Source organism: Streptomyces sp. NRRL F-6492 (genome assembly GCF_001280125.1).
Lineage (GTDB): Bacteria > Actinomycetota > Actinomycetes > Streptomycetales > Streptomycetaceae > Streptomyces.
On record NZ_LGEG01000218.1, the window covers coordinates 1 to 55,735 of the forward strand.

Here is a 55,735-nt window from a genome sequence, read left to right on the forward strand (position 1 = left end):
GGTGCGAGCGGCACGGTGGGTGCGCTCGAAGGTCAGGAAGCCGGGGATGGTGACCTTCTCGTCGCCCTTGGCGACGACCTCACCGACGGTCTCGGCGAGGGCCGTCAGCACGGCGTCGGCGTCCTTGCGGGTCACCTCGGCGCGGTCGGCCAGGGCGGCCACCAGCTCACTGCGATTCATGGGTGAAGCACTCCGTATCTGTGGATCGTCCCGGCCGTCCGATGAGGACGGGACGTCTCCCCGCTACCCTGCCACCGGCTTCTGACACCCCCCGGCGAGCAACACCCGGGACAACCCGTATGGGGCACACCCGAAGGCCGAGCACGGCAGGACGCTGCCCCCGGCGCCTTGCCATCGGCGGACCGCGTTCTCGCGCCCGTGCTCGTCGCCAACCGGCCATTGGTACAAGGCATTTCACCTTGCCCGCCTGCCGGGCGTCCCGGTCTCCATGAGGACGCTTTCGGGCTGTACCGGCCGGATTCGGCCAGTGGCGAGTAACATCCGGCAGCAATACCCTCTGTCTAAGGAGCGTGGACTGCAGTGCCGAACGAGCTGGACAGCACCTCGATTCACACCAGGTACGCGGAGCAGATCGCCACCGACCTTGAGGCCAACCGCGCGGAGCAGGCGTCGATCGCCGCCCGTCTGGAGCAGTTGCGGGCGGAGGAGAAGTGGCTGGCCACGACGCTGGACTCCTTGCCGACCGGTGCGCCGGAAAGCAGCGTGACCGGGCCGGACGAGGCCGTGCGGGAAGCGGCCGTGCCCCAGCCCCGGGAGACCCGGGAAGCCACCCCGGCCAAGAAGCCCGCGGCCAAGAAGCCCGCGGCCGGGAAGACAGCGGCCGGGAAGACAGCGGCCGGGAAGACAGCGGTCAAGAGGGCCCCCGCGGCGAAGGCGGCGGCAGACAAAGCGGCCGCGAAGACGGCGAAGGCCCCGGTCGAGAAGGCCGCCGCCCGGAAGACGGCGGCCAAGAAGTCCGCCGGTGGCACCCCGAAGGCGCAGTCGGCACCCACGCTCGGCACGCTTATCGACGGTCTGCTGGAAGAGGGGTTTCTCGGTGAGCCGTTGAAGGTCAACGAGATCCACGCGGAGCTCACGAAGGCACGCCCCGAACGTTCGACCTCGATCCAGGTCGTCCGCAACGCCCTGGAAGGTCTGGTGAAGAAGGGCCGGGTCGAGAAGGACACCCGGCAGGGCGTCGCCCTCTACACCAAGCCCGAGGCCGCGGATTCTCCCCACGCCGGCGCCGGAGCGACCGCCCCGGCCGGTGCACCCGTCGAGGCGGTCGCGGCCGGAACCTGAGTGGCCCGGCGGCCGGGCTCTCGCGCTTCGGCGGGTCGCGGGGCGTGAGGCACTCCGCGGAGCCCGGCCGTCATGGGCTCGCGGGGTCGCGAGGGCGGTAGGTCGTTGACGGACTCCTCGTCCCGGGGCGGACGTTCCGGAGCGGCCCCCGACGCCGGGCTTCGGTTTCCCGGGCGTCCTCAGCCGGGTCGACCCCCCGGGCCGGTGGCGGCGGGTCGCCGTTCACCGTCACGTGGGGGGCCGGATCCGCGCGGTGTCCGCGGTCCTCCGGCCGAGCGTGAGCATCGCCTCGGCGACCTCGCCGATCGCCGCGTCGGGAATCGCGGCGGCTCCCTCGAGGACGAGCAGCCGCGCCCCGGGGATCTCGCGCGCCATCGCCTCGCCGTTGCCGACGGGGAAGAACCGGTCGTGGCGGCCGTGGACGACGAGCGCGGGAATCCCGATGTCGGGCAGGCGCTCGCGCCAGCGGGGCGCGCAGTCGAGCCGGGAGAACACCGTGCCCATCTGGTTGGCCGTCTGGACCGGTGGCGCGGTGCCGGGTGTGCGGTCCCAGACGCGCGCGGCGACCGCGTGCGCGGCGGCGGGGTCGTCGCCGAGGATCTCCGCCCCGGCGGCGACGAACTCCGCGACCGCTTCGCGGTCGGTCCAGTCGGGCGCCGGACGTGCGAACAGCCGGTTGATCGTCGCCGGGTCGTGGTCGGGGAGGTCGTCGTCGGCCGGGCCGGGGGCGACCGGGCGGGTACCGATCAGGGTGAGCGCCGAGAACGCGCCGGGATGGTCGAGCGCGGCCACCTGGGCGACCATTCCGCCGACGCCGGTGCCCGCGAGGTGTACGGGTCCCCCGCCGAGCGCTCCGGCGAGGGCGGCCGCGTCGGCGGCGAGGTCCCGCAGGGTGTAGGCGGGCGCTTCCGGGTCCCCCGTCGTCGACTCTCCGCTGTCGCGCAGGTCGTAGCGCACCACACGGCGACCGCCGGCGGCGAGGCGCTCGCACAGCGCGTCGGGCCAGGAGAGCATCGTCGTCCCGCCCGCGAGCAGGACGAGTGGCGCGCCGTCCGCGCCGAACGACTCGATGCCCAGGGAGATCCCGTTGACGTCGACGGTGGTCATCGGATCACCGCCGGACGTCATAGGTCAGATGTGTCGCGGTCGACGTCGCGGTCACGCCCGTCCGTACGAGCGCGTACGGCGCTCCCCCGGTGAACAGCGGTGTGCCCGCGCCCAGCACGACGGGGGCGAGGTGCAGCGACAGCGTGTCGACGAGCCCGGCTTCGAGTGCCGAGCCGATCGTGGCGCCGCCGCCCATGAGGACGACGTCGAGGTCTTCGCCGTCGCGTGACGACGCCGCTCCGGCGCGCTCGCGTGCGGCGGTGACGGCGTCGGGCAGGCCGGTGGTGACGAACGTCCAGTCGAGCCCGGTGAGCCGTACGGACTTCGGTACCGAGCTCGTCACGACGACGAACGCGGGTTTGCCGACCTCGCCGGCTCCGTAGCCGATCTCGTCGTCCCATCCGCCGGGTCCGTCGACCACGTCGAAGAGGCGGCGCCCCAGGACGACGGCGCCGGAGCGGGCGGTCCCCTCGCGCAGGCGGCGGCGGTCCTCGGGGTCGTCGGAGAACGCCCAGGTGTGCAGCGCCTCGCCGCCGGTGCCCAGACCGTTGTCCGGGCCGGGGTCGGGGCCGGTGACGAAGCCGTCGAGAGAAACCGAGATGTCGGCGATGATGCGAGTCATACCAGGGTGGACCGGATCCGCCCGCGGAACTCATCGCTCGCCCCGCGGGGCCGACCGCGACGGGCCACCCGACGGCGCAGGGGAACGGCCGATCCCGAAACCCTGGGTGAGAGCGGTGACGCAGGGCAAGAGGACATCGTGGTAGCGAACACCCTCCGGACGCACCGGAACACTCCGGGCAATCGTGCCGCCGAATCGCTGAGACTGATGCGATCGGCCCTGCGCGGCACCGCCGTGCGCCTCTGGCACGACAACATCGCCGACTACGCGGCGGCTCTCACCTACTACGCGGTGCTGGCGCTGGTGCCCGCCCTGCTCGTCTCGGTCTCCCTGGTGGGGCTGGCCGGGGTCGGCACCCGTGAGCGTCTGATCCTCGACCTCACCTCCTACGCCCCTCCCCAGTCGGCCCAGGTCCTCCGCGAGGCGCTGGAGGGGCTCGTCTCGACGCCGTCCTCCCTGTGGGCGCTGCTCATCAGCGGCGTCCTGAGCGCGCTGTGGTCGGCCTCCAGCTATCTGGCGGTCTTCCGCCGCGCCCTGCACGCGATGTACAGGCTGCCCGACACGCGGCCGCCCCTGCGTGCGGCGCACATCCTCGTCCTCACCGCCACCGCGCTGCTGGCCCTGCTCGTCGCGGGCGCCGCGAGTCTCGTCGCGACCGGCCCCCTGGCCCGCCGGCTCACGGCGGCCCTCGGCCACCCGAACACGGACGTGGTGGCCGTCCTGCGCTGGCCGGTGCTCCTGGCGATCGTCACGGGCCTCGTCCTCATCCTGTACCGGACCGGTCCCGCTCGGGGCAGGGGGAAGCGCCGGGGGTTCTCGGGCGGCGTCCTGGCCGCGTTCCTGTGGCTCGGCGCCTCGGTCGTCTTCACGCTCTACACGCAGTTCGGGACCTACAGCCGCCTCTACGGTTCGCTGGCGGGAATCGTCGTCTTCCTCGTGTGGCTGTGGTTCACCAACCTGGCCCTGCTCGCCGGCGCGCAGTTCAACGCGGTGCTCGCGCGGACAGGGGAAACGACCGGGCCCGTGTCCGCGGAAGCCGACGACCAGCTCCTCGGACCCGGGCCCCGGGTGTCCGGTCGCGATTAGATCCTCTCGGTCCGGGCGCGGGCGGGAGCGTCCGAGAGGGTCTACGGGGCTCCGTGGTGAAAGGAGTCCGCCGAACCCCCTCCTTCGCACACCGGTACGACGCGCATGCGGCCGATCCGTGTTCCCGCGGCGGAGGCCACCGGGAGGTCCGGTCTTCTTCGAACGGGTGCATCCGGGCCCCCGCCCTGTCGGAGAATGCGGGGAATGGAGACTTGGATGCCGCCGGAGAGCGGCCCGTTCGTCGGACGGGCCAGGGAAGTCGAGGAGCTGACCTCCCTGCTGGGCGAGCGACGGCTCGTCACACTGGTGGGCGCGGGCGGGATCGGGAAGTCCCGGCTCGCCTCGCGCGTCGCCGAGGGCTGCGGGCCCGACGCCTTCACCGCTGTCCACTGGGCGCCGCTCTGGTCACTGGCCAACGCCTCCCTGCTCACCTCCCTGGTCGCCGACGCCTGCGGCCTGTCGGACCACTCGCCCGGCGAGCCCGTGGACACACTGGCCGACTGGATCGGCGCGCGCCGTGTCCTGCTGGTCCTGGACTCCTGCGAGCACCTCGTGGCGGCGTGCGCGGCCCTGGTGTCGACCCTCCTCGCCCGCTGCCCGCGGCTCGTCGTGCTGGCGACCAGCCGTGAACCGCTGGGCACCCGGACCGAGTTCCCGTTTCCCCTCGGCCCCCTGCCCGTCGACTCCGACGCGATGGAGCTGTTCGCCGACCGGGCGGACGCCGCCGGCGTCCGCTGGACGCGGCCCGAGGACTTCGTCGCCGCCGCCGAGGTGTGCCGCCGGCTGGAAGGCGTGCCCCTGGCGCTCGTACTCGCCGCCGCGCAGTTACGGGAGAGGCCGCTGTCCGCGATGGCGCGGCTCCTGCGCGACAGGCTCTCCCTCTCCGAGGATCCCGGGAGTCCGGTGCGCCCGTCGCGCCACCATGCGCTGCGCACCACCATCGGGTGGAGCCACGAACTGTGCGAACCGCGCGAACGGCTGCTGTGGGCCCGTCTGTCGGTGTTCCGTTCGGCCGCCACGGTGGACGACGTGGTACGGGTCTGCGGCGGCGGGCCGCTCACCGAGGGCGCCCTGGAGCAGGCCCTGGAAGGGCTCGTCCGCAAGAGCGTCGTGACGCGGTCCGGCGACCGCCTGCACCTCTTCGACTCGGTGCGCGAGTACGGGGCGCTGTGGCTCGCGGAACTCGGCGAGACCCGTGCGACGGCCGACCGGCACGCCCGGCGCTTCCACGGACTGGCGCTCGCCGCCGAGGACTTCTGGTGGGGACCCGGCCAGGCGAGCGCCTACGCGCGGCTGACCGACTGCTACGGCGACCTGTGCGCGGCGCTGGAGCACCTGCTGGCCACGGATCCTCCGACGGCCGCGGAACTGGCGGGAGCACTCGGCTTCTTCTGGGCGTGCTCCGGCCATCTGCACGAGGCGGCGCACTACCTGGAGGAGTGCGCGCAGGCGGTCTCCGGTCCCGAGGCCGTCGTGGGCAAGCTGGCGTGGGCGCTCGGGGTGGTCCGCTGCCTGCGGGGCGAGTACGACGCCGCGGCCCGGCTGGCGGGCCGCGCCGACGAGTGCGCGGTGCGGGCCCGGGACGCGACGCTCCTCGCGGACGCCGCCTATCTGCGCGGTCTGGTGATGCTGCTGCGGGGCGATCCGCCGGACGCGCTGGCCGTCGCGGACCGGGCGCTGGCCGAACCGGGCGCGGCGGCGCCCGCGGTGGCGCGGTGCCGGCTGGTGCGGGTCTTCGCTCTGACGGCCTCCGGTCTCCTCGAAGAGGCCCGCGCCGAGGCCGAGGAACTGCGGCTCGACTCGGCGTCGGCGGGCGAGCACTGGACGCGGTCCTACACCGAGTACCAGCTCGCGCTGATAGCGCTGCGGGAGGAGCGATCGGCCGACGCCGCCGACCACGCCCGGGCCATGCTGCGGGACAAGCGCCTGATAGGCGACGTCTTCGGCCTGGGCCTGGGCCTCGACCTCCTCGCGGTCGCCCTGTCGGCGCTGACCAGGGGCGAGGAGGCGGCCTCGGCGTACGGGACGGGCCAGGTGTTCTGGCAGATGGTCGGACACCCGCAGCGGGGCACCCCCGAGCTGCAGCCGCTGCGGTGGAACGCGGAGCTTTCGGCCCGGGAGCAGATCGGCGACGGCGCGTACGACGCCGCGTACCGTCTGGCCACGCTGACGGACCCGTTCGCCGCGCTGGAGACGATCCTGACGGGGTGAGCGGAGCGCGGGTGCACCGCCGCGCGCCGGTTCGGGCGACGGTGCCCACGGCCCGGCGCCCGGCCCTGGCGGCGCGTGCCGGGAGCACACCGGTGGCACCGTCCGCGTCAGGGCCGGGAGTGCGCATCGTGCGGTCGACGGGCGGGAACGGCGCAGGTCCGTGTCCCGCCCGGCAGCCGTTGCCGGTTGTTCGCGACGACCCGGTAGGCGGCGTGGGCGATCCAGCGAACCGGTGCCCGCGCGAGGACCGCTCCCAGGACGGCCCATCCCCCACCGGTGCGGAGCAGGAGTCTCGCCACGGCCTGGGCGCCGCCGTGAACGGCGCCGTCGGGGGTCACCCACAGCGCCTCGTACTCGGCGCGTTCCCGCGGGACGCCGAGGGAGGCCAGGTCGGCCGACTGCCACGGGGTGAACTCGCAGGCGGGGCGGAGCAGGCGCCGCGCTACCGCGACCGAAGCCGTACAGAATCCGCAGTCGCCGTCGTAGACGAGCACCGGACGCGTTCTCACGACCCCATGGTGCCCCCTTTCCGGCACGTCGTCCCGCCGGGATCCCCGCGGCACGGCCGGCTCACGCGTACGGAGGCGATCGAGGTCCGGTGCGGCGCGGTCCCGTTCCACCGCGCCGCCGGTGCCGGCGCACCCGTCCGGCTCACCACGATGGCGGGGGTGACCGGGTCCGGCCAGGGTGGAGTGGTGTCCGGCGCCCGCGTCGGGCACCGTACCGCCCCAAGGAGGAGCATCGTCATGTCCGAACGTCATACCCTCATCCGCAGCCTGCACGACGTGGGTCTGGCCGCCTGGTTCGGCGGCTCGCTGATGGGCGCGGTCGGCCTCAACGGCGCGGCCAGGAGTGAAGGCGGCACGGAGGTGGCCGCGGACCGGATCGCTTCCGCCGGCTGGGCGAAGTGGACGCCGGTCAGCGCCGTCGCCATCGGGGCGCACCTGTTCGGCAGCGGGGGGCTGCTGGTCGTGAACGCCCACCGCGTCGCCACCCAGCAGGGCGTCGCCGCCTCCACCGCGGCCAAGACGGCCGTCACCGCCGCGGCCCTGGCCGCCACCGCCTACGCCCGTGTGCTGGGCAAGAAGATCGAGCTGGCCTCCTCCTCCGACCCGGAGGACGTCGAGAAGGCGGGCAGGCACCCCGTCGACCTCGACAAGGCCAGGCGGCAGCTGGCCTGCGCGCAGTGGGTGGTGCCGGCGCTCACGGGGTGTCTGGTGGTGCTCAACGCCCTACACGGCGAGCAGCAGCGGCCCTCCGAGCAGGTCTCGGGCATGTGGGGGCGCGCCGAGTCCCTCTCCCGGCACGTGGCTCCCGGCATCAGCCACCATCTGCCGCACTGACCTCAGCCGGCACCCGGACCGTCGCACGCGTTCGGGTCGGACCGAAAGTGATCACGCGCTTGGAGCACCTGCCCGGACCGAAGGAGCCGTCCCGTCTTCGGACGCCCCGCCCGCCCAGACGGGCCGAGGACCCCCTGTCGACCGTCGAGGACCGGTTCACGGCGTCCCAGCGGATCGGCGGGGCGCTGTGAACCGGCCGGTGGTGGTCGTCACCGGGGCCTCCAGCGGCATCGGCCGCGGGGTGGCGCGGGCACTCGCCGCCCGCGGGGCCGATCTCGTGCTGGCGGCCCGTACCGAACGGACCCTCACCGCGGTCGCCCGGGACTGCGAGCGGCGGGGAGGACGGGCCCTGGTCGTCCCGACCGACGTCGGTGACGAGGCGGCCGTCCAGGTCCTGGCCCGGCGCGCCGTCGAGAGGTTCGGGCGCATCGACGCCTGGGTGAACGCCGCGGCCGTGTGGAGCTACGGCCTGTTCGAGGACACTCCCGGCCCCGTGTTCCGGCGGATCGTGGACACCACGCTGTTCGGGCAGGTCCACGCGGCCCGGGCGGTGCTGCCGCAGTTCAGGTCCCAGGGCCGGGGAGTGCTCGTGAACATCGGCTCCCTGTACGGACGGCTCTCGTCCCCCTACGTCGCACCGTACGTCGTCTCGAAATGGGGCCTGCTCGGTTTCTCCGAGGTGCTGCGCCAGGAGTTGCGCGACGCCCCCGGCATCGCCGTGTGCACCGTCCTGCCGGGTGCGGTCGACACGCCGATCTACCGCCATGCCGCGAACTACGTCGGCCGCCGGATCCGGCCGCTGCCGCCCGTGACGTCTCCGGAACGGGTGGTGGCCGCGGTGGTGCGCGCCATCGATCGTCCTCGGCGCGAGATCGTCGTCGGACGAACGCAGTACGTCGGTGTCTGGGCACATCGCCTCGTGCCCGGCCTGTACGACCGTCTCATCGGGCCCGTGGTGAAGACGTTCGCCGTGCGGGGCGCCCCGGTCTCCCCGCACGACGGCACCGTGTTCGCCCCTGATCCCCTGCCGTGTGCCGTCGACGACGGATGGCGCCGCCACGACCACCACGTCGTCGGCAGGGCCGTGACGGTGACCGCGGGCCTGGCGGCGCTCGCGGCGGCGGTGAGGGCCCTCGGCCGACGACGGTGACGAGCCGCGTCCCTCGCCGCCCCGCGGCCCTGCCGGCCGGGCCCGGGCCCCGGGGTCAGACCATGTCGGAGCCCCTCAGGAGGAGCTGCGTCACGGCCGTGCCCGCCACCGCGACCGCCGCCCGGAACGGCCATCGGCTCCCGGGCGCCGACGGTACCGCCGTGCCCGCCACCGCGACGGACCCGGCGGCCACCGCCAGTGCCCAGCCCGGGACGCCCACCGGCCCGGGCGGTCCCACGACGAGGACGCCCACGGCCGCCAGCATCACGAACGGCGTCGACGACCGGCACGCCGCACGGCCGAGCCGCTGCGGCAGGCCGTCCACGCCGGTCGCGAGATCGTCCTCGATGTCCGGGAGGACGTTGACCACGTGCGCCCCCACGCCCAGCAGCGCCCCCGCCGTCACGGCCCACCAGGCGGGCCAGGACTGCGACGGCGGACCGAGGGTGACGAAGGCGGGCAGCGAACCGAATCCCACGGCGTAGGGCAGCGGGGAGAGCACCGTGCGTTTGAGTCCCAGGTTGTAGGCCCAGCCCGCCGCCACTCCCCCCAGGTGCGCCGCTCCCGCGGCCGCCCCGTTCAGCAGCGACAGCGGCACGCACAGCCCCAGGGCCACCACGGCGGCGGCGGCCACGGTTCCGGGGAGGAGCTCGCCGGTGGCCACCGGCTTGTCGCGGCGCCCGCAGACCGTGTCGCGCCGCGCGTCGGCCGCGTCGTTGCACCAGCCGACCGAGAGCTGGCCGGCCAGCACCGCCCCGGCCACCAGTGCCGCCCCCGCCGCGCCCCGGCCCCCCGCCACGGCCAGCGCGGTCACGAAGACCGTCACGGCGAGTGCCGGCTCCAGGTGGCAGGAACGCAGCAGCACCGGGACACGGGGTGGTGTGCGCGGAGGAGCCCCGAACGGGTGCAAAGACACATGCGCAAGGTAGTCCGGTGCGCGGAACGAGGTAGGCATTGGCGCCATGCGTGTCTCCGTGATCACCGACGCCGCCGCGTCCCCCTCCGCCGCTCCGCACCCGTCGGCCGCGCCCCTCGCGGCGACCACCGTCGCCGCCGTCCACACCGTGCTGGCACCGCACCGTTACGCCCAGGACGACCTGACCGAGCCGATCGGCGACCTGTGCCTGGCTCCGGGAGCCGACCGCGCCCTGCTGCGCCGCCTGCACGTCTCCACCGGTGTGCGGACGCGCCATCTGGCCCTGCCGATCGAGCGGTACGCCGGTCTCGGGGACTTCGGACGGTCCAACGACGCGTGGATCGCGGCCGGACTCGACCTGGGCGGGGAAGCCGTCGCCGGCGCGCTGCGAGAGGCGGGACTCGAACCGGCCGACGTCGACCTGCTGGTGTGCAACTCCGTCACCGGCGTGGCCACCCCTTCGCTCGACGCCCGTCTGGCCGGCCGCCTGGGGTTGCGGCCCGACGTCAAACGGCTCCCGGTGTTCGGTCTGGGATGCGTGGCGGGCGCCGCCGGTCTCGCCCGGCTGCACGACTACCTGCGCGGGCACCCCGACGACACCGCCGTGCTGCTCACCGTCGAACTGTGCTCGCTGACGCTCCAGCGGGGCGACGACTCCCACGCCAACCTGGTCGCCGGCGCCCTGTTCGGCGACGGGGCGGCGGCACTCGTCGCACGCGGCCGCGCCGCCGCGGAGCGGGGCGGAAGCGGGCCCACGGTGATCGCGACGCGCAGCCATCTCTACCCGGCGACCGGTCACCTCATGGGCTGGGACATCGGAGCGAGCGGGTTCCGCGTCGTGATCGACGCGGGCATCCCCCGTACCGTGCGGGACCACCTCGGGCGGCCCCTGCGTGCTTTCCTGGCCGAGCACGGCCTCACCACCGACGACATCGGAACGTGGGTGTGCCATCCGGGCGGTCCCAAGGTGCTGTCCGCCGTGACCGACGTCCTCGGTCTGCCCGACGACGCCCTCGACAGCGCGCGGCGCTCGCTCGCGACCGTGGGAAACCTGTCCTCGGCCTCCGTCCTGCACGTCCTGCAGAGCCACTGCGGACCCCGGCGGCCCGAGCCCGGTACCTGGGGCCTGCTGATGGCGATGGGGCCCGGCTTCTGCTCCGAGTTCGTGCTGTTGCGCTGGTGAGGGGCCTTCATGTCCTGGTACGTGCTTCTCGTCCTCGGCGTGGCCGCCGAACGCGTCGTCGAACTGGTCGTGGCCCGGCGCAACGCGTCCTGGACCCTCGCCCGCGCCGGTGTCGAGCACGGTCGCGGCCACTACCCGGTCATGGTCGCCCTGCACACGGCCCTGCTGGTCTGCTGCCTCCTCGAACCCGTGCTGGCCCACCGGCCGTTCCTGCCCGCCCTGGGGTGGCCGATGCTGTCGCTGGTGCTCCTGTCCCAGGTGCTGCGCTGGTGGTGCGTCACCACGCTCGGGCCGTACTGGAACACGCGCGTCATCGTCGTTCCCGGGGCGCGTCCGATCGGCGCCGGTCCCTATCGCCTCGTGCGTCACCCCAACTACGTCGCCGTCGTGGTGGAGGTCGCCGCTCTGCCCCTGGTGCACTCCGCGTGGCTGAGCGCGGCGGTGTTCAGCACGGCCAACGCGGCGCTGCTCACGGTCCGCCTCCGTTGTGAGAACGCGGCCCTCGCCCGCGTGGTGCCCGCGTGAGCCGCGAACACGACCTGATCATCGTCGGGGGCGGCCCCGCAGGCCTGGCGACGGCCCTGTACGCCGCGCGCGCCGGTTTCGACGCCGTCGTGGCCGAGTGCCGCCGCGCGCCGGTCGACAAGGCGTGCGGCGAAGGCCTGATGCCCGGCGCCGTGCGTGCCCTCGCCTTACTCGGCCTGGAGGTCACGGGCCAGCCGATCGCGGGCATCCGCTACGTGCAGGGGGCCCGCCGGGCCCAGGCCGCGTTCCGGCACGGCCCCGGCCTCGGCGTACGGCGCACCGAGCTGCACTCCGCCCTCCACGAGGCCGTCCTCGCGGCGGGCGTTCCCGTACTGCCCCTGCGGGTCGGGGAGGTACGGCAGGACGTCACCGGTGTGACCCTGCCCGGCACCGGCCTGCGCGCCAGGTGGCTGGTCGCCGCGGACGGCCTGCACTCACCGGTGCGCCGTTCCCTGGGCCTGCGCGTCGAGTCCTGCCGGAGGCCCAGGTACGGGTTGCGGCGTCATTACGCCACGCCCCCGTGGTCCCCGTACGTCGAGGTGCACTGCGGGCGGCACGGCGAGGCCTACGTCACCCCGCTCGGGCCCCGGCTCGTCGGCCTCGCCCTCCTGACGGACCGGCGGGCCCCTTTCGACGCCCAGCTGGAAGGCTTCCCCGAGCTGGCCGCCCGCCTTCCCCCGGAAAGGGCCGTCACCGCGGTACGGGGCGCGGGACCGCTCCGTCAGAAGGCACGCACCCGGCTGCACGGGCGGGTCCTGCTCGTGGGCGACGCCGCCGGATACGTCGACGCGCTGACCGGTGAGGGCGTCTCCCTGGCGCTCGCCGGTGCCGGAGCCCTGGTCGACAACGTGCGCCGTGGCACACCGGACCGCTACGAGAGCGACTGGAACCGCGTGACCCGCCGCCACCGGCTCCTGACGGAGCTTCTGGTGCGGGTGCGGCAGCAACCGGTCCTCGCGCCGCTCGTCGTGCCCGTGGCCGAGCGCCTGCCGCACGTGTTCACGGCCGTGGTGAACGCCCTGGCATGAGGTTTCGCCGCCGTGCGGGAGACGGCCCGGGCGGCTCCGGTGAGGGTGCTTCAGACCTCCACGACGATCTTCCCCGGGGTGTGGCCCTCCCGGCTGAGGTCGAAGGCCGCTCCGAGCTCGGAGAGCGGGAATGTCGCGGCGACGTCGACCGTGAGCCGGTCTCCGTCCGCGAGCCGCCCCAGGGCCGTGAGGTCCTCGCCGCTCGGCCGGACCCAGATCCACTGGCCGCCCGCGCCGAGCACGGTGTCGTCGGCGACGGAGGCGTGCCGTCCGCCCTCGGCCAGGACGGCCAGGGTGGTGTCGAGGACCCCGCCCACGAAGTCGGCGACGACGGTGACCCCGTCCGGGGCCAGGGCGCGGACCCGGTCGGCCAGTCCGTCGCCGTACTCGACGGGCTCGCAGCCGAACCCGCGCAACCGGTCGTGGTTGCGCGGGGAGGCCGTGCCGATGACCCTCGCGCCGAGCGCGCGGGCGAGCTGGACTCCGAAGGACCCGACGCCGCCGGCCGCGCCGTGCACGAGGACGGTGTCGTCGGCGCCCGTTCCCAGCCGCGTGAGGAGCTGATAGGCGGTCAGGCCCGCCAGCGGCAGTCCGGCGGCCTGCGCCCAGTTCAGCGAGGCGGGCTTGGCCGCGAGGGCGCGCACGGGCACGCTGACGTACTCCGCGAAGGTGCCGCCGTGCACGTGGTCCTTGCGGGCGTAGGCCATCACCTCGTCACCGGCCGCGAACTCGGGCACGTCGATGCCGACCCGCTCGACGGTGCCGCTGACGTCCCATCCCGGGACCACCGGGTGGACGACGTCCATCAGGGCGTCGAGCCCGCCCGCCATGATCTTCCAGTCCACCGGGTTGACCGAGGCGCACCGGACCTTGACGAGAACCTCGCCGGGAGCGACCTTCGGCAGCGGCAGCCGGGTCTCGTGGAGCACCTCCGTCCCGCCGTAGGTCTCGTACGCCATTGCCCTCATGGTGGCCTCGGACATCCCTGCGGACCCTCCTGTGCTGTCGGCTGCGTCCGCCCATCTGAGCACGGTTCGGCCGGAACGGGCCGGGAGACTCGCCCGCGCCCGACGCCTCACTCGGTACGGGGCACGTCCGCTCCGGTGGGCTTCTCCGTCCCCGCGGTGCTCGGACGAACCCGATGGACACGCTCTCCACGTCGCGCCGGCCGCGGTACGCGTCGGTCCGGGACGGAGCCGTCGCAGCCGGGCCCGTCGCCCGGGCCGACGTGGGTCCACCGGGAGGCGAGCGGGGCCGGCTGCCGCTCACCGACCCGCAAGGACCGTCCGACTCCCCTCTAAGAGAAGGATGTTGACGAAGATGATCATGACAGGTACATGGCATTCACGGTCTCCAGGACGTACCATCGCAAGGCTCGGAGGGGTGCTCGACGGTTGTGCCCGGCCCCACCGGGCGCCCGCGCCGCCCCTTCACGCGCCCGCCTCCACCGAGGTCGGGTCCCCCCACGGATGAAGGAGCAGCGATGCCCCTCGGCACATGGCTCAAGGCGGGTACCTCCGCCGCCGCGCTCGTCCTCGCCACGGCGGGTGCGGCGACCGCCGCGCCCGCCCCCGACCGGGAATCCTCCGCCGCCGAGGCGGCGGCGGTGACCCTCCGCTACGACGACAGCCGCGCCGGAGGCTGGGAGGCGGCGATCGCGGCCGGGGTCGCCTCGTGGAACGCGAACGTGAGCAACGTCAAGCTGGTGGAGGCGGCGCCCGGCACCCGGGCCGAGATCGTGATCGTCGCCACCACGGGCTGGCCGCAGGCCACGCTCGGCCCCGTCCGTCCGGGCCGTCAGGTCCGCGTCGAACTCGGCAGCCAGGCCGTGGGCCAGGGCTACGACAAGACCCGGATCGCCGCTCACGAGCTGGGCCACAGCCTCGGCCTGCCGGACACCAAGCCCGGCCCGTGCTCACAGCTGATGTCGGGGTCGAGCGCCGGTACGGCCTGCACCAACGCCGTCCCGAACGCGACCGAGCGGTCCCGCGTCCAGTCCGCCTACGCCGGCGGCGTCGCCGTGCTCGTGCCCACCGACGGCCGGATCCTCGTCGACGCCCCCTGAGTACGTCTCCGTGGAGTGGCCCGGGCCTTCCGGGTCACTCCGCGGAAGCCGCGGGGCGCCGATCCGGCGCCCGCGGCCGGCTCACCGCGGCCTGGTGCTCCAGAGCTGATTCACCCATAGACGGCGGCGGCCTGAAGGGCCCTGGCCAGGAAGGCCCAAAGCACCTTGTTCCGGCGAGCACCTCCCCACGCTTGACGATCAACAGGAGCATCAGGACGCGTCCACGGGAGGTCGGGCGGCACTGCCGTCACCTCTCGGAGGGCTGCCACCGCCCGGATCCGAGCGCCGGGCGGCACCGGCCCGCTCCTCGGCGGGGCGCGGTTTCCGCCGTCGTTCCGTACTGTACGGAGCGGCCGTTCCGTACCGTACGGAGCGCCGGGAGGGAACTCGCGATGGCCGGTCTGAGGTTGGGGCCGCTCCTGCGTCACGTGGACTGGGAGTCGGGGACGAGCGCGACGGTGTGGGTCGAGACCGACCGGCCGTGCGCGGTGGAGGTCCGGTGCCCGGACGGCGCCGGGGGTTCGGCTCCGACGTTCCGCGTCGCCGGTCACCACTACGCGCTGGTGGTCGTGACCGGACTCGCACCCGGCTCCACCAACCCGTACGAGGTACTGCTCGACGGCGAGCGGGTGTGGCCCCTCGCGGACTCGCCCCTGCCGCCCAGCACCATCCGCACGCCGGCGGTCCCGGCGACCGGCGCGGTGGTGGCCTTCGGCTCGTGCCGGTGGGCGGCGCCCGCCGTGGACGAGCCCGATCCGGTGGGCCCCGACGTCCTCGACACCCTCTCCGCCCGGCTCGCCGAAGACCCGGAGGCCGAGCGTCCGGACGTTCTCCTCCTCCTGGGCGACCAGGTGTACGCGGACGAGACGTCCGCCGGTACCCGCGACTGGATCGCCCGGCACCGGCGGGCCGCCGGCACCGGCTCGGCCGCCCCGCCGGACCAGGTCGCCGACTACGAGGAGTACACCCACCTCTACGACGAGTCCTGGGGCGACCCCGAGCTGCGCTGGCTGCTCTCGACCGTGCCGACCTGCATGATCTTCGACGACCACGACGTCATCGACGACTGGAACACCAGTGCCGCCTGGCTGGCCGACATGCGGGCGACGCCCTGGTGGCAGGACCGGATCATCGGCGGCCTGATGTCGTACTGGGTCTACCAGCACCTCGGGAACCTCTCCCCCGCCGAACTCGCCGAGGACAAGCTGTACGCGGCGGTGCTGGCGGCCGACGACGGCACGGAGGTGCTGCGCGCGTTCGCAGAACGCGCCGACGCCGACCCGGCGTCGGTGCGCTGGAGCTACCGCAGGGACTTCGGCCGCACCCGGCTGCTGATGGTCGACACCCGGGCCGCGCGGGTGCTGGAGGAGCGGGACCGGGCGATGCTGGACGCGGAGGAGGAGGCCTGGCTGCGGACGCAGGCGTTCGAGGACCCCGGCGGTGTCGACCACCTGCTGATCGGGACCTCGCTCCCGTGGCTGCTGCCCCCGGTGGTCCACTTCGCGGAGAGCTGGCACGCCGCGCTCTGCCGCGGCGAACGCGGGCCGCGCTGGGCGCGCTTCGGCGAGTGGCTGCGTCGACGGGCCGACCTCGAACACTGGGCGGCGTTCACCTCGTCGTTCGAAAGGCTGACGGAGACGGTTGCCGAGGCGGGAAGGGCCGACAACGCCCCGGCGACGGTGTGCGTGCTCTCCGGGGACGTGCACCACGGGTACGTGGCGGAGCCCGTCTGGACCGCCGGGCGGCAGCCGGACTCCCGCGTCTTCCAGTTCACCTGTTCACCGCTGCACAACTCGGTGCCCACGCCCATAAGGGTCGGGTTCACCGTCGGCTGGAGCCGGTTCGCCAAGGGGCTCGGGCACCTCCTCGCCCGCCACGGGCGGGTCACGAGGCCGGAGGTCCGGTGGAAGCGCACCGGCGGACCGTGGTTCGGCAACCAGTTGATGACGCTGACGCTGCGCGGACGTACGGCGCGGCTGCGGCTGGAGAAGGCCTCGTCGGACGCGAAGCGGGGGCGCCGTGGCACCGACCGCGCGGGCGCGCGGCTCACGGAAGTCCTCGACCGGGTCCTGACGGAAGGGAGCTGACGGAAGGGAGTTGACGCCCGGCCGGACGGTGCGCGCCCCGGCCGCACCGTAGACGGCCGGGGCGGGAAGCACACGACGGGCGTCCGGGCCGCGTTACCGGTGGTCGGCGACGAGCGGTGGGGGAACGGTCTCCCGCGGTCGGACGCCATCGACGCCGGCACGGCGACCGGACGGACCGGACAGCGGTCGTGGGGGGCGCCCGGCGTTCCCCCGCCGGACGGTGCACACCGCGCCGGCCGTCGCCACCCGGCCCCGGCCGGTGCGGGGCCTCGGGGACCGATGAGATGCGGGGGCCGTCTCCTGCGGGCAGAGTGGGGAAGGCCCTGTCCGTACCGAGGTGGTCTCATATGGTCTTACGCGTGGGAAACGGGACGAACTGACGCGAGGGACTCTCGCGACGCCGGAGTGAGCGATGTTCCACAGATGGCCGGCCGACAGCAGCGAGGAGCTGCTGGTCAGACTCGGGTCGCTGACCGCCCGGGCGCGCGAGCTGGCCGAGACGCAGCGCTCCCGCGTCGAGCTCGCCGTGGCCCTGCAGCGCGGCATGCTGCCCCCGGACCTTCCCAGCCCTCCCGGCGTCCGGCTGGCCGTCGGCTACATGCCCGCCAACCACGGGCTCAACGTCGGTGGCGACTGGTACGACGCCTTCCCCCTGCCCGACGGCCACATCGGCATGTCCATCGGTGACGTGCAGGGGCACAACATCGAGGCCGCGGCCTTCATGGGGCAGGTCCGCGTGGGACTGCGCGCGCTGGCCTCCGTCACCGGGGACCCCGGGGAGCTGCTCGCCCGCACCAACGACCTGCTGGTCTCTCTGGGCGCCGACCTCTTCGCCACCTGCACCTTCCTGCGGCTCGACCCCGCCGCCGGCACGCTGGAGTGCGCACGGGCCGGTCACATCCCCCACATCTGGGCCACCGCCGACGGCCGCTCCGGCATCGACGACGGCGAGGGCGGGCCCCCGCTCGGTGTGCTCCGCGGGGTCGAGTACCCCGTCACGCGCCACCGGCTCACCACCGGCGGTGTCTTCGTCCTGCTGACCGACGGGGTGGTGGAAGGGCCCTCGCTCCCCCTCGACGACGGCCTGGACCAGGTGATGCGGCTCGCCGGGATCACCGCCGTCGCCGGGCTGGACGTCGACGCGCTCGCCACCGCCGTCATGAAGCTGGCGAGCACGGTGGGGCACGAGGACGACGCCGCCGTCCTGGTCGTCGGCCACGACGGCGGTACGGCGTGGCCGGGGAAGGGCCGGGGGAAGGGGCCGGGCGGAGAGCCCTCTCCCCCGGTCGGCCCGCCCCCGAACAGGTGACACCCCGCGCCCGGTGCCCGGAGGGGCCGGGCCGGATCGGACAGGATCGGACCGGGCCCCGGGCCCGGCCGGGCCCGTTCCGCGCGGCGCTGTCCGACACGCAGGGGGCCCTTGCCCGGCCGGGGCGGCCCGGCCGGTGTCTGATGGCCGATGTGTTGGTTACTCGGCGGTTCCGGCCCCCTACGGAAACGGTCCTGGCCTCGCTGGCCGTGGCCGCCTGCTACTACGCGGCCGGACGGCTCGGTCTGCTGGGCCGCCTCGTCGTCGAAGGCGTGGTCGTCACGCCCATCTGGCCGCCCACGGGCGTCGCCGTCGCCGCCCTGCTGCTGCTCGGCGTACGGGTCTGGCCCGGCATCGCCCTCGGCTGCTTCCTCGTCATCGCCTCCCTCACCACCCCGGGGCTCACGACGGTGGTCACCGTCGTGAGCAACACCGCCGCGCCGCTGTGCGCCTTCCTGCTGCTGAGGCGGGTCGACTTCCGGCTCGACATGGCACGGCTGCGGGACGGAACCTGCCTGGTCTTCCTCGGCGGGTTCGGCGCCATGCTGATCAGTTCGACGGCGGGGGTCGGGCTGCACGTGGCGACCGGCTCCCTGGAGAAGAGCGAGTTCTGGCCGGTCTGGCTGGCCTGGTGGGCGGGCGACACGATGGGCGTGCTGCTCGTCACTCCGCTCCTGCTCGCGTTCGCGGGCGCGGTCGGACGGTTCCGGCTGCGGCGCTGGATGGAGGCGATCTGTCTGAGCCTCGCGGCCCTGGTCCTCGTGCCGCTGGCCGTGCTCAGTCCGATGAGCCTGCTCTTCCTCGTCTTCCCCCTGCTGATCTGGACGGCGCTCCGCTTCCAGCTCGCCGGAAGCGTGCTGTGCGCGCTCTTCGCGTCCGTGCTCACCACCTTCGAGGCGACCGCCGGGCGGGGCGCGTTCCTCCACCTGTCGGACGTCGAGATCATGCTCAAGCTCCAGGCGTTCAACGGCTCCGCCGCCCTGACCGCCCTGCTCCTCTCCTCCGTCATCACCGAGCAGCGCACGACCCGCAGGTCGGTGCGCCGCGCCTGCGAGGAACTGGCGGAGGTCCTGGAGCACCTCGCGGCGGGCGAGCCCTCGCCGAACCCGCCCACCGCCGGGAGCGGGGCCACCTCGCCCGGCGGGCGCCGGGACCCGTGACCCCCGCCGCGACCCCGCCTGCGGGAGTGCCGAGTCGTACGGGGAGGGGCGGAACCCTGCGCGCGGGACCTCGCCGAAGCCGCTCAGCCCTTCACGGCCTCCGCGATCCGGCGGGCGGCCCCGGCGGGTGTGAGGTGCGTGGTGTCGACGACCTCGGCCTCGGCGTGCAGCCACGCGCGGGCCGCCTCGGCATAGGGCTCCAGGTACTGGAGGCGGAACGGGGAGTCGGGGCCGAGGACCGTGTCGTTCGCGATGCGCCCGCGGAGGGTGTCCCGGTCGGCGTGGAGGACGAAGTGCCTCACCGGGATGCCGTGCCGGGCGAGACCGGAGCTGATCTCGCGCCAGTACTCCTCGACCAGGACGGTCATGGGGATCACCAGGGTGCCGCCGGTGTAGTCGAGTACGCGCCGGGCGGTCTCGACCACGAGCGGCCGCCACGGCGGCCAGTGCTGGAAGTTGTCCGTCTCGGGCAGCCCCGGTGTGATGTCCATGAGCGTCTCGCCGACCTTCTCGGCGTCGAACACCCGTGAATCCGGGATCAGCTGCCGCACGAGCGCGCTGGTGGTGGTCTTGCCCGCACCATGGGTGCCGTTGAGCCATACGATCATGGGATCGACAGTAGTCAGTGCACAGGGGCGGGCGCCCTTCACGATGCCGCCAGGGGCCGGGCCGCCGGGGACGCCCGGGGCGCCTCGCGTCTCGTACGTTTGCCCGGGAGGAGCGGTGGAAGAGTTGACTCCGACGACCGGCCGGCCGAGTCGCGGTCGGGGCGGCCGGACCTCCTCGGCGCCATGACTCGAACAGGAGCCCTCCGTTGCGCTTCTACGCCCAGACACCCGCACGCCGGAACCGCCAGGTGCTCGTGGACCTGATCGCCCTGGCCCTGATCGCCGTCGCGGTGTGGGCGGCCCTCGCCGTCCGCGAGACGATCATGCTGCTGGCCGAACCGGGACGCAAGGTGGAGAGCTCCGGCGACAGTCTCGCCAAGGAGCTCGGGGAGGCGGGGAACGCCGCGTCGGGCGTGCCGTTCGTCGGTGACGTCCTGGAGAAGCCGCTCCGGTCCGCGGCCGACGCCAGCTCCGGCTTCGCCGACGCGGGCGTGTCGTTCCAGGAGACCGTCGGGCAGGTCGCCGACGTGGTCACGGCGGCCCTCATCGTCGTTCCGGTGCTCTTCGTCCTGCTGCTGTGGCTCCCGCCGCGCCTGCTCTGGATCCGGCGCGGCAACACCCTGCGCCGCCTCGCCGAGGCTCCCGGGGGCGACGACCTGCTCGCCCTGCGCGCCCTCACCGGCCCTCCGGCCGCACTCGCCGGACTGCCGGTCCCGCCCGGCGGCTGGGCCGACGCCTGGCGCCAGGGGGACCCGCAAGCCATCGCCGACCTCAGCACGCTCGCGCTCAAGCACATCGGGCTCCGGCCCTGAGCGGGCGGCGGGGGGTCGTCGGGGCGGGGGCAGCCCGGTCCGGCGTCGTGTGACGCGGGACGTCGACCGGTCGCGGGGGGTCACCACCCGGTGGTACGGCATCGTGCTCGACAGGCGGCTGCCGGCCCTGGGAACGGGGCACGACGGCGACTTCGTCCGGCACACCGCCGCCAAGGGCGACAGGCCCGTCGGCCACGTCCCCACCACGGCCGTCGCCGAGGTGGCGGGCGGCCCGCCGGTCTGCGACGGCGAGGTGCTCGACAGCAGGAGGTCGCGCGACATGGCCCGGGCGGGGGCGGGGCGGTCGGCCGGGCCCTGATCCGCCGGACGGTCCTCGGGCCGTGTCCGGCGGGCAGCACCCCCGCACGGAGAGCGGCACCGTCCGTCCGGAGAGTGACCCGGAGGGCAACGTAGCCCCTCTGGCGGGAACTTCGTCCTGTAACAGGGCTGCGGTCACCCGTGCGGAGGCGATACTGATCGTGGTGGGCGCCCCGCCGTCGAGCCGGTCACGGGCCCGGCCGGTGGGGACGCGTCTTGTCGTTGTCTCCGAGGGGAGCCGTTCATGACCACGGCGAAAGACCTGTTCATCATCGCCATGGAGCCGGGGCCGGAGCGTGCCGTGGGGCAGGGCGACCTGTCGCTCGCACTCGCGGGGGCCGAGCTGATCGACCTCATCGGTGCGGGGGCCGTCACCGTGGACGGCGACCGCATCGTGCCGGGCGGGCCGTCGGCGCCCGACGACCGGCTCCTGGACGAGGCCGCGGCACGGCTCACCCGGCAGCGGCCCTACGAGCGGATCGAGGACTGGCTGTGGCGCCGGGGCCGAGACCTCTCGGCCGCGTACCAGACCGCGCTGGAGGAGGACGGGGAGCTGACGCGGAGGCGAAGCGGCCGGCTGCCCTTCGGGGCGGAGCGCGTGGAACCGGTCGACACGCCCGCTCGCCGCCGGGCGGCCGACCGCCGGGAGGAGGGGGAGCCCGTCCTGGCCGCCCTCGCCTCGGCCGTGGGCCTCGACGGCGAACGCTTCGACGAGGAGCCCGATCCCGACGGGGAGCCCGGGTTCGACCGGGAGACCGACCCCGACGAGGAGGCCGGCCCCGACCAGGAGCGCGTTCCCGACGACGAGCCCGGTCTCGGCGACGAGGCGGTGACGACCGTGGTGGCCGCCGTCCACGACGCGGTGATGGAGCTGGAGGCCGTACGCCAGAGGCGGACCATCGAGAGCGCGGCCTTCGCCAACCTCTGGCGCGGGCCGTAGAGCGGGTCCGGGGGCGCGATCGGGGTCGGTGGGCTTCCCCCCGGGGGGCGTCGGAGGACCACCGCGCCCCGGGCCGGAGGTCGGTACGCGTACACGAGGAGCAGGCACAGGTTCCTGAAGGGCGTGACGGATCCGCCGGGCGGTGCGAGGACCGCCCGACGGCCGCTCCCCCGGCGTCACGGCCCGTCGACGCCCAGGGGCGTCAAGGCCGCGGGCGTTCGCCCGGGGCAGGCCGGACCGGGGTGCGCAGCCCCGCCAGGAGCCGGTCGAGCGCCTGTTCCGCGGCCCGGGGGTCCCCGCCCCGCGCGATCCAGAGCGCGGTCTCGTTCATCGCCCCCGAGAGCAGCCGGGCCAGGGGCTCCAACGGCTGATCGGCGATGGTCCCGGCCGCGGCGAGCGCCTCCAGGGCCTCCGCGAGGTGCCGGGCGGAGGACTCCTCGTCCAGGGTCCGCCACTCGTCCCAGCCCAGGACGGTCGGCGCGTCGACCAGCAGGATCCGTCGTACCGCCGGATCGGTCCCCGCGGCCAGGAAGGCGTGGCAGCCGGCCCGGAGTCGCTCCCAGAGGTCCGTGTGCCGCTCGGCCGCGGTCGCGACCCGCTCCCCCAGTTCGTGCTGGACCTCGGAGACGACGGCCCGGAAGAGCCCCGCCTTGCTGTCGAAGTGGTGGTAGGCGGCCCCCTTGGTGACCCCGGCGGCCCGCGCCACTTCGGCCAGCACCACGTGGTGGTAGCCGTCGGCGGCGAACCGCCGTCTGCCTTCGTCCAGCAGCGCCCGCCGCGTGGCCGCCCGCTGCTCCGCCCGGTTGACCGCCGTCTCCCTCACCCTTCCTCCTTCACCCTTCCCTTTTCACATACCCGAGGTATGCTAACGCCATAATTCGCGTACCCGAGGTATGCGAAAGGGAGACGGAGGGCCCCGGCCATGACGAACGGACCCACCACCACACCCACGACCGGGCTCGGCGGCTTCTACCCGGTGCTCGCCACCCGGGACGTGGCGGCCTCCCGCGACTTCTACACCCGGTACTTCGGTTTCGAGGTGACCTTCGAGGCGGACTGGTACGTCAGCCTGCGCCGCCCCGACGCCCCGCAGTACGAGCTCGCCCTCCTCGACCACGCCCACCCGACCGTCCCCGAGGGGCACCGGGCCGCGCTCCGGGGCGGCCTGCTGCTGAACTTCGAGGTGGACGACGTGGACTCCGAACACCGGCGGCTCGTGGCGGAGGCCGGCCTGCCCGAGCTGCTGTCCCTGCGCACCGAGGACTTCGGGCAGCGGCACTTCGTCGTCGCCGCCCCCGACGGGGTGCTGATCGACGTCATCACCGTCGTCCCGCCCGGCGAGGAGTACGCCGCCGGGTACACCGGCGTCTGAGGTCCGGTGCGGGGCGAGGTCGCGCCGCGCCCTCAGCCCAGTCGTACGACCGCCTTGTGGGTGGCCGCGAGGGTTCCCGGGGCGACGCGGAGCCGGAGCGTGGCGCCCGTGCCCAGGACCTGGACCGCCGGGTCCCGGGAGAGGACGGCGGGGACGGGGCGGTTCCACGTCAGGTCGATCGTCGCGCCGTCCCGGAGCGGGCCGGAGACGCAGAGCGTGGCCGTGGTGCCCGACTCGCGGATCAGGACCGACGCGGGGGCGCCGGCCGTGACCTCGCCGACCGTGCCCGCGACCCAGAGGTTGAGGCCGGTGAAGCCCAGGGAGGGGACGCGTACGCCCTGATGCTCGTCGGTGTTGGCGAGGACGGCGACCCAGCCCCGGTCGGCCGCGCGGGCCGCCGTCCGCTCCCGGCTCGCCCCGGGCATGAGGACGTACGCGTACGTCGCCCGGGTCGGGTCGGCGCCGTGGTCGAACCAGAGCGTCAGGTACCGGCGCGTGACCCGGTCGGTCACGGCGCCCAGGTTGATGTCCGACCAGGCGCCCGTGCGCGCCTGGCGCAGGGCCTTCAGGGAGGAGGGCGCGCCGCCCGGGAAGACGTAGCCGGCGTGCCCCGCGAGGTGCGCCCAGCGGGCCCCGGTGAGCGTGGCGCTCCAGCCGAGTGCCGTGGACCGGGCGGCGCCGTCGACGGTGAGGGCGTGGACGCCGTGCTCGCCGAGGTTGCGGTTGTCCACGGTCGACTCGACGCCGGTGCCGTCGCGGCCGTGGATCCCGGCGCCCAGGCAGACGACCGCGTCGTCGAGGAAGAACCAGGACTTCTTGGCCAGGAGCGTGGAGGAGAGCCCCTTCAGGTACTGTCCGACCGCCGCGTACGTGCCGTCCGTCGTCCCGCCGACCCATCGGACGTCGGGCCGCGCGGCGCCCCAGGCGCCCCCCTCGCCGTCGGCGAGCGGCTTGCGCGAGGCGGTGGTGCCGGGCAGCCGGCAGGGGTCGACGGTGGGCCAGAAGTCGTCGCTGTACTGCCCGTTGGCGAAGGTGTCGCCCCACCAGTAGAGCATTCCCGAACCGCTGTGCCAGGCGCGCAGGTTCTCGCCGTTGCCGTTCTCGTAGTACGTGATGCGCTTCGAGGCCATGGCGAGCGAGGCCGCCCAGCCCGGCCGGCGGTGCACGGCCCGGTCCATGCCGGGGAAGAGCCGGTGCCCGGTCGGTTCGGGGCTCGTCGCGGCCGGGCCGTCGTCGATCCCCTTGAGGCGGGCGAGCGCGGCGACGCCGAGGGCGGGGCTCGTCAGGAGCGGGCTGTAGCGGTCCCGGGCGATCCAGCCCTTGACCATGCCCTCCCAGCGGGTCTTCTCGGCGTTCGACGCGCTCCGCGCGAGCAGGGCGACGCAGGCGATGATCCCGTGGCCGCGCAGGTGGTCGTCCTGCCGGACGGCCCGGGTGTCGGTCTTCTGCACTCCCCGGCTGACCGCCCGGCCCGAGACGGCGTCCATGGCGAGGCCGTTGAAGAGGAAGGGCGCGTACGCCTTCTCCACCGAGTCGAGCACCACCTGCCGGCCGCCGTCGGTGACCTCCCAGGCCGAGCCCTTGAGCAGGGCGAAGAGGAGGGAGAGACCGCCGAGCATGACGGCCCCGTACGAACCGGCGTAGGGGACGTAGGTGTGCTGGACGAAGCTGCCGTCGGCGTACAGGCCGTCGCCGGAGGTGACGTACGGGAAGACGGGCGAGAGCGCGTCGCGGGCCAGGGCGAGCTTCGCCGGGGACTTCCCGAGGACGCCGCGCAGCGCGATGACCCGGCAGAGGTCGACGCGGTTGGCGCCGGTGGAGGTGCCGGTGTAGTTCGCGACCGCGCCGTCGGGGACGAAGTGGTCGACGGCGGCGCAGTGTGCGGCGATGCGGGCGGCGCCGAGGTGGTCGTACAGCAGGACGTCGATGTCGAGCAGCGCCTGCGGGAAGCCGATCTGCCAGCTGTACCAGTTGCCGTACCGGGCCCGGCCCGCGTGGTACGCCTGGTCGTGGAGGTGGTCGAGCCCGGCCAGGATCTCGGCGCGCAGGCCCGGGTTGCCGGTGAGGCCGGTGCCGGGCTGGGCGTACGCCTCGGCGAGGGTGCGCAGCCGGGTACAACTGGTCTGAAGGTTGCCGGAGTACGTGTACGACTCGGGGTCCGTGTCCGGGTCGGGGTCCGCGTAGGGGAGGTCCGGCCAGAGGGAGCCGTCGGCCGGCGCCATGGCGGCGCGCAGGTCGCGGGCGGTGGCGCCGAGCGCGGCCAGCTTGGCGGCGAAGGGCTCGGCGCCCGCGTCGAAACCGCTGCCGAGGAGCAGGTCGCGCCAGGTCAGGCGGAGGGTGTCGTAGGCGTCGGCGGCGTGCGCGGGGGACGGTGCGGCGAGCGGGAGGGTGAGGGTCGCGGTGCCGAGGGCGGCGCGGAGCAGACCGCGGCGGGAGAGCGGGGAGGCGGGCCCGGCGGCCGGGGAGGAGGGCGAGGCCGAGGACGACGAAGACGGTGAGGGGGACGAGGGCGATGAGGGCATGGCGAGGCAGACCTCTCGGGTGGACGGGGAAAGGGCGCCCGGCGGTGGCTCTGTGGCCGACAGCATGCCCGGGATAGAAAGCGATTACTACCCCTGAGGGGTCGCCGCGGAGTGATCGAAGGGGGCCTGCGCGCACGCGGTCTGTCGCCGGTCGGCCGTGACCTTGGCCGCGGTCTCGGCCTCGGCCTCGATGAGGGAGAACGGCGCGGCCTCCGTGAGCGGGGTGACCGAAGTGAGGGAGAGGCCCGCACGGCGGCACACCTCCTCGAATTCCTTGCGGGTCCGCTCCCTGCCGCCCACGTTCACCAGTATGTCGAGATCGCCCAGACAGGTGGTCCCGCCGTCGAGGACGTCGTTGTCCGCGCCGGTGTCGACGACTTCGGGAAGCACGGGCTCCACGATCAGGACGAGGCCGCCGGGCGGCAGCACCTCGCGGCAGCGGCTCGGGATCGTGGCCGCCCGGCCCCTCCGCCGTGTCGAGACCACGCCGGTGAGGCCCGGATGCGCGGCGAGGATCCGCCGGGCGGGCTCGACGAGGTAGCGGCCTTCGTGTCTCGCTCTCGGGCTGACGCATGGCTTTTGACGACAGAACCTAGCGCCGCCAGGTGCGCAGGAGTTCGGCGATGCGGACGGTGGTGGTGCGGGGGTCGTAGAGCTCGTGGGCGAGGGCGGTGAGCTGGTCGCGGGTGGGGTCCGCGGGGATGCCGGCGGCGTTGAGGTACATGACGGCGACGGCACAGGCGACGGTGAGGTTGGAGCGCTCCAGCCAGTGGCAGCGGCCGAGGGTGTGGACGAGTGCGGCGGCGCGGGCGTAGGGGCCGTCGTAGACGGGCTGGTCGAAGAGCTCGGCCCGGTGGCGGGCGACGGCGGCGAGGGGGACGCCGAGGTCGTCGGGGGCCGGGTCGGCGCGACCGGCGCGTTCGGTGACTTCGAGGATCCAGGACAGGTCGACGTGCAGGGACATGCTCACGCAGCGGCGCCCCGGTCATGCCGGGTGGGGGCGTGCCGGGAGTCGAGATCGGCTTCGAGGTCGTCGAGGAAGCCGCCGTGGGCGTCGATCAGCTTCTGGGCGGCGGCCATGCCGGCCGCCCGGGCGCCGCTGGTGTCCTCGGCGATGAGGCGCTCGATGTACCGGTTGAAGTCCAGGCCCCGGGCGGCGGCCGCGTCCTTGCCGGCGGCGAGCACGTCGGGGGTCAGGCGGAGCTGGGTCTGCTTCCTGGTGCTGCTCATGCACAGCAAGGTAGCAGGGTGGTAGCAGACACGCGAGGGGCACCGTGCCCGCCCGGGTCCCGCCCCCGGACGGAACGCGGCTCCGCGTCGTGCGACCACCGCTCGCCGACACCCGCATTTCGGCCATCACCCTCCCGGGTCACCGGTCCGGCCCCGCACGGGTCGGTGCACCCGGCACGAACAGGCTTTCGTTCGTTCGCGGGATCCGTAGCGCGTCCGAAAGACATGCGTTCGAGAAGCCGGGTGTCTTCGTTGAGCCCGATGACATCCCGACTCCCCTGGAGGCCGACGACATGCTCGCCGACTCTCACCGGTCCGTACCGCTCGCCCGTCGTCCGGGAGGTGCCCGTTGAGCGGTGGCGGGCGGCACGCCGTGCCGGTGGACGTGCACCTGATCGCCGTCCGCGACGGGGCGAGGGGGCCGGAGGTACTGCTGTCGAGACGGGCCGGGACCGTCTACGCCGCGGGGCACTGGCACTTCCCCTCCGGTCACGTCGACGGGCCCGCCGAGGACGTCGTCACCGCGCTCGTCCGCGAGGCGCGGGAGGAGACGGGCCTGGTCGTCGATCCGGACGATGTGCGCGCCGCGGTCACCGTGCACCACCGTTCGCCGGACGGGCGCGCGCGGATCGGGTTCTTCTTCGAGGTCCGCCGCTGGTCCGGGACGCCGGACGTCATGGAGCCCGAGGTGTGCGACGGCATGGGATGGTTCCCGCCGGACGCCCTGCCGGAGCCGATGGTCGCCTACTGTCGCGCCGGGCTGGACGCGTACCGGACCGGTGCCGGGATCGCGCTGCACTTCCAGGAGCCGGGCGACCCGATCGGCCACGACCCGGCCGCGGACCGGCTCCGCGTCGTGCTCCCGCCGGGTTCCGCCGGATCGCGATCCGGGTTGGAGGAAAGGGGCTTCGCCGCGCGGGCGGCCGGCCGGGGCGGTGCAAGGGGAAGGCCCTCCTGACGGGCCGGCACGGGCCCCTGCCGGCACGGGCCGCCGCCGGGGCGGTCGCCCGCTCCCGGCGGCGGCTCGTGGCGCCGTGCGGGATCAGACGTCGCCCTGGACGAGAGCGTGCAGGTGCTCGTCGTGCCATCCGTCCGCGTGGAGCAGGGCGCTGCGCATGGTGCCTTCGAGGGAGTATCCGGCCTTGTCCGCCACGCGGCAGGACGCCGGGTTGGCCACCGAGTGGCAGAGGCGCAGGCGGTGCAGGCCGAGATCGTCCAGGGCCCACGCTCCGAGGCGCTTCGCGGCCTCGGCCGCCACTCCGGCGCCGCGCGCGGCGGGAAGGAGCCAGTAGACGATTTCGGCACTGCCGCCGGCGAGGTCGATGTCGCCCCATCCGGCCAGCCCCACCGCCTCCTCGCCCGGTCGCGCGAGGGCCCACATCACGCTCAGCTCGGCCCGCCGGCGCTCGTGCATGCGCTCGATCCTCCGACGCGCCTCCTCGGGCGTCTCCACCAGCAGCCGGTTCCACCGGCGAATTGCGGGGTCCCGGGCGGCGGCCATCAGGGCGTCGGCGTCGGAGAGCCGCCAGGGACGCAGCTCCAGGCCGTTCGGAAGGTCGAACACCGGTTGCTCCGCCCCGGCCATCCGACCTGCGGGAACGACTGCCGGTACGGGTGAGTCGGAGATCATCGCGGCATCCTGTCACAGCCTCCGGCCGTGGGCCTCTCGGTGCTTCGGAGAGTGCCTGCCCGACGCGCCGTCAGCAGCACCCCGGGTCCTGGCGCGGGGAGTCCTTGCCGGGGTCGCCGAGCTCGCGCGGCCGGGCTCCGGAACTCCCGCGCGGACCCCCGTGCGAAGAGTCCACGCGCGCGGAACCGGGCGCGGCGGCAGTGGACCGGGCCGGCCTCCGGCGCACCGGCATCGCGTGGAGCCGAGGGCCGCCGACGCGCTCACCGTGTGGCCGCATGCGCGAAACTCCCCGATCTCTGCTCGTTCCTGCTTACAACCCGCCCTCATTGAACACCTATTGACACGCACCTGACTGCCCCGTCAGAGTCGTCACGCGTCCGCTGCCGTATGCCTTGAGGAGCGATGAACCCATGTCAAAACTCCCCGCAGTCTCACGCCGCCTGCTCCTGGGAGGCGCTCTGGCCACCACCGGGGTGCTGGCGACCGGGGTGGGATCCGCCCCCGACGCGGCCGCGGCGGTGACGGCGGCAGCCGCGCCGCGCCGGAAGCCGGGCCAGAAGTCGATGGTCGAGGTGCCCTACGGCGTCCACCGGACGGTGCGCGTCGGCGTGATCGGACTGGGCAACCGCGGTTCCGGCATGACCACGGGCTGGTCCGTCGTCCCCGGCTGTACGGTCACCGCCGTCTGCGACGTGCGCGCCGACCGCGCCAAGCGGGTCGCCGACGGCCTGGCCGCCGCCGGCAGACCCCGCCCCGCCGAGTACGGCGGCTCGGCCGACTCGTACGTCCAGATGCTGCGGCGCGACGACATCGACCTCGTCTACATCGCCACGCCCTGGGAGTTCCACTACGCGCAGGGCAAGGCCGCGCTCCTCGCCGGCAAGCACGTCGTCGTCGAGCTGCCCATCGCCACGGAACTCGACGAGCTGTGGGACCTCGTCGACACCTCCGAGCGCACCCGCAGGCACCTCATGCTCTCGGAGAACTGCAGCTACGGACGCAACGAGCTGGCCATGCTCAAGATGGCGCACGAAGGCCTGTTCGGCGACGTCACCAACGGGCACGGCGGCTACCTGCACGACCTGCGCGAGCTGCTGTTCTCCGACACGTACTACACCGACGCGTGGCGCCGACTGTGGCACACCCGGAGCACCGCCTCCTTCTACGCCATGCACGGTCTCGCGCCGATCGCCGCGGCCATGGACATCAACCGGGGCGACCGCATGACCACGCTGCGCGCCACGGCGACCGAGCCGAAGGGCCTGGCCGACTACCGGGCGCGGTTCGTGCCCAGGAACCACCCCTCGTGGAACGAGACGTACGTCAACGGCGATCTGGTCACCTGTCTGATCGAGACGGCCAAGGGCCGGGTCATCCGCGCCGAGCACGAGGTGAGCTCCCCGCGGCCCTACAGCCGGATCAACTCCCTCGCCGGCAGCAGGGGGATCTTCGAGGACTACGCGGGCGTGCTGTCGGCCGGGGGCGGCCGCGTCTACGTCGAGCCGGACCACAGCGGACACTCCTGGCGGTCCTTCGACTCCTACCGCAAGGAGTTCGACCACTGGCTGTGGAAGAAGATCGGTGACGACGCGGAGAACAACGGCGGTCACGGCGGCATGGACTACGTCCTGCAGTGGCGGACGGTCCAGCTCATGCGGGCGGGCCTCGTGCCCGACATCGACGTCTACGACTCAGCGGCCTGGTGCGCCCCCGTCCCCCTGAGTGTCATGTCCCTGGCGGCGAAGGGGCGCCCCGTGCAGATCCCCGACTTCACCCGGGGCGCCTGGGTCAACCTCCGCACGGGCCTCGACTCGCGTGCCACCGAGATGCCTCCCGTCGTCTGACACCGCCTCCGCCCCGCCCCCGCCGTGAAGGAGCAGTACGTGAGACCAGCAGGACTGATCGGATCGCTCGGGACCCTCGTCGTGGCGGGCGCGCTCGCGCTCCTCCCGGCCACGACCGCGACCGCGGCCCCGGCCCCGGCGGCGACCGCGACCGCGACCACAGCCACAGCCACAGCCACAGCCACAGCCACAGCGGTGACGGTCTCCCCCGTCGACCTGGACGGCCCGGCCGTCTCGACGGTGAAGGTGACCGTCACGAACGCGGGACCGGAGCGGATGCGCTCGCTGAAGGTGTCCTTCGGGGGGCCGACCGGCTGGGCCGTACAGCCCTCGGTCCTCCAGGTGGACGGCTCCCTCGCCAAGGGTGCCTCCGCCGAGGCCACCTTCCGGATCCAGGTGCCGGAGCGGCGTCCCGGCTTCACCGTCCGCACGTTCACCGCGACCGCGACCTACCGGGGCGGTGACGGGGCCGGGTCCGCCACCGGGACCAGGACGCAGCGCAGCGGTACTCCCCTGGCGAACCTGGCCGCCGCGTACAACAACGTGGGGGTGACCGACGAGCGCGACACGAGGCCCGGGAACTACGACGGCGGGGGCAACAGCTTCTCCGCGCAGAAGCTCGCCGACGCCGGGCTGCGCCCCGGCGGGTCCGTCAACGCCCTGGGCGCCGAACTGCGCTGGCCGAACGTGCCGAGCGGCACCGCGGACAACGTCTCCGCCGCGGGTCAGGCGATCGCCCTGAGCGGCAGGGGCAGCAGGCTCGTCCTCCTCGGCTCCGGCGTCACGAGCGGGGCGTCGGGCACCGCGACCGTGTACTACACGGACGGGACGAGCGGTACCGGCTCGTTCGGGTTCCCGAACTGGTCGTTCGATCCGGCGAACGCCCACGGGGCGACCCTGGTGGCGTCGAGCGACGGGCGCAACCGGCCCGACGGGTACGGGAACGCCGGCATCGCGTACCGCGTGTTCGCCCACTCGATCCCCCTCGACCCCGCCAAGCAGGTGGAGTTCGTGGTGCTGCCGGGCAACGGCAACATCCACCTCTTCGACCTGGCCGTCGCCTCCTGAGCCGTCGGCCCCTCCCCCGGGCCGGCGACCGCCCCGGACGTCTTCCGCGACGTCCGGGGCGGCCCGTCCGCCGGGAAGAGCGGGGGCGGTGACGGTGGTGAGGAGCGGGACGGCCGTTCATTAGGGTGATCCCCATGCCTGCCATGCTGAGTTCAACGAAGACCGCCGCCGCGCTGCGCACGGCGGCACGCGTGTCCGCCGAGTCGCTGCTGGTCCTGCTGATGGCGGCGGTGGCGCTGTGGATCCTGGGCCGTATGTGGTCGGTCGTCTGGCCGCTCATAGTGGCCCTGTTCCTCACCACCATGACCTGGCCCTTCGCCCGTTTCCTGCGGAGACGCGGGTGGCCCCCCGCCCTGGCCGCGGCCGTGGTCACCGTCCTCTTCCTCGCGGCCGTCGCGGGCATCGTCGCGCTGATCGCGGTGCCGGTCGCGTCCCAGTCCGGGGAGCTGGCCGACGGCGTGGTCGAGGGCATCCAGAAACTGCGCGAATGGGCCGCCGGGCCGCCGCTGAACATCGGGGACGACCAGATCTCCAGCGCCTTCGACGCCGCGGTCGAGCGGGTCCAGGACAGCGTCGGCAGCATGGTCACCACCGTCGTCACGGGGGTGAGCACCGTGTTCAACGGTCTCGTCACGGCCGTCCTGGCGCTCTTCCTGATGTTCTTCTTCCTCAAGGACGGCCCGCGCTTCCTGCCGTGGCTCACCCGCCAGCTCCCCGGCCGCCTCGCCACCGACGTCCCCGTCGTGGCCGCGCGCGGCTGGGAGACCCTGGGCTCGTTCGTGCGCTCGCAGGCGTTCGTCGGCCTGCTCGACGCCGTGTTCATCGGCCTGGGCCTGTGGTTCCTCGACGTGCCCCTGGTGCTCCCCCTGGCCGTGCTGACCTTCGTCTCCGCGTTCGTGCCGATCGTGGGAGCCCTGTTCGCGGGTCTGGTCGCGGTCCTCATCGCGCTGGTGTCGAACGGCCTGACGGACGCGCTGCTCGTCCTCGCGATCATCGTCGTGGTGCAGCAGTTGGAGGGCAACGTGTTCCAGCCCATGATCCAGAGCCGCGGCCTCGGCCTGCACGCGGCGGTCGTCCTGCTCGCGGTGACGCTGGGCGGCAGCCTCGCCGGCATCGTGGGCAGCCTCCTCGCGGTGCCCGCGGCCGCGCTGGTCTCGGTGGTCTGGAACTACCTCCGCGAGCAGCTCGCCGCTCCCCCGGCGGAACCGGACGCCGACGAGCCGCACCCCGCCGCAGCCGTACCGTCGTAGGACCCCGCCGCCGTACCGTCGTAGGACCCTCCGCCCCCTCCCGGACCTCCGCGCCGCACGAGGGGGCGGCGCCGTCGGTGGCTCGAAACACTTCCGTTTGTCACCCGTAAGTTGAGGTGATGGGCCGATCACCGGACCGGCCGCCGGGTCGGGCACCACAATGCGCGCATGGACGAACACTGGAAGCGACGACTCGACAGGATGCGTGCGGGGCTGGTGCGGGAGGGCGATCCCGTCGCCTGGGTGACCGAGGTCGACGCCGCGCAGGCCGTCACGCGGTATCCGGGGCTCGCCGTGCGCGGTTCGCTCTTCGGGGTGGCGGCGCGCGAGGCGGAGCCGGGTGCCCCGTGGCGGGTGGTGATGCCGGTGCAGACCGGGATGCCGCAGGAGGCCCGGGACGGTCTGCAGTCGAAGTTCTTCTTCTGGGCCAAGGACGACACCGACGATCCGAAGGTGCGGCGCGAACTCCTCGCGGCCGTGCGCGTTCTCGAACGGGAGCCGGTCGACGAAGTGGTCGTACTGGGCACCACGTACCGGATCGTGCGCGGCGACGAGGTCGCGCGCACGGGCGACGACGGCCTGGAACCGCCGCGCCCCACCGATCCGGAGCCGGTCTTCCGGGTCTGGGAGCGGCAGCGCGGCGCCCGCCGCTGCCTGGACACCGACGCCGTGCTCGATCCGGAGGAGGCGCGCGGGCTCATGGCCGAAGCCCTGCGGCTCGGGCTGCGGGAGTTCCACTACGCCGGGAAGCGCTATCCCGCCGCCGTCCGGGCCGATTCCCGGAAGGCGGTCACCACCCATCCGGACATCGCCATGCTGCCCGTCGGCTTCGGCGCCGTGGAGCGCGCCGGTGACGTCTGGCAGCCGCTCGGTTCCCTGTCGCCGACCCCGCACGAGGCACGGCGGGACCTGTACGGCGACCTCACCGACCTGTGGGCCCGGTTGTACCGGTGGGACGACGAGCAGCGGGAGCGGTACCGGCGGGCCGGTGAGCTGTTCCGGGCCGCCGAGCGCGCCGACCGGGTGCAGGTGGACGGCCGGGAGTTCCGGATCTGCCGCGTCGAGCGGCTGGTGCGGTTCGGTCCCGACGGCCCCGAGGGGCCGCGTCCCTCGGACATCGACGAGTACGGGCCGACGAAGATGCACCCGCGCATGGACGAGGACGGCACCCTGCACTACGAGGAGAAGGACGAGTAGGCGGACGGGGCCCGTACGGCCGTGGTCGCACCACCGTCCGCCAGGGACGTACCGCGTGAAGCCGCGGCCGCGCGCATGCGGCCGTACGGGCCCGTCGTGTTCCCGCACCCGGCCGGAGAGCCGTTCCGGCCGGGTGCGGATACGGCCAATCGGAGGGGCGCCCTCCGTCCGCGGGGGCGCTCCTCCTCGAAAAGCCCGTGGGACCTGCCCCGGAGCACGGTCCGGAGGGGCCGGCGGGCGTCGGTGTCGCACAAGCATCGCCCGGCCGTCACGGAGCCGTCACACCGCCGTCGTCGCCCCATCGCACTCGCCGATCCCGGCATGGCCTGAAACCATGCGGCTCGACTCCCCTCCCCCGTACCGGCGTTGATCACGCCTCCACCAGCTCACATACTGCGCGGACCAGCGGCGGGCGATCTTGTGACCCCGGCTGGAAACGACCGATCCACTCCGTCCCGAGCTCCTGGGGGAGACTTGCGCGCACATGTGAAGAGAGCAGGCGCCTTCACCGTCGCAGCGGCCGCATCGATGGTCCTGACGGCAGGCACGACCGGCCCCGCGACGGCGATCGCCGCGCACGCGACGGCCGCACCGGACATCAACCGCGTCGGCGGCGACCAGCGGATCCCGCTCGTCACGGGCGACCGCGTGGTGGTGGACGCCGACGGCCGGATGGTGGGCTTCGAGTCCGCCGAGGGCCGCGAGCACATACCCGTACAGATACGCCGCACCGGGAACCGCACGCTGGTGGTGCCCGCCGACGCGCAGCGCCTGATCGACACGGGCAGGCTGGACCGGCGGCTCTTCGACCTCGGCGTGCTCACCGACCCGCGGCTGCGCGAGAGCCACCGCGACGGGCTCAAACTGATCGTGCGGTACGAGGGGGGCGCCGGCGCCGCGCGGGCCGAGGTGCGCGCGGCCGGTGACACCCGGCTGCGGCGCACGTTCCCGACCATCGGCGCCGACGCCGTCCGCGCCTCCCGGGACGACCTGGCCGAGATGTGGGAGGCGCTGACCGACCGGCGGAAGAACGGCGTGCGCGCCACCGCGTCCGGCATCGGCAAGGTGTGGCTGGACGGGGTGCGCGGCGCGAGCCTGGACCGCGGCGTCCGGCAGATCGGCGCCGACCGGGCGTGGGAGTCCGGGTACGACGGCACGGGCGTCAGGATCGCCGTCCTCGACACCGGCGTCGACAAGACCCACGACGACCTGAGGACGCGGGTCGTGGGCGAGAAGAACTTCTCCGCCTCCCCCGACGCCGTGGACCGCGTCGGGCACGGCACGCACGTCGCGTCGATCGCCGCCGGTACCGGCGCCAAGTCGGGCGGCCGGTTCAAGGGCGTCGCCCCCGGCGCCGAGGTGATCAGCGGGAAGGTCCTCGACGACGAGGGCTACGGGGACGACTCCGCGATCATCGCGGGCATGGAGTGGGCCGCCGCCGAGGGCGCGGACGTGGTCAACCTCAGCCTCGGCGGCCCCGACAGCCCCGGCGTCGACCCGCTGGAGGAGACGGTCGACCGGCTGTCCGCCGAGAAGGGCATCCTGTTCGCCGTCGCGGCGGGCAACGAGGGCGAGAGCGGCGGGTCGACGGTGGGCTCGCCGGGCAGCGCGGACGCCGCGCTGACCGTCGGCGCGGTCGACGGGGACGACCGGCTGGCGCCCTTCTCCAGCACCGGCCCGCGCGTCGGCGACGGCGCCGTCAAGCCGGACGTGACCGCTCCCGGCGTCGCCGTCACGGCGGCCGCCGCCCCCGGCAGCGTCCTGGACACCCGCCCCGGCACCCCGCACCCCGCTCCGGGGTACCTGGAGCTCGACGGCACCTCCATGGCGACCCCGCACGTCGCGGGCGCGGCCGCGATCCTGAAGCAGCGGCACCCCGGCTGGAAGTCCGCCGAGCTCAAGGGCGCGCTGACCGCCTCCGCCGAGGGCGGCGACCTCACCGCCTTCCAGCAGGGTGCGGGCCGCATCCGGGTCGACAGGGCGCTGGACCAGAGCGTGATCGCCGAACCGGTCTCGCTGAACTTCGGCACGGCGCGGTGGCCCCACGCCGACGACCGGCCCCTCACCAGGAAGGTCGTCTACCGCAACCTCGGGACCGAGGACGTCACCCTCGACCTGTCGGTGTCCGGCCTGGACCCGGCGGGCGGGCCGGCCCCGGCCGGGTTCTTCGCGCTCGGCTCCCCGAAGGTGACCGTGCCCGCCGGCGGCACGACCGGGGTCGACCTCGTCGCCGACACCAGGATCGGCGAGGCGGACGGCGCCTACTCGGCCCACGTCACCGCCACCGGCGCGGGCGGGTCCGTCCGTACGGCCGCGGTGGCCGTACGGGAGGCGGAGTCGTACGACCTCACGTTCAGGGTCGTCGGGCGCGACGGCGCCGACGCCCGGAACTTCTCCAGCACCCTGCTCGGCGTCGCCGGGCCCGCCGCGGGCTTCCAGTCCTTCGTCAACGACGAGCCGGGCGCCCACACGATCCGGGTGCCCAAGGGCTCGTACACGTTCAACACGGCCGTCTACCAGGACCCCTCGGACTTCACCAAGGGCACCGACTGGATCGCCCGGCCGAAGCTGGACGTCACCGGCGACACCGCGGTCGTCGCCGACGCGCGCACCACGAAGCCGGTGACCCTCACCGTGCCGGGCATCGACGGGGCGGACTACGCGGGCACGTACTACGAGCGCGCCACCGGCATCGGTCGCGTCGGCAGCGGCTGGGTCCTCAGGGGCTTCGCCGGCTTCCGCACCGCCCACGCGGGTCCGGCCGTCACCGACGGCTCCCTCCTGCAGACCTGGGACGCCCACTTCGTCGAGAACGCCACCAGCCAGTACGCGGTGGCCTTCGGCGGCAGGACGAGCAGGATCGCGACCGGCTACACCAAGCACGTGAAGGCGAACGAACTGGCCACGCTCACGGTCGGCCTCGGCGCCTCCGCCCCCGGGAAGTCCGCCCTCGCCTCCCCGTACGCCCACCTTCCCGGCGCGCCGGAGGGCAACGGGTTCTCCGCGCCGCAGGCGGCGCCTGGCACGCGCACCCTCCACGTCTCCACCGCCGACGGGGCCACGTGGCTCACCAGGTTCAACCAGCTGGGCGAGCCCGACGAGTGGGGCCACCCGGCCTTCGAGGGCGCCTACGAGATGGTCCGGCCGAAGCGTTACGAGGCCGGCGGGACGTACCGGGAGACGTTCAACACGGGTGTCCTCGGCCCGCTCCTGGGCAAGGACACGGGCGTCTTCCGCACCGCTCCCGACCCGGTCACGGGCGAGCAGCTGCTCGTCGGAGCCCTGCCGCTGCTCGCCGACGGCGAGGGCCACGCGGGGAGCACGAGGTACACCTCGGCCACGTCGGCGCTGTACCGCGACGGCGTCAAGGTCGCCGAGAACGACGACCCGCTGAGCGGCTCGCAGCCCTTCACGGTCGGCGCCGCCGACGCCGAGTACCGGCTGACGGCCTCCGTGGAGCGCCCGGCGGACGTCGCCGCGGCCTCCACCCGGATCGACGTCGGCTTCACGTTCCGCTCGAAGCAGGTCGCGGCCACCACCGCCCTGCCGGTGTCCACGGTCCGCTTCGCACCGCCCGTCGACCTCGCCTCGCGCGCTCCCGCGGGCGCTCCGGTCCCGGTCCCGGTGACCGTGCAGGGTTCGGCGGCCGGCAAGAACCTCAAGTCGCTCTCCGTGTCGGTGAGTTACGACGACGGGAAGACCTGGAGGTCGGTGGAGGTCCGGAACGGCCGGATCTCCGTGAAGAGCCCGGCGAAGGGCGGCGGCGTCTCCCTCGCCGCCGAGGTCACGGACAGGCAGGGCAACGCGTCGACTCTGACGATCCGCAACGCGTGGTACGGCAGGTGACACCGGCCGCGTGAGCGCTCCGCCGCGGCCCGGTGCCACCGCCCGAGGTGGTGGCACCGGGCCGCGGACGGTCCGGACGGCCGTGCCCGGGACGGCGGTTCAGCCGCCGTCCCGTTCCTCGTCCGCCGCCACCACGACCTGGTCCTCGTCCTCGTAGATGATCCTGCCGGGGTGCGAGGTCTCCAGGCGGCGGCACTCGACGCCGTGGGCCGCGAGGAGTTCCAGATAGCCGTCCACGCGCTCGACGAGGTCACGGGCGGACGCTTTGAACCAGGCCACGGCGCCCGGATGCACCCGGGGGTCGTACACGGCGGGATCCACGTGGGACGGGTTGGTGTAGCGGGCGTCGTACCAGTCGTTGCCCGCCCTCCAGAACCGGTATTGCTCCTCGGTCAGCCTGCCTTGCGCCGCCAGCTCGTTGGCGAGCACGAAGACGCCCGGGAAGTGCCCTCGCGGGTGCCTCACCACTCCCTGGAACCGGATGAACGAAGCCTGCTCCACGCACTCCCCCTTCACGTCGTTCACGCCGTTCGCGCCGGTCCGTCAGAGGGGCGTGACGCAGGATCCCGGCCTTCCGGGTGCGCCGATCGTGTACTCGGCGTGCAGCAGGTGGTCGCCGGGCCCGCAGGACGCCTCGTCCAGCACCCGGTACTCCGCCAGCGGGGAGCCGCAGTCCATCTTCCGCAACTGCTGCTCGGGCCAGTCGGCTTCGTTGCGCACGCAGTCGCCCGCCGACAGCGCGACGGACCCGCCGCCACCGCCCGAGAGCAGGCCCACGACCAGCAGGGCCGGGATCGCCAGGGCGACGAGGGCGACCGGGGTGAGGATCAGCATCGCGGGGGCCCGGCGCAGGACCCGCCTGCCGGGGTGGAGCCGCGGCCGTACGGCGCCGTACGGCTCGGGCAGCCGGCGCAGGGCGGCCCGGGCGCCGAAGGCGTTCGACAGGACCACGAAGGGCGTGACGAAGAAGGAGAAGAGGCCCCACCAGCCGGTCAGCAGGGTGTCGGAGGTCATCTGCCGGTAGACGGCGAGTCCGCACGTGCGGCAGAGGACTCCGCGCCGCGTGACCGTGCGCATGATGACGACCATGCCCTGGTGGGCGCGGACGGTCACGGCGGTCGCGGGCAGCGCCCCGCAGACCTCGCAGTGGGCCGCCGACGGGTGCGGGGGCGGATGCGCCGATGGATACGGAGGCGGATACGCGGACGGGTGCGGGGGCGGATACGGGGACGGGTGCGGATACTGCTGCGGATGTGGTGGCGGGTGCGGTTGCGCGTGTGGATGCGGAAACGTCATGGCGCCGGTTCCCCCTTCGTCGTCGAACCAGCACCCTAACCGGAGCCTCGCCATGCTCATGTCGGTGCTCCTCTCCACGAGGACCCGCGGACCGGAGGCGGACCGGGGGCGTGGATCGCCTGTCGGAGGGGACGGCTCGTCAAGGCCCTTCGTGCGTTCAGGCTTTGAACACACGAAGAACTCCACGAGCGCCTCAGCCCGGAGCGACGCGGGTTTCAGTCGTTGTCGGTGTTGACTCTTGACGACGTGACGGGCTGGCGGTTGACTCGCCGCACCACTCTGAGAGCGCTCTGAGAGCGCTCCCAGAAGGGTTCTGACAGCGATGTCGTCCCTCGACGCGGAGGCCCCCGTGTGTGCCACGATCGCCGACTCCGCGCGTGAGGAGGGACGGCGACACCGCCGTTCTCCGGGCCCCGGGCGCCGGGTCCGAGGGGGTTTCCACCGTCGCGGACCGTGTTCGTGAAGTGATCGAAGGATTCCGCCCGGTCCGCCGCCCGCACCACCGCATCCCGTACTGAAGGAGCCGCAATGCCACGCACCAGACACCAGAGCCGCTTCGGGAACCGTGTCCGGGGCAGAACCGCGACGGCGGTGCTCGCCGCCGGCGCCGTGCTCGGCGGTCTGCTCGCCGGGGCGCTGCCGAGCGCGGCCGCCGACGAGCCCGTGCCGGTGGCCGTCGACCGGTTCGAGGGGGAGGTGCCCTTCGGCAACCCGCCCGCGGAGGGCATCTTCACCTGGGGCAGCGACGCCGACGACCACCCCGCGCTGCGGCTCTCCGAGCGCGCCGACGCGCCCGAGGGCTCCAAGGTCCTGGAGGGCACGTTCGACATCAGCGGCTGGGGCGGGTTCACCCACGACTTCGCCTTCGACGAGCCGGCCCACGACTGGACCGCGTTCAAGGGCGTCCGCTTCTGGTGGTATGGCCAGAACACCGCTCCCCTGCCGCCCGGTTCGGGCAAGCGGATCAACTTCGAGCTCAAGGACGGCGGCGCCAACGGCGAGGCGTCCGAGCTGTGGACCACGTCCTTCACCGACGACTGGGAGGGCTGGCACCTCGTCGAGATCCCGTTCTCCGAGTTCCAGTACCGGGCCGACTACCAGCCCGTCGGCGGCATCGACCAGATCCTCGGGCTCAACGAGATGTGGGGCTACGCCCTGACCCTGCCGCCCGGCTCCCCCGGCACGTTCGCCCTCGACGGGGTGGAGCTGTACGGCAGGGCCGAGCCCGCGCTGAACACCAAGGTGATCACCGACGCCGCCGTGTACCCGGTGGCCGAGGGCGGCAGCGCGCGGGTGAAGGTGACGGTGGCCACCACCGGCTCGGGCCCCGTCGGCGAGCCCGTCACCGTCGCGTACGCGACCGGGAAGGGGACCGCCGAAGCAGGCAGGGACTACGCGCCGGTCAGCGGCACCCTGACCTTCCCCGCGGGCACCCCGTCCGGCACCTCCCACACCGTCACCGTGGCGACGAGGAAGGACGGTTCGGCCGAGGAGGCCGAGACGATCCCGCTCGCGCTGGAGGTCACCGGCGCCAAGGCGCCCACCGAGGTGCCGCAGGTCGTCGTGGACGCGCACGGCCTTCCGTACCTCGACAAGCGGCTGCCGGTGAAGAAGCGGGTCGCGGACCTGCTCGGGCGGATGACGCTGGAGGAGAAGGCCGGCCAGATGACGCAGGCCGAGCGCAACGCGCTGCGGTCGCAGGGCGACATCGCCTCCTACCGGCTGGGCTCGCTGCTCTCCGGCGGCGGCTCGGTGCCGACGCCCAACACGCCCGAGTCGTGGGCGAAGATGGTCGACGCCTACCAGCTCCGGGCGCAGGCCACCCGCTTCCAGATCCCGCTGATATACGGCGTGGACGCGGTGCACGGGCACAACAACGTCATCGGCGCGACGATCATGCCGCACAACATCGGCATCGGCGCCGGACGCGACCCGAAGGTCGCCGAGCGGACCGGGGCGGTCACCGCCAAGGAGGTCCGGGCCACCGGCGTCCCGTGGGACTTCGCACCCTGCGTGTGCGTCACCCGGGACGAGCGCTGGGGCCGTTCGTACGAGGCGTTCGGCGAGGACCCGGCCCTGGTGAAGGCCATGGAGACGGTCATCAACGGCATGCAGGGCGCGAGCAGCGGCGCGGACCTGCACCGCAACGACAAGGTGCTCACCAGCGCCAAGCACTTCGTCGGCGACGGCGGTACGGAGTTCGGGTCGTCGACGACGGGTTCGTACACGATCGACCAGGGCGTCACCAAGGTGACCCGGCAGGAGCTGGAGGCGGTGCACCTGGCGCCGTTCGCCGAGGCGGTGAAGCGCGGGGCGGGCACGGTCATGCCCTCGTACTCCTCGCTCGACGTCATCGGTGACGACGAGGGCCCGGTGAAGATGCACGCCAACGCCGAGATGATCAACGGCGTCCTCAAGGACCGCATGGGCTTCGAGGGCTTCGTGATCAGCGACTGGCAGGCGATCGACCAGATCCCCGGCGACTACGCGAGCGACGTGCGGACCTCGGTCAACGCCGGCCTCGACATGATCATGGTGCCAACCAACTACCAGGACTTCACCCGGATCCTGGCGGAGGAGGTCACCGCCGGGCGGGTCTCCCGGGCGCGCGTGGACGACGCGGTCGCGCGGATCCTGACCCAGAAGTTCCGGCTCGGCCTGTTCGAGAAGCCGTACGCCGACACCACCCACCTCGGCTCGGTCGGTTCGGCCGCGCACCGCGCCGTGGCGCGGGAGGCGGTCGCCGCGTCGCAGGTGCTGCTGAAGAACGACGGCGGCGTGCTGCCGCTGAAGAGGACGCAGAAGGTGTACGTCGCCGGCTCCAACGCCGACGACCTGGGCAACCAGGCCGGCGGCTGGACCATCAGCTGGCAGGGCTCGTCCGGCCGGAACACGACCGGCACCACGATCCTCGAAGGCATGCGCAAGGCGGCCCCGGGCACGACGATCGACTACTCGAAGGACGCCTCGGCCGCGACCGGGGGGTACGACGTCGGGGTCGTGGTGGTCGGCGAGACGCCGTACGCCGAGGGCATCGGCGACGTGGGCAACGGCCACGACCTGGAGCTGACGGCGGCGGACGAGGCCGCGGTGGACAAGGTGTGCGCGGCGATGCCGTGCGCGGTCCTGGTCGTCTCCGGGCGGCCGCAGCTGATCGGGGACCGGCTCGGGGCGATCGACGCCCTGGTGGCGTCCTGGCTGCCCGGCACCGAGGGCGACGGCGTGGCGGACGTGCTGTACGGGACGCGGCCGTTCACCGGTCAGCTCCCGGCCACCTGGCCGAAGTCGGAGGCGCAGCTGCCGATCAACGTCGGTGATGCCTCGTACGACCCGCAGTTCCCGTTCGGCTGGGGGCTGACGACCCGGCCGGTGCCGCAGGCCGGGGGCGAGCTGACGCTCAAGGCGATCGGGATCGCGGCCAAGGTGCTCCAGGCGGCCGGGCGCGGGACGTCGCCGGAGGGCCGGGAGCTGCTGTCCCGGGCGCGGGACGTCGTCCAGAAGAAGATCGGCCAGGACGTCACCCCGGCGACGGCCAAGCCGTTCGCGGAGGCGGACCGGCTGCTGATCTCGGGCGATCTGACGGGCGCGGTCGCGCGGTTGACGACGGCGTACCGGGCCGCCTGACCCGGTGTGCGCGAGGGGGCCTTCCCGTGCGCGGGAGGGCCCCCTTCGCCGTCCGCGCCGTCCTGCGGACGCCGTGCCGGACGAGACGTGCCCGACCGGTGCGACGCGGAGACACGGGGGTAGGAGAGCTCCATGGACGGTTCTCTCTGGATTGTGGTGGCCGTGGTCCTCGCGCTCGTGGTGGCGGGGTACGCGGCCGTTCTGCTCTTTCGTGTCTTCCGGGCCCGCAGGCTGCTCCTCGACGCCGGCGTCCCGTTGCAGTCCAAGGCCCTCTTCTGGGCGGCCGTGGTGTACACGGTGTCGCCGGTCGACCTGATCCCCGACCCCGTCTACCTGGACGACGTCGGCGTGCTGCTGCTGGCCCTGCGGGCGCTGCACTCGGCGGCCGCCAGGAGCCGGGCGGACCACAAGGAGCTGGAGGGCTGACACGGGACGGGGCGGTCCCCGCGGCCGCTCGACCGCGGGGACCGCCCCGTCGTTGTGCGCCCGGGGTCAGACCGCGCGCGGTCCGCCCCCGAGGAGTCCGCCACCGAACGGGCCGCCCGTCCGGTAGTAGACGCCGATCTCCTCCCGGTACTGCCGGTCGGCGAGGTGCTTGTCGGAGTGGAACTCCGGCGCGTCCTTGATCTGCTCCTTGGTCAGACCGAGGTGCACCTCCTGCCCCTCCAGGTCGATCCGGGTGACCGCGCTCGCCGGGATCAGCACCTCCTTGCCGAAGATCCACACCCCGGTGTCGACGACCAGGTAGGAGTCGTCGACCTCGTCGGAGTGCTTGTCGACCTTTCCGATGTGCCCGTCGGTCGCCTCGACCCGCCAGCCGGTCAGGTCAGTGCCCACCAGGTGGCCGAACGCCTCGCCGTAGCTCCACACGTTCTCCGCCATGTCGCTCACTCCTCCGTTCTCGGACGTTCCCCGCTCTCAGGAGGACCGCCTGCCCTGCGGACCGGGATGCACACCTGCACGGACGTCCGGGGAACGCACCGGCCGTTCGAGGGGCTCTCCGGGTCGTCGATGCCCGCCCGTCGCCGGTGACGTCGCCGACGGCACGTCCCCGAGGTGCCGGGCGGCCTCGGCGGCGGTGGAGGAGGAGGCGAAGGTGAACGCGCGGGGGGACGGCCCGTGCGCGCGCAGGTCCGTCAGCCGTTCCAGGGCCTCACCGACGGTCGGGAGGTGACCGGCGGGGACCCACCAGAGCACCAGGTGCGCCTCGGCGTGCCGTGCGAACCATTCGCGGCGCCGCCGCATCGCCTCCAGGTGTCCGCTGCGGTAGGCGAAGTCCCACAGGGCCTCCTGGGTCTCCCACACGGACAGGTTGACGATGACGTCCTCGCCCGCCGGGCGCAGGCCGGTGGCGTCGGCCGCTCCCTCCTCCACCAGCCGCCAGACGAAGCCGGGCGCGTCGTCGGCGGCGGCGTTGACCGGGTCGAGCAGGTCGACGAACGGCTTCACGCGCGGGTCGTCGAAGGGGTGGAGGAGCGTGGCGACGTTGAGCTGGGCGAGGTGGACGGCGTGCGGGGAGGCGGTCATGGCCTCATCTCAGCACGGCCCGCTTTTCTATGTCAACGTTCATTGTTTTTAGAGTTCTCGACCACGGCGCAGCACTCCCCCGGCCGGGCGTCCATGCGGGCGCGCACCGGCCCGTCCGTGCCGAGCAGCCCTTCCAGCAGGGCGAGGTTCATGCCGCAGACGAGCGGCGGGAAGCGCTCGGCGACGGCGTGGAAGGGGCAGTTGCGCATGCGGACGACGCGCCCGTCCGCTCCCGCCCTCCCTTCAGGGCCTCCGGCGCCTTCCCCCTCTTCCGGATGCGGCTCTTCCAGATGTGGCTCGTAGCCCCGGGCGGCCAGCACCCCCATGGCCTCTTCGAGGTCTCCGCAGGGCGCCGCCGGACCGCGCAGGGCCTCGCCCCGGCGGCGCGCGGCCGCGTGCAGTCCGGTGTCGAGGCCGGCCTCCTCGGCGGCCTCGGCCAGGAGTTCGGCGGCGGTGCGGTAGTCGCGCGCGGGCAGCGACACCGACCGCTCGGTCCGCGCCCGCGTGTAGACCTTGGCGGGGCGCCCGGCCCCGGGCCCCGAGCGGCCCGTCAGACGGCGGCTGCCGCTTTCGAGCAGCCCGGCCTCGGTCAGCCTGTCCAGATGGTGCGCGGCGAGCGTGCGCGCCACCCCGGCCGCCTCCGCGGCCTCGTTGCGGCCGACCTCGCGGCCCTGGGCCGCCACGTACTCGTACAGGCGGCGGCGTACCGGATCCTGCAACGCCGCGATCGCATCGATGTCCTCCACGCGCCCATTCTAGAAACAACGCGGATGGGAGATAGAAAAGCGAACTCTGCGCAGGGCCCGGCCCTCCTGTTCAGAGGCCCGGTACGACGAGGCCGCTCTCGTAGGCGACGACGACCGCCTGCGCGCGGCTGGCCAGGCCGAGCTTTCCCATGGCGCGGTTGAGGTGGGTCTTGACGGTGGCCTCGCTGATGTGGAGGTCCCCGGCGATCTGCCGGTTCGACAGGCCCCTGCCGGTCAGTCGGAGCACCTCGCGCTCCCGGCCGGTCAGCACGTCCAGTCCGGGTGCCCCGGCCCGGCCGGCCTCCTCGGCGGCGGGGGCGGCCCGGTGGGCGAACGCCTCGACGAGGCGCCTGGTGACGCTCGGCGCGAAGAGGTGGTCGCCGCCGGCCACGGCGGCCACCGCCGCCAGGAGCCGTTCGGGCCCGGAGTCCTTGAGCAGGAAGCCGGAGGCGCCGACGCGCAGCGCCCCGTACACGTACTCGTCCAGGTCGAAGGTGGTGAGGATCAGGACGCGGGGCGCCGGGTCGGTCGCCTCGGCGAGGATGCGGGCGGTGGCGTCGATCCCGTTGCCGCCGGGCATCCGGATGTCCATGAGGACGACGTCGGGGCGGAGGCGCGCCGCGAGCGCCACGGCCTCCTCGCCGTCCACGGCCTCTCCGACCACCTCCGTGCCCGGGGCGGCCTTCAGGAGCCCGACCAGGCCCGCGCGGATGAGGAACTGGTCGTCGACGACCAGGACCCTGATCACCTGGCTCATACGAGAGGTGGTCCTCCTGTCGCGTCGGCGGGCTCAGCCCTCCCGGACCGCCGGCGGGAGCCGGTCGTCCGGGCCGGGGCCACCGCGACGGCCGGTGGCGGGCGGTGCGCCGGCCTGTGCCGTGAGGGGCAGGGTCAGTCGCACGGCGAACCCGTCGCCTTCGTCGCGCGGGCCGATGTCGATCCGCCCGCCGTACAGCTTGGCCCGCTCCCGCATGCCGATCAAGCCGTGGCCGGTTCCCGCGGGCATGTGGGCCGGAATCGTCCGCCCGCCCTCGTTGGTGACGTCGACCTCCAGGTGCCGCGACCCGTAGCGGACGACGACCTCGGTCGCGGCTCCGGGCGCGTGCTTGAGGACGTTGGTGAGCGACTCCTGGACGACGCGGTAGGCGCAGAGGTCGGCGCCGGAGCCGATCGGGCGGGGGACCCCCTCGACGGTCAGCGCGACGGGCGTCCCTCCGGCCCCGACCCGCGCCACGAGTTCGCCGAGGCGGGCGAGGCCGGGCATCGGGCGGTCCGGCGCGCGCGGGTCGGTGCCCTCGCGCAACAGCGTGAGCATGCGGCGGAGTTCGTCGAGCGCCTCGGTGCCCGTGTCGGCGATGGTGTCCAGGGCGGCGCGCGCGGTCGCCGGGTCGCTGTCGAAGACGAAGCGCGCGAGCCCCGACTGCACGGAGATCACCGCCATGTGGTGGGCGACCACGTCGTGGAGCTCGCGGGCGATCCTGCCGCGCTCGTACGCGACCTCCCGCAGGGCCCGTTCCTCCTGCTCGGCGGCGAGCGCGCGGGTGAGTTCGGTGGCCTTGCGCGAGAGCGCGCCGAACCACCACAGCACGGCGGGGAAGACCACCGCCTGGCCCGCGGCGGCCGTCAGCGAACCGCGGTGCCAGCCGTACGCCTCGTTGAGCACACCGGCGCCGAGCCACGTCAGGCCGGTGAGCGCCGCGCCGGGCACCGAGATCCGGGCCGGGCGCTCCGAGGCGAGGGTGTAGGTCGCCAGGAGCGTGGCCAGGGAGTTGACCACGGGCCAGTACCCCAGGGACACGTAGACCGCGAAGCCGCTCTGCGCGAGGAGGAACACGGCGACCGGGAAGCGCGTCCGGACCACCGCGGGCAGGTTGACCACGACGACGAGCGCGCAGGCCGGAGCGTCGAGGGCCGGCCAGCCCTGGGCGGTGGCGTCCTGCCCGAGGAGCAGGGCCAGCCCCGTCATCGCGACGCCTATGAGGACGTTGGCGAGGGGGCCGCGGGGAGGACGGGGCTTCATCGCCGCAGCCTAACCACCCGTGACCGCCCGGGCGTCAACCCAGCGGCATACCGCGGTGGTTGTACGACCCGGAAGCCGTACGGTCCGTGCGCGGCCCGAGTCCCGCGCCGTACGGGCCCGCCGGCGCCGGCGTCCGGTCGCGGGGCGCGTGTACCGCGCGCGTCGCAGGCGTCCGGTCCCTACCGCGCCGGGTGGAGGGGCGAATCGTTCCAGGACGGGGCGATCGCCCACCGGCGGGCGCCTGTCGTCGGAGCACGGTGAGCGACCGGCGGAACTCCCCCGCGTCTCGCGGGCGTTCGGGGACCGACCCGCGCGGGGCACGGGACGGGGAGGGCGAGAGGGAGATGACGGCGCTGATCACCGGCCTGCTGCGGAAGGAGCCCGAGAGCCGCCTCACCGTCCAGGCCGCGCGGCCCCTCCTGAACGCCCTCGCCGCTCCCCCGGCCCGCCCCGCACCGGTGCGTACCCCCACCGTGGTGGTGGACGGCGCGCCGGGCGGGCAGCCCGCCCCGCTGCCGGTACGACTGCTCCGCGGCCGTTACGGCGCCGGAGCCGCCGCCGTGGTCGTCCTGGCCCCGGTCGTCATCCTGGTGCTCCGGTTCACGGGCGACGGGCCGCCGGAGGGCTGGAAGGGGTACGACGAGTACCGGACGGGGCTGTCCGTCGCGGCCCCGGCCGACTGGACGATCGCCGTCGAGGACAGGCTGGACAACGAGAACGGGGCCCACCGGGGCACCCGTTGCACCGCGCCCGGGGGCGACGCGTGGCTGCTCGTGGACCGGATGGAGAAGGCCACCGAGACCCCTCGGGCGATCGCCGAGCGGTGGAAGAGGGAGCACGAGCCGGCCTCTCCGCCGGCCGGTGGCGTCCCCGGCGTCGCCACCGTCGAGTCCACCACCCGGCAGGGCCGTGACGCGGCGGTCGTCACCGAGGCCTGCAACCGTCAGGAGGACGGCGTCCCGAGGCGGCTGTACAAGACCCTCGTCGTCGTCACCTCCCGGCAGGAGCGCGTGACCCCGGGGGTGGACGTGCCCGACGGGAAGGGCGCGGCGAAGGCCGCCGCCGACCTGCTGGAGAAGGCGCGCTCCGCCTTCGAGATCCGGGCCCCCCAGGGGGTGTCCGGCGGATCAGGGTCGAGTGGCCCGCGGCATCGGCGTACGGCGGTCACAGACTCGTCAGGAGGTCGTCGAGGGGTCTCGGCACCCGTCCGGTGTCGAGGGCCTCCGTCAGGAGGTGGCCGTAGCGGATCTTGCGGCCCTTCTTCGTGCCGAGGAAGCGCCGCAATTGCCGCTGCCGGGACCGGCCGTGCTGTGCGGGCTGGTTCAGGAAGGTCTGCCAGGCCCGCAGGTCGCCCTCCGTCCGGATGATCTCCTCGACCCGCTCCGGGCCCAGCGCGCGGACGAGCTCGTCCTCCAGGTCGGCCACGCAGACGAAGAAGCCCCCGGGCGGCGCCCCGGCCCGCTTCAGACCCCTTTCGTAGAAGCCCTGCTCGCCCTCGTCGCACAGCCCCGTCAGACGCAGGCCCAGGCCGGGCGGTCCGAGCAGAGCGGCGTAGCGGGCGATGTTCATCGCCCCGCCCATCGAGACCACGCACACGCCTTCCGCGGCGAGGTCCCGGCCGCGCCGTGCGGCCAGGGTCTCCACGGCCGCGAAGTCGCTCGGCCCTTCCAGGAGCACCGCCGTCCGCAGCCCCGGGGCCAGTTCCCTCGCCGTACCGCCGGAGCCGCCTGCCGCCCAGCGGCCGATCTCTTCCTGGAACGCCCTCGTGTCCACCATGGGGCGAGTCTGCACTTCCGCCGACCGGTGCGGTACGGAATATCCCGGGGCCCGGAGCCGGGCCGGGCCCTCGGCTCCGGGGTGGTGGCTACGCCTCCCTGGGGATCAGGCGGCAGCGGGCCGGGCCCGCCGCCTGGAGGGTGATCGCGGAGGTGAGGGGCACCTCGGTGTCGATGGCCTCGAAGTCGTACCGCTGGAGGATCATCGCCAGGGCGATCACCGACTCCAGCATCGAGAAGTGCTGGCCGATGCAGGCGCGCGGGCCGCCGCCGAAGGGGAACCAGGCGTACCGGGGGCGGGCGGCCTCCGCCTCGGGCGTGAAGCGGTCGGGGTCGAAGCGCTCCGCGTCCTCCCAGTAGTCCGGGTGGCGGTGGGTGACCCAGGGGGCCACGAGGACGTCCGCGCCCGCCGGAATGGTGACGCCCCCGATCTCGGTGGCGGCGACGGCGCGGCGGCCGACGACCGGGGCGGCCGGGAAGAGGCGCATGGCCTCCTTGAGGACCTGGGTGACGTAGGGCAGCGCGTCGAGGTCGGCGGCGCCGGGGGTGCGGCCCGCGAGGACCCGGTCGACCTCCTCCCGCGCCCGCTTCCGCGCCTCCGGGTGGAGGCCGAGCAGGTGGAGGGCGAAGCCGAGGGAGGTGGCGGTGGTCTCGTGCCCGGCGAGCAGGAAGACGAGGACCTGTTCGCGTAGTTCGGTGGCGTCGAAGCTGCCGTCCTCGGCGCTCTCGGCCCCGACGAGGAGCGTGAGGAGGTCGTCGCCCTCGTCCGACGTCCGGCCGGAGGCGCGGCGTTCGGCGATGATGCGGTCGCAGACCTCGTACAGCGCCCGGTGGACGGCCGCGGCCCTGCGGTTGCCGGGGGTGGGCCAGCTGCGGGGGACGTTGAGGGGGGAGAAGCCGCGGCGCAGCACGTAGGCGCCGAGTTCGGGGAAGCTGCGCTCGACGATCCGCACGGCCGCGTCGACGTCCGTGCCGAAGAGGATGCGGGCGACGGCGCGCAGGGCGAGCCGGGCCATCTCCTGGAGGACGTCGACGGACGCGGCGCCGCCGTCCCGCCACTCCCCGGTGAGGGTGGTGACCTCGGCGGCGACGGCCGCCGCGTAACCGTCGACGCGGCGGCGGGTGAAGAGGGGCTGGACGAGGCGGCGCTGGCGGAGGTAGTCCTCGTCCTGGCTGGTGAGGAGACCGTTGCCGAAGGACTCGCGGACCTCCTGGTAGAAGGCGTTGTCCTTGCGGAAGTTGGCCGATTCGCCGGCGAGGACCTGCTGCGCCCCCTCGGCGGAGAAGACGCCGTAGACGGTGGCGCGGATGCCGGGCGGTCCCGCGGTGATCCGTACGACGTCCCCGTGCTCGCGCCGGGCGCGCAGGAAGGTCTCCAGGGAGTCGTTCTTGAGGTCGAGCATGGAGCCGAGCAGCGGGTTCCCCGCGAGTTCGGGCGCTTCGGCACCGGTGGTGACGGTCATGGACGGTTCCCCCTCGTTCGTCGCCTGCGGGTGATTCTCCCCCAGGAGGTGACTCACTGGTAGGGATGGACGAACGACGTTCCACATCTGGCCTGTTGGCGTGAAACGGTCGTCTGTCAGTGGGGTCTGGGAAGCTCGTGGCATGGACCGAACCTCACCCTCCGAGCACCCCGGGCGTTCCGGGCGCCCCGAGATGACCCTGCAGCTGACCATCGACTGCGCCGACCCCCAGCGCCTCGTGCCCTTCTGGCTGGAGGCCCTGCGGTACGTCCCCGATCCGCCGCCCGCGGGCCACGCCACCTGGCGGGCGTACTGGGAGGCCATCGGTGTTCCCGAGGAGGAGCTGGGCGGGGACGCCGGGGAGCTCCCGGAGTCCATCGTGGACCCGGAGGGCACGGGTCCCCGGGTCTGGTTCCAGCGCGTCCCGGAACCGAAGACCGTCAAGAACCGCGTCCACCTGGACCTCAAGGTCGGCGGCGGCCGCGAGGTGCCGCTCGCGCTGCGCCGGGAGCGGGTGGACGGCGAGGTGGCCCGGCTGACGGCGATCGGCGCCACCGTCCTGTACGCGATGGACGAGCCGAACGGCATGGACTACTACGCGGTGGTCCTCCAGGACCCGGAGGGCAACGAGTTCTGCCTCGTCTGACCGGTGCGCACCGGCCGGACGGTTCCGCCCCGTCCGGCCGGTCCCGCCCCGTCCGGCCGGTGCGGGTGCCGATCCGGTGGGGGCCCGTCCCCCGCCGGTCCCCGCCCCGGGTCGCGCGGCGGCGTCCCGGGCCGCGGTGCCGTCGCGGCGGAGGCGGGTGGGGGCGCCCGTTCCGTACCCTGGCGGCATGCGCATGCGTCCCACCCTGAGCTGGACCCCCGGCGAGGACCTGCCGCCGGGCACCACGGACCCGGAGCCGGTCGTCGACGCGCTGGGCGCCGGCGGCGTGCTGGTGCTCAGCGGAGCGGGCCTCTCCACGGAGTCGGGCATTCCCGACTACCGGGGCGAGGGCGGGAGCCTGAGTCGGCACACCCCGATGACCTACCAGGACTTCACCGCGAGCCCCCTGGCCCGGCGCCGCTACTGGGCGCGCAGCCACCTCGGCTGGCGCACCTTCGGCCGGGCCCGCCCCAATGCCGGGCACCGGTCCGTGGCCGCCTTCGGGCGGCACGGCCTGCTCTCGGGCGTGATCACCCAGAACGTCGACGGTCTGCACCAGGCCGGCGGCAGCGAGGGCGTCGTGGAACTCCACGGGAGCCTGGACCGGGTCGTGTGCCTCTCCTGCGGCACCTTCAGCCCGCGCCGCGACCTCGCCCGGCGGCTGGAGGAGGCCAACCCGGGCTTCGATCCGGTGGCGGCCGGGATCAACCCGGACGGCGACGCCGACCTCACCGACGAGCAGGTCGGCGACTTCCGCGTGATGCCCTGCGCGCTCTGCGGCGGCGTCCTCAAGCCCGACGTGGTGTTCTTCGGCGAGGCCGTCCCGCCGTCCCGGGTCGAGCACTGCCGCGAGCTGGTCCGCGAGGCGACCTCGCTGCTGGTCCTGGGCTCCTCCCTGACGGTGATGTCCGGGCTCCGGTTCGTGCGCCAGGCGGCCCAGGCAGGGAAACCGGTGCTGATCGTCAACCGGGACCCGACACGGGGCGACCGGTACGCCGTCACCCGCGTCGCGCTCCCCCTGGGAGCGGCCCTCACCGCCGTGGCCGACCGCCTGGGCGTCCCCGTCGCCGTCGACGACCACTGAGGTCGAACCGTGGATCAGCCCTCGCGGCGGGCGGCCCAGGCGGTGCGCTCGGTGCGTACGCCGAGGTCGTCGCGGCGCAGGATGCTGTGGGGCCCGTCGGTGTCGAGGAGCCGGTCGAGCGCGGCGAGGTCCTCGGGCGGGAGGACGTCGGCGACGCCGTGCCGGATGCGCCGCAGACCGCCGAGGGCGTACGCGCCGATCGTCTCGTCGCGGGAGGCCTCGACGTTCACGGTGATCGTGCGTTCGCCGTCGAGGACGAATCCGGCGCCGGTGAGCATCGGCCCCCAGTCGGCGCCCCGGTGGGGCACGTGCTCGGCGTGGAAGCGGTCGCTCGCGGTGTGACAGCGCTCTTCCAGGCCGGGCCGGTCCTCCGGGGCGTCCTCGGGCAGGAAGCGGGGGAAGCCGGCCAGCTCGACCACGGCGAACAGTCCGCCGGGGGCGAGGAGGTCGTGGACCTCACGCAGGGCGCGGTCGGGGTGGAGCATGTGGTGCAGGGAGGCCGAGGCCCACACCAGGTCCGGGGTGCCGAGGTCGGGCCAGTCGGTCCGGTCGAGGTCGGCCTGCACGGTGCGTACGCGCCCCTCCACGCCCCGGGCGCACGCCTTCTCCCTCAGCCGCTGAAGGTGCTCGGCCGAGGAGTCGACGGCGGTGACGTGGGCTTCGGGGAAGCGGTCGAGGAGGGCGAAGGTGCCCGCTCCCGTGCCGCAGCCCAGGTCCACGATCTCGCGCGGGGGTGTCCGGAGGGGCAGCCAGGAGATGAGGGCGGCGGTGTGCTCGGCGAGGACTTCCGCGTCCAGGTCGAGGATCTCCGCCTGACTGTCCGCGCCGTGGGAGCGGGAGTGGGAGTGCGCGGAGGAGCCGGAGTGGGAGTGGGGGTGTGCGTGGGTCATGCCTCCACGCTAGGACGCCCATGCGTCTGCGGCACGACTTCATTCCTTTTGCGCAAGACAATCGCCCCGTTCGCTGCCCGAGGCGCAAGACGCGGCCGCCCCGCACCGTCTCACCGGCCCGACGGCTCCCGGGAGTCGCGGTCGCCGTCGTCGCGCTGGTGGCCGCGGCGGGCGTCGCGGTCGAAGATGCCCAGGAGCTCGCACGGGCCCCCTTCCGCGCCGATCGCGTGCGGCATCATCGTGGGGAACTCCGCGGCCTGGTTGGTCTCGATGCGGAAGCGGCGGTGCCCCAGCATGAGGGTCGCCGTGCCGGACAGGACGACGAGCCATTCCCGTCCCGGGTGCGCGCGCATGCGGGAGGGGTTGTCCGGCGGGGGGTCGGTGATCCGCTGGCGGATGACGGTCATGCCCGGCTCGCCCTTGATCGGCCAGCGCAGCTGTCCGCGCGCGCCGTCGACCATCGGACTGATGACGACGTCCTCGGCGGCGGTCTCCACGAGCTGGTCGAGCGTGGTGTCCAGGGCGCGGGCGAGGATGACCAGCTGGTCGAGGGCCAGGCGGCGCCGGCCGTTCTCGATGCGGCTCAGGGAGGACTGGCTGAGCCGGGCGCGGGTGGCGAGCTCCTCAAGGGACCAGCCCTGCGCCACCCGCAGGGCGCGGATCCGCTTGCGTACCAGACCGTCCAGATCTTCTTCGCTTTGCTCCATGAGCAATAGCGTATGCCTGATCCGCAAAATCCGAACGTCCGGACGGGCATCGGTCTTCTCCCCCGGCGAGCCGGGGCGCCGGGAAGCCGTACGGGAGTTCCCCGGAAACCTCACCCGAACGAGCGGTGTGCCCCTCCCGCCCCGTTCCGCTGGGACCGGCCGGGTAAGTATGATCAAGCGATGTCTGATATGACCGAGACCACGCCCGGCTGGCTGTCCACGGACGAACTGGAGATGGCCAGGGGCCACATGCCCATCCTGTACGTCGAGGCCGTCCCCGTGCGCGTGGACGACAGCGGCGAAGTCACCAGCGTCGGGCTGCTCCTGCGCATCGGCGCGGACGGAACGATCAGCCGCACCCTGGTGTCCGGCCGTGTCATGCACCACGAGCGGGTCCGTGACGCGCTGCTGCGCCACCTGGAGAAGGACCTCGGTCCCGTGGCCCTGCCCAGGGTCCCCGCCTCCCTCCAGCCCTTCACCGTCGCCGAGTACTTCCCCACGGCGGGCATCACCCCGTACCACGACCCCCGCCAGCACGCGGTGTCCCTCGCCTACATCGTGCCGGTGGCCGGCGACTGCCGTCCCCGTCAGGACGCCCTCGACCTCGTCTGGTTCAGCCCGCAGGAAGCGGCCTCCCCGGCCGTGCAGGGCGAGATGCCGGGTGGGCGGGGAGCACTGCTGAAGCAGGCCCTCGCACACGTCGGACACACCTACTGAGGTCGCCCCGCGAGGGAGCCGGTGACCGCGCCGGCCCGGCGTCCGGGCCAACCGGGACGGGCGCGCTGCGTGGCGCCGTCCCGGTGGCGACCCGCGCGCTTACGGTGCCTGCATGACGACAGAACCGGAAGGGGACCCGGCCGAGTCGGCCGACGTCCGTGCGGCGCGCGCAGCCATCGAGGCCCATCTGAGCCGTATGGATCCGGCCCCGGAGCGGGAGCGGGACGCTGCCGGGGCCACCGGCTCCTCCGCTTCCCGGGAGGGGCGGGACGAGGACGCGCGGGACGGTGGCCGCCGCATCGACGACGCCACGGCGGAGCGCATCGCCCGTGAGGCCTGGGACGCGGTGTCGGCGGCCACGCCGCCCCCGCCCGATCCCGGCACCGACCGGGCTCCCGCGCGGGGCGCCCGGGAGCCCGCGGAGGTCACCGAGCTCCGTGGGCGGGCGATCGCCGTCGCCCGTGGCCTGCACCAGCTCGGCTACCACCTCGACGAGACGCTCCTGCCCGGCCCCGACATGGCCGCCGGCTAGCGGGCGCGCCGGGCGATGAGTTCCCGTCGCCCCGGCGGTCCTCACTGTCGGACATCGTGACCGACGGAGGAGGAGCCATGGCGCAGGACGTCTGGCCGATGGTGCACGCGGAGCGCGCCGCGCTCGTCGAGGACCTCGGGCGCCTCGGCGAGGAGCAGTGGGACGAGCCCTCGCTCTGTGCCGGGTGGACCGTGCACGACGTGGTCGCCCATCTGGTCGACACGGCCCGTACGACGCGCCTGGGGTTCGTGGTCGGTCTGGCCGGGGCGCGGTTCGACTTCGACCGCCAGAACGCCCGGGGGGTGGCCCGCGAACGCGGCGCCACGCCCGGGGAGACGCTGGAGCGGTTGCGCCGGGTGGCGTCACGGAGGTCGACCCCGCCGGCGCCCCTCGACAGCCGGCTCGTCGAGGAGGTCGTCCACGGCGAGGACATCCGCAGGCCCCTGGGGCTCACCCGCGCCTATCCGCCTTCGGCCGTCGGACGGGCGCTCCGTCTGCAGGTGCGGACCCCGGCGTCGTTCGGCGGAGCCAGGGAGCTGCTGGCCCGCGTCCGGCTCTCCGCGACCGACGCGGACGTGCGGATGGGCGCGGGGCCGGAGGTCACCGGACCCGCGCTCTCCCTGCTCCTGGCCGTCTGCGGGCGGGAGGCGGCGTTCGGCGACCTGGACGGGCCGGGCGTCGCCGTGCTGTCGTCGGCCTCCTAGCGAGCGGGGAGCGTGCGGGCCGTGTGCCGGGGCGAGACGCCCGGGCATCGCCGTGCCGGGGCCGGACCGGAGGCGGGTCCGGCCTCGATCCCGATCCCGGTCCAGGCCTCGGCCTCGGCCTCGATCCCGGTCCCGGTCCCTTCGGTCGCAGAACCTTCACACGAGCCGTCGCGCGTCGGACGCGGATGCGGGCACCCGCTCGGGGAGCGAGGAAACGCGGTCGGCGAGGCCGACGCGTTCGACGAGGAGGAAAAGTGCCGTGGTTGTGATCGC

The 55,735-nt window shown here is 73.9% G+C and carries 53 protein-coding genes and 1 pseudogene (1 of these 54 cut by a window edge); 30 read left to right on the top strand and 24 right to left on the bottom strand.

What is annotated here, in order from left to right; genetic code table 11:
• Positions 1–180: HU family DNA-binding protein (locus ADL08_RS18650; protein WP_199837037.1), on the bottom strand; the 180-nt coding region annotated here is incomplete at its 3' end.
• Between the two features lie 360 nt (positions 181–540).
• Between ADL08_RS18650 and ADL08_RS18655 the strand changes: the two genes are divergently transcribed.
• Positions 541–1,302: a hypothetical protein gene (locus ADL08_RS18655; RefSeq protein ID WP_053644375.1), complete on the top strand. Its 762-nt coding sequence runs from the start codon at positions 541–543 to the stop codon at positions 1,300–1,302.
• Between the two features lie 228 nt (positions 1,303–1,530).
• Here the strand turns inward: ADL08_RS18655 and ADL08_RS18660 are convergent, their stop codons facing one another.
• Both ADL08_RS18660 and ADL08_RS18665 read right to left on the bottom strand, forming a co-directional pair.
• Positions 1,531–2,409, bottom strand: a complete 879-nt coding sequence (locus tag ADL08_RS18660) for an alpha/beta fold hydrolase (RefSeq protein WP_053644377.1) — start codon at positions 2,407–2,409, stop codon at positions 1,531–1,533.
• A 4-nt stretch (positions 2,410–2,413) separates the two neighbouring features.
• On the bottom strand, positions 2,414–3,031 hold the full coding sequence (locus ADL08_RS18665) for a dihydrofolate reductase family protein (RefSeq protein WP_053644378.1): 618 nt from the start codon (positions 3,029–3,031) through the stop codon (positions 2,414–2,416).
• 207 nt (positions 3,032–3,238) lie between these two features.
• On the opposite strand from ADL08_RS18665, the gene ADL08_RS18670 reads away from it, so the two are divergent.
• The gene (locus ADL08_RS18670) at positions 3,239–4,117 is read left to right on the top strand and encodes a YihY/virulence factor BrkB family protein (protein WP_078968265.1); all 879 of its coding nucleotides are present in this window, start codon (positions 3,239–3,241) and stop codon (positions 4,115–4,117) included.
• Positions 4,118–4,321: 204 nt separating this feature from the next.
• A complete protein-coding gene (locus tag ADL08_RS18675) occupies positions 4,322–6,328 on the top strand; it encodes an ATP-binding protein (RefSeq protein ID WP_063885314.1) in 2,007 nt (668 codons plus the stop codon).
• A 107-nt stretch (positions 6,329–6,435) separates the two neighbouring features.
• Here the strand turns inward: ADL08_RS18675 and ADL08_RS18680 are convergent, their stop codons facing one another.
• Positions 6,436–6,837 (bottom strand): thiol-disulfide oxidoreductase DCC family protein, encoded by a 402-nt coding sequence (locus ADL08_RS18680; RefSeq protein ID WP_053644382.1) that lies wholly within the window; start codon positions 6,835–6,837, stop codon positions 6,436–6,438.
• A 237-nt stretch (positions 6,838–7,074) separates the two neighbouring features.
• Between ADL08_RS18680 and ADL08_RS18685 the strand changes: the two genes are divergently transcribed.
• Both ADL08_RS18685 and ADL08_RS18690 read left to right on the top strand, forming a co-directional pair.
• Positions 7,075–7,671: a hypothetical protein gene (locus tag ADL08_RS18685; protein WP_053644476.1), complete on the top strand. Its 597-nt coding sequence runs from the start codon at positions 7,075–7,077 to the stop codon at positions 7,669–7,671.
• Between the two features lie 187 nt (positions 7,672–7,858).
• The gene (locus ADL08_RS18690) at positions 7,859–8,821 is read left to right on the top strand and encodes an SDR family NAD(P)-dependent oxidoreductase (protein ID WP_199837038.1); all 963 of its coding nucleotides are present in this window, start codon (positions 7,859–7,861) and stop codon (positions 8,819–8,821) included.
• A 55-nt stretch (positions 8,822–8,876) separates the two neighbouring features.
• On the opposite strand, the gene ADL08_RS18695 is transcribed toward ADL08_RS18690, so the two are convergent.
• Positions 8,877–9,683, bottom strand: coding sequence for a UbiA family prenyltransferase (locus ADL08_RS18695; protein ID WP_234352189.1), 807 nt, complete (start codon positions 9,681–9,683; stop codon positions 8,877–8,879).
• Between the two features lie 100 nt (positions 9,684–9,783).
• On the opposite strand from ADL08_RS18695, the gene ADL08_RS18700 reads away from it, so the two are divergent.
• Genes ADL08_RS18700 through ADL08_RS18710 form a run of 3 tightly spaced genes read left to right on the top strand, consistent with a single transcriptional unit; the run spans position 9,784 to position 12,473 of the window.
• Positions 9,784–10,920, top strand: a complete 1,137-nt coding sequence (locus ADL08_RS18700; RefSeq protein WP_078968266.1) for a type III polyketide synthase — start codon at positions 9,784–9,786, stop codon at positions 10,918–10,920.
• A 9-nt stretch (positions 10,921–10,929) separates the two neighbouring features.
• Positions 10,930–11,445: an isoprenylcysteine carboxyl methyltransferase family protein gene (locus tag ADL08_RS18705; protein ID WP_053644386.1), complete on the top strand. Its 516-nt coding sequence runs from the start codon at positions 10,930–10,932 to the stop codon at positions 11,443–11,445.
• Entirely contained in the window at positions 11,442–12,473 is a 1,032-nt protein-coding gene (locus ADL08_RS18710; protein WP_053644388.1) for an NAD(P)/FAD-dependent oxidoreductase, read from the top strand. Before ADL08_RS18705 ends, ADL08_RS18710 begins: the two co-directional genes overlap by 4 nt.
• Before the next feature lie 50 nt (positions 12,474–12,523).
• Here ADL08_RS18710 and ADL08_RS18715 read toward each other — a convergent pair whose 3' ends face one another.
• Positions 12,524–13,441, bottom strand: coding sequence for an NADP-dependent oxidoreductase (locus tag ADL08_RS18715; RefSeq protein ID WP_053644483.1), 918 nt, complete (start codon positions 13,439–13,441; stop codon positions 12,524–12,526).
• Positions 13,442–13,956: 515 nt separating this feature from the next.
• Between ADL08_RS18715 and ADL08_RS18720 the strand changes: the two genes are divergently transcribed.
• The 4 genes from ADL08_RS18720 to ADL08_RS18735 all read left to right on the top strand — a co-directional run bounded on the left by ADL08_RS18720 (position 13,957) and on the right by ADL08_RS18735 (position 19,094).
• Entirely contained in the window at positions 13,957–14,538 is a 582-nt protein-coding gene (locus ADL08_RS18720) for a snapalysin family zinc-dependent metalloprotease (protein WP_053644390.1), read from the top strand.
• Between the two features lie 392 nt (positions 14,539–14,930).
• Positions 14,931–16,625, top strand: coding sequence for an alkaline phosphatase D family protein (locus tag ADL08_RS18725; RefSeq protein ID WP_053644393.1), 1,695 nt, complete (start codon positions 14,931–14,933; stop codon positions 16,623–16,625).
• Between the two features lie 412 nt (positions 16,626–17,037).
• On the top strand, positions 17,038–17,934 hold the full coding sequence (locus ADL08_RS18730) for a PP2C family protein-serine/threonine phosphatase (protein ID WP_078968267.1): 897 nt from the start codon (positions 17,038–17,040) through the stop codon (positions 17,932–17,934).
• A gap of 143 nt (positions 17,935–18,077) precedes the next feature.
• Positions 18,078–19,094, top strand: coding sequence for an MASE1 domain-containing protein (locus ADL08_RS18735; RefSeq protein ID WP_053644395.1), 1,017 nt, complete (start codon positions 18,078–18,080; stop codon positions 19,092–19,094).
• A gap of 83 nt (positions 19,095–19,177) precedes the next feature.
• Here the strand turns inward: ADL08_RS18735 and ADL08_RS18740 are convergent, their stop codons facing one another.
• Complete coding sequence (locus tag ADL08_RS18740) at positions 19,178–19,702, bottom strand: AAA family ATPase (RefSeq protein ID WP_053644397.1); 525 nt, start codon at positions 19,700–19,702, stop codon at positions 19,178–19,180.
• 206 nt (positions 19,703–19,908) lie between these two features.
• Here ADL08_RS18740 and ADL08_RS18745 point away from each other — a divergent pair, with 206 nt between their 5' ends.
• The 3 genes from ADL08_RS18745 (at position 19,909) to ADL08_RS18755 (ending at position 21,772) form a co-directional block, all read left to right on the top strand.
• On the top strand, positions 19,909–20,514 hold the full coding sequence (locus tag ADL08_RS18745) for a hypothetical protein (RefSeq protein WP_053644400.1): 606 nt from the start codon (positions 19,909–19,911) through the stop codon (positions 20,512–20,514).
• A 103-nt stretch (positions 20,515–20,617) separates the two neighbouring features.
• Complete coding sequence (locus ADL08_RS18750) at positions 20,618–20,833, top strand: hypothetical protein (RefSeq protein ID WP_159043096.1); 216 nt, start codon at positions 20,618–20,620, stop codon at positions 20,831–20,833.
• Between the two features lie 243 nt (positions 20,834–21,076).
• Positions 21,077–21,772 (top strand): GOLPH3/VPS74 family protein, encoded by a 696-nt coding sequence (locus tag ADL08_RS18755; RefSeq protein ID WP_053644404.1) that lies wholly within the window; start codon positions 21,077–21,079, stop codon positions 21,770–21,772.
• A 202-nt stretch (positions 21,773–21,974) separates the two neighbouring features.
• Here the strand turns inward: ADL08_RS18755 and ADL08_RS18760 are convergent, their stop codons facing one another.
• A complete protein-coding gene (locus ADL08_RS18760) occupies positions 21,975–22,595 on the bottom strand; it encodes a TetR/AcrR family transcriptional regulator (protein WP_053644406.1) in 621 nt (206 codons plus the stop codon).
• Positions 22,596–22,694: 99 nt separating this feature from the next.
• Between ADL08_RS18760 and ADL08_RS18765 the strand changes: the two genes are divergently transcribed.
• Positions 22,695–23,144: a VOC family protein gene (locus ADL08_RS18765; protein ID WP_053644408.1), complete on the top strand. Its 450-nt coding sequence runs from the start codon at positions 22,695–22,697 to the stop codon at positions 23,142–23,144.
• A 32-nt stretch (positions 23,145–23,176) separates the two neighbouring features.
• Here the strand turns inward: ADL08_RS18765 and ADL08_RS18770 are convergent, their stop codons facing one another.
• The 4 genes and pseudogenes from ADL08_RS18770 to ADL08_RS18785 all read right to left on the bottom strand — a co-directional run bounded on the left by ADL08_RS18770 (position 23,177) and on the right by ADL08_RS18785 (position 26,896).
• A complete protein-coding gene (locus ADL08_RS18770) occupies positions 23,177–25,666 on the bottom strand; it encodes a polysaccharide lyase 8 family protein (protein ID WP_063885315.1) in 2,490 nt (829 codons plus the stop codon).
• A gap of 177 nt (positions 25,667–25,843) precedes the next feature.
• Positions 25,844–26,128 (bottom strand): annotated as a pseudogene (locus ADL08_RS18775) (methyltransferase); the annotation flags it as partial.
• Between the two features lie 130 nt (positions 26,129–26,258).
• A complete protein-coding gene (locus tag ADL08_RS18780) occupies positions 26,259–26,630 on the bottom strand; it encodes a hypothetical protein (RefSeq protein WP_053644412.1) in 372 nt (123 codons plus the stop codon).
• A gap of 2 nt (positions 26,631–26,632) precedes the next feature.
• A complete protein-coding gene (locus ADL08_RS18785) occupies positions 26,633–26,896 on the bottom strand; it encodes a hypothetical protein (RefSeq protein ID WP_053644414.1) in 264 nt (87 codons plus the stop codon).
• Positions 26,897–27,245: 349 nt separating this feature from the next.
• On the opposite strand from ADL08_RS18785, the gene ADL08_RS18790 reads away from it, so the two are divergent.
• Entirely contained in the window at positions 27,246–27,854 is a 609-nt protein-coding gene (locus ADL08_RS18790; protein WP_078968268.1) for an NUDIX hydrolase, read from the top strand.
• A gap of 84 nt (positions 27,855–27,938) precedes the next feature.
• On the opposite strand, the gene ADL08_RS18795 is transcribed toward ADL08_RS18790, so the two are convergent.
• Positions 27,939–28,526, bottom strand: coding sequence for a GNAT family N-acetyltransferase (locus tag ADL08_RS18795; protein WP_053644416.1), 588 nt, complete (start codon positions 28,524–28,526; stop codon positions 27,939–27,941).
• A gap of 410 nt (positions 28,527–28,936) precedes the next feature.
• Between ADL08_RS18795 and ADL08_RS18800 the strand changes: the two genes are divergently transcribed.
• From ADL08_RS18800 to ADL08_RS18820, 5 genes are all read left to right on the top strand, one after another.
• Positions 28,937–30,370, top strand: coding sequence for a Gfo/Idh/MocA family protein (locus tag ADL08_RS18800; protein WP_053644417.1), 1,434 nt, complete (start codon positions 28,937–28,939; stop codon positions 30,368–30,370).
• A 39-nt stretch (positions 30,371–30,409) separates the two neighbouring features.
• Positions 30,410–31,438 (top strand): NEW3 domain-containing protein, encoded by a 1,029-nt coding sequence (locus ADL08_RS18805; RefSeq protein ID WP_053644419.1) that lies wholly within the window; start codon positions 30,410–30,412, stop codon positions 31,436–31,438.
• Positions 31,439–31,572: 134 nt separating this feature from the next.
• Positions 31,573–32,688: an AI-2E family transporter gene (locus ADL08_RS18810; protein ID WP_053644421.1), complete on the top strand. Its 1,116-nt coding sequence runs from the start codon at positions 31,573–31,575 to the stop codon at positions 32,686–32,688.
• Positions 32,689–32,856: 168 nt separating this feature from the next.
• On the top strand, positions 32,857–33,885 hold the full coding sequence (locus ADL08_RS18815) for a DUF5954 family protein (RefSeq protein ID WP_053644423.1): 1,029 nt from the start codon (positions 32,857–32,859) through the stop codon (positions 33,883–33,885).
• Positions 33,886–34,413: 528 nt separating this feature from the next.
• A complete protein-coding gene (locus tag ADL08_RS18820) occupies positions 34,414–37,731 on the top strand; it encodes a S8 family peptidase (protein ID WP_234352190.1) in 3,318 nt (1,105 codons plus the stop codon).
• Positions 37,732–37,830: 99 nt separating this feature from the next.
• Here the strand turns inward: ADL08_RS18820 and ADL08_RS18825 are convergent, their stop codons facing one another.
• Positions 37,831–38,232: a hypothetical protein gene (locus tag ADL08_RS18825; RefSeq protein WP_053644485.1), complete on the bottom strand. Its 402-nt coding sequence runs from the start codon at positions 38,230–38,232 to the stop codon at positions 37,831–37,833.
• A 42-nt stretch (positions 38,233–38,274) separates the two neighbouring features.
• On the bottom strand, positions 38,275–38,808 hold the full coding sequence (locus ADL08_RS18830; protein WP_234352187.1) for an LppU/SCO3897 family protein: 534 nt from the start codon (positions 38,806–38,808) through the stop codon (positions 38,275–38,277).
• Positions 38,809–39,555: 747 nt separating this feature from the next.
• Here ADL08_RS18830 and ADL08_RS18835 point away from each other — a divergent pair.
• The gene (locus ADL08_RS18835) at positions 39,556–42,651 is read left to right on the top strand and encodes a glycoside hydrolase family 3 N-terminal domain-containing protein (RefSeq protein ID WP_053644427.1); all 3,096 of its coding nucleotides are present in this window, start codon (positions 39,556–39,558) and stop codon (positions 42,649–42,651) included.
• Between the two features lie 132 nt (positions 42,652–42,783).
• On the top strand, positions 42,784–43,077 hold the full coding sequence (locus ADL08_RS18840; RefSeq protein WP_053644430.1) for a YkvA family protein: 294 nt from the start codon (positions 42,784–42,786) through the stop codon (positions 43,075–43,077).
• Positions 43,078–43,143: 66 nt separating this feature from the next.
• Here the strand turns inward: ADL08_RS18840 and ADL08_RS18845 are convergent, their stop codons facing one another.
• The 7 genes from ADL08_RS18845 to ADL08_RS18885 form a co-directional block, all read right to left on the bottom strand.
• Positions 43,144–43,533, bottom strand: coding sequence for a hypothetical protein (locus ADL08_RS18845; protein WP_053644432.1), 390 nt, complete (start codon positions 43,531–43,533; stop codon positions 43,144–43,146).
• 36 nt (positions 43,534–43,569) lie between these two features.
• Positions 43,570–44,178 carry a DUF3291 domain-containing protein gene (locus tag ADL08_RS18850; RefSeq protein WP_078968269.1) on the bottom strand — a complete coding sequence of 203 codons (609 nt, stop codon included), beginning with the start codon at positions 44,176–44,178 and terminating at the stop codon, positions 43,570–43,572.
• Between the two features lie 32 nt (positions 44,179–44,210).
• On the bottom strand, positions 44,211–44,924 hold the full coding sequence (locus ADL08_RS18855; protein WP_053644434.1) for a helix-turn-helix transcriptional regulator: 714 nt from the start codon (positions 44,922–44,924) through the stop codon (positions 44,211–44,213).
• 70 nt (positions 44,925–44,994) lie between these two features.
• Complete coding sequence (locus tag ADL08_RS18860) at positions 44,995–45,681, bottom strand: response regulator transcription factor (protein WP_053644436.1); 687 nt, start codon at positions 45,679–45,681, stop codon at positions 44,995–44,997.
• Between the two features lie 33 nt (positions 45,682–45,714).
• A complete protein-coding gene (locus ADL08_RS18865) occupies positions 45,715–46,944 on the bottom strand; it encodes a sensor histidine kinase (RefSeq protein WP_063885316.1) in 1,230 nt (409 codons plus the stop codon).
• A 1,164-nt stretch (positions 46,945–48,108) separates the two neighbouring features.
• Positions 48,109–48,720, bottom strand: a complete 612-nt coding sequence (locus tag ADL08_RS18880) for a TOPRIM nucleotidyl transferase/hydrolase domain-containing protein (RefSeq protein ID WP_053644442.1) — start codon at positions 48,718–48,720, stop codon at positions 48,109–48,111.
• Between the two features lie 88 nt (positions 48,721–48,808).
• Positions 48,809–50,182, bottom strand: a complete 1,374-nt coding sequence (locus ADL08_RS18885; RefSeq protein WP_053644444.1) for a cytochrome P450 — start codon at positions 50,180–50,182, stop codon at positions 48,809–48,811.
• A gap of 142 nt (positions 50,183–50,324) precedes the next feature.
• Here ADL08_RS18885 and ADL08_RS18890 point away from each other — a divergent pair, with 142 nt between their 5' ends.
• Both ADL08_RS18890 and ADL08_RS18895 read left to right on the top strand, forming a co-directional pair.
• The gene (locus ADL08_RS18890) at positions 50,325–50,828 is read left to right on the top strand and encodes a VOC family protein (protein WP_053644446.1); all 504 of its coding nucleotides are present in this window, start codon (positions 50,325–50,327) and stop codon (positions 50,826–50,828) included.
• A 187-nt stretch (positions 50,829–51,015) separates the two neighbouring features.
• A complete protein-coding gene (locus ADL08_RS18895) occupies positions 51,016–51,912 on the top strand; it encodes an NAD-dependent protein deacetylase (protein WP_053644448.1) in 897 nt (298 codons plus the stop codon).
• Between the two features lie 14 nt (positions 51,913–51,926).
• Here ADL08_RS18895 and ADL08_RS18900 read toward each other — a convergent pair whose 3' ends face one another.
• Positions 51,927–52,802 carry a class I SAM-dependent methyltransferase gene (locus tag ADL08_RS18900; RefSeq protein ID WP_053644450.1) on the bottom strand — a complete coding sequence of 292 codons (876 nt, stop codon included), beginning with the start codon at positions 52,800–52,802 and terminating at the stop codon, positions 51,927–51,929.
• A 110-nt stretch (positions 52,803–52,912) separates the two neighbouring features.
• A complete protein-coding gene (locus ADL08_RS18905) occupies positions 52,913–53,509 on the bottom strand; it encodes a helix-turn-helix domain-containing protein (RefSeq protein WP_053644452.1) in 597 nt (198 codons plus the stop codon).
• A 189-nt stretch (positions 53,510–53,698) separates the two neighbouring features.
• Between ADL08_RS18905 and ADL08_RS18910 the strand changes: the two genes are divergently transcribed.
• The 4 genes from ADL08_RS18910 to ADL08_RS18925 all read left to right on the top strand — a co-directional run.
• Positions 53,699–54,226, top strand: a complete 528-nt coding sequence (locus tag ADL08_RS18910; RefSeq protein ID WP_053644454.1) for an NUDIX hydrolase family protein — start codon at positions 53,699–53,701, stop codon at positions 54,224–54,226.
• A 112-nt stretch (positions 54,227–54,338) separates the two neighbouring features.
• The gene (locus tag ADL08_RS18915; RefSeq protein WP_159043097.1) at positions 54,339–54,758 is read left to right on the top strand and encodes a hypothetical protein; all 420 of its coding nucleotides are present in this window, start codon (positions 54,339–54,341) and stop codon (positions 54,756–54,758) included.
• Between the two features lie 77 nt (positions 54,759–54,835).
• Positions 54,836–55,462: a maleylpyruvate isomerase family mycothiol-dependent enzyme gene (locus tag ADL08_RS18920; RefSeq protein WP_053644459.1), complete on the top strand. Its 627-nt coding sequence runs from the start codon at positions 54,836–54,838 to the stop codon at positions 55,460–55,462.
• Between the two features lie 259 nt (positions 55,463–55,721).
• Positions 55,722–55,735, top strand: partial view of a hypothetical protein gene (locus tag ADL08_RS18925; protein ID WP_107092054.1) — the start only. The gene runs 241 nt beyond the window's last position; 14 of the gene's 255 nt are visible here — the first part of the coding sequence; its start codon is at positions 55,722–55,724; the stop codon falls past the right edge of the window.

Excerpts from the sequence above, each read along its gene's own strand:
- ADL08_RS18850 (WP_078968269.1), bottom strand. The coding sequence starts at position 44,178 with ATGACCGCCTCCCCGCACGCCGTCCACCTCGCCCAGCTCAACGTCGCC.
- ADL08_RS18765 (WP_053644408.1), top strand. The coding sequence starts at position 22,695 with ATGACGAACGGACCCACCACCACACCCACGACCGGGCTCGGCGGCTTC.
- ADL08_RS18740 (WP_053644397.1), bottom strand. The coding sequence starts at position 19,702 with ATGATCGTATGGCTCAACGGCACCCATGGTGCGGGCAAGACCACCACC.
- ADL08_RS18785 (WP_053644414.1), bottom strand. The coding sequence starts at position 26,896 with ATGAGCAGCACCAGGAAGCAGACCCAGCTCCGCCTGACCCCCGACGTG.
- ADL08_RS18900 (WP_053644450.1), bottom strand. The coding sequence starts at position 52,802 with ATGACCCACGCACACCCCCACTCCCACTCCGGCTCCTCCGCGCACTCC.
- ADL08_RS18800 (WP_053644417.1), top strand. The coding sequence starts at position 28,937 with ATGTCAAAACTCCCCGCAGTCTCACGCCGCCTGCTCCTGGGAGGCGCT.
- ADL08_RS18815 (WP_053644423.1), top strand. The coding sequence starts at position 32,857 with ATGGACGAACACTGGAAGCGACGACTCGACAGGATGCGTGCGGGGCTG.
- ADL08_RS18820 (WP_234352190.1), top strand. The coding sequence starts at position 34,414 with ATGGTCCTGACGGCAGGCACGACCGGCCCCGCGACGGCGATCGCCGCG.
- ADL08_RS18920 (WP_053644459.1), top strand. The coding sequence starts at position 54,836 with ATGGCGCAGGACGTCTGGCCGATGGTGCACGCGGAGCGCGCCGCGCTC.
- ADL08_RS18910 (WP_053644454.1), top strand. The coding sequence starts at position 53,699 with ATGACCGAGACCACGCCCGGCTGGCTGTCCACGGACGAACTGGAGATG.
- ADL08_RS18895 (WP_053644448.1), top strand. The coding sequence starts at position 51,016 with ATGCGCATGCGTCCCACCCTGAGCTGGACCCCCGGCGAGGACCTGCCG.
- ADL08_RS18670 (WP_078968265.1), top strand. The coding sequence starts at position 3,239 with ATGCGATCGGCCCTGCGCGGCACCGCCGTGCGCCTCTGGCACGACAAC.
- ADL08_RS18810 (WP_053644421.1), top strand. The coding sequence starts at position 31,573 with ATGCCTGCCATGCTGAGTTCAACGAAGACCGCCGCCGCGCTGCGCACG.
- ADL08_RS18700 (WP_078968266.1), top strand. The coding sequence starts at position 9,784 with ATGCGTGTCTCCGTGATCACCGACGCCGCCGCGTCCCCCTCCGCCGCT.
- ADL08_RS18665 (WP_053644378.1), bottom strand. The coding sequence starts at position 3,031 with ATGACTCGCATCATCGCCGACATCTCGGTTTCTCTCGACGGCTTCGTC.
- ADL08_RS18795 (WP_053644416.1), bottom strand. The coding sequence starts at position 28,526 with ATGATCTCCGACTCACCCGTACCGGCAGTCGTTCCCGCAGGTCGGATG.
- ADL08_RS18880 (WP_053644442.1), bottom strand. The coding sequence starts at position 48,720 with ATGGTGGACACGAGGGCGTTCCAGGAAGAGATCGGCCGCTGGGCGGCA.
- ADL08_RS18685 (WP_053644476.1), top strand. The coding sequence starts at position 7,075 with ATGTCCGAACGTCATACCCTCATCCGCAGCCTGCACGACGTGGGTCTG.
- ADL08_RS18770 (WP_063885315.1), bottom strand. The coding sequence starts at position 25,666 with ATGCCCTCATCGCCCTCGTCCCCCTCACCGTCTTCGTCGTCCTCGGCC.
- ADL08_RS18660 (WP_053644377.1), bottom strand. The coding sequence starts at position 2,409 with ATGACCACCGTCGACGTCAACGGGATCTCCCTGGGCATCGAGTCGTTC.
- ADL08_RS18905 (WP_053644452.1), bottom strand. The coding sequence starts at position 53,509 with ATGGAGCAAAGCGAAGAAGATCTGGACGGTCTGGTACGCAAGCGGATC.
- ADL08_RS18755 (WP_053644404.1), top strand. The coding sequence starts at position 21,077 with ATGACCACGGCGAAAGACCTGTTCATCATCGCCATGGAGCCGGGGCCG.
- ADL08_RS18735 (WP_053644395.1), top strand. The coding sequence starts at position 18,078 with ATGGCCGATGTGTTGGTTACTCGGCGGTTCCGGCCCCCTACGGAAACG.
- ADL08_RS18885 (WP_053644444.1), bottom strand. The coding sequence starts at position 50,182 with ATGACCGTCACCACCGGTGCCGAAGCGCCCGAACTCGCGGGGAACCCG.
- ADL08_RS18865 (WP_063885316.1), bottom strand. The coding sequence starts at position 46,944 with ATGAAGCCCCGTCCTCCCCGCGGCCCCCTCGCCAACGTCCTCATAGGC.
- ADL08_RS18915 (WP_159043097.1), top strand. The coding sequence starts at position 54,339 with ATGACGACAGAACCGGAAGGGGACCCGGCCGAGTCGGCCGACGTCCGT.
- ADL08_RS18705 (WP_053644386.1), top strand. The coding sequence starts at position 10,930 with ATGTCCTGGTACGTGCTTCTCGTCCTCGGCGTGGCCGCCGAACGCGTC.
- ADL08_RS18715 (WP_053644483.1), bottom strand. The coding sequence starts at position 13,441 with ATGAGGGCAATGGCGTACGAGACCTACGGCGGGACGGAGGTGCTCCAC.
- ADL08_RS18890 (WP_053644446.1), top strand. The coding sequence starts at position 50,325 with ATGGACCGAACCTCACCCTCCGAGCACCCCGGGCGTTCCGGGCGCCCC.
- ADL08_RS18835 (WP_053644427.1), top strand. The coding sequence starts at position 39,556 with ATGCCACGCACCAGACACCAGAGCCGCTTCGGGAACCGTGTCCGGGGC.
- ADL08_RS18675 (WP_063885314.1), top strand. The coding sequence starts at position 4,322 with ATGGAGACTTGGATGCCGCCGGAGAGCGGCCCGTTCGTCGGACGGGCC.
- ADL08_RS18830 (WP_234352187.1), bottom strand. The coding sequence starts at position 38,808 with ATGCGCACGGTCACGCGGCGCGGAGTCCTCTGCCGCACGTGCGGACTC.
- ADL08_RS18725 (WP_053644393.1), top strand. The coding sequence starts at position 14,931 with ATGGCCGGTCTGAGGTTGGGGCCGCTCCTGCGTCACGTGGACTGGGAG.
- ADL08_RS18720 (WP_053644390.1), top strand. The coding sequence starts at position 13,957 with ATGCCCCTCGGCACATGGCTCAAGGCGGGTACCTCCGCCGCCGCGCTC.
- ADL08_RS18860 (WP_053644436.1), bottom strand. The coding sequence starts at position 45,681 with ATGAGCCAGGTGATCAGGGTCCTGGTCGTCGACGACCAGTTCCTCATC.
- ADL08_RS18780 (WP_053644412.1), bottom strand. The coding sequence starts at position 26,630 with ATGTCCCTGCACGTCGACCTGTCCTGGATCCTCGAAGTCACCGAACGC.
- ADL08_RS18845 (WP_053644432.1), bottom strand. The coding sequence starts at position 43,533 with ATGGCGGAGAACGTGTGGAGCTACGGCGAGGCGTTCGGCCACCTGGTG.
- ADL08_RS18730 (WP_078968267.1), top strand. The coding sequence starts at position 17,038 with ATGTTCCACAGATGGCCGGCCGACAGCAGCGAGGAGCTGCTGGTCAGA.
- ADL08_RS18840 (WP_053644430.1), top strand. The coding sequence starts at position 42,784 with ATGGACGGTTCTCTCTGGATTGTGGTGGCCGTGGTCCTCGCGCTCGTG.